Annotated in this window: 57 protein-coding genes and 1 riboswitch (2 of these 58 cut by a window edge); of the genes, 40 read left to right on the top strand and 17 right to left on the bottom strand. The window is 39.8% G+C overall.

Annotated elements, in window-relative coordinates; genetic code table 11:
* The 5 genes from gmhB to glpG form a co-directional block, all read left to right on the top strand.
* On the top strand, positions 1-68 hold the final stretch of the coding sequence (gene gmhB / locus ACTRWE_RS04440) for a D-glycero-beta-D-manno-heptose 1,7-bisphosphate 7-phosphatase (protein ID WP_008115591.1). The gene continues 502 nt to the left of window position 1, outside the view; 68 of the gene's 570 nt are visible here — the last part of the coding sequence; the start codon falls outside the window, past its left edge; the stop codon is at positions 66-68.
* Positions 69-231: 163 nt separating this feature from the next.
* Positions 232-1,428: a glycine C-acetyltransferase gene (locus ACTRWE_RS04435; RefSeq protein ID WP_008468203.1), complete on the top strand. Its 1,197-nt coding sequence runs from the start codon at positions 232-234 to the stop codon at positions 1,426-1,428.
* Between the two features lie 52 nt (positions 1,429-1,480).
* A complete protein-coding gene (gene tdh, locus ACTRWE_RS04430; RefSeq protein ID WP_008468202.1) occupies positions 1,481-2,506 on the top strand; it encodes an L-threonine 3-dehydrogenase in 1,026 nt (341 codons plus the stop codon).
* A gap of 65 nt (positions 2,507-2,571) precedes the next feature.
* Positions 2,572-2,889, top strand: coding sequence for a thiosulfate sulfurtransferase GlpE (gene glpE, locus ACTRWE_RS04425; protein WP_033104018.1), 318 nt, complete (start codon positions 2,572-2,574; stop codon positions 2,887-2,889).
* Complete coding sequence (gene glpG / locus ACTRWE_RS04420; RefSeq protein ID WP_262976673.1) at positions 2,886-3,707, top strand: rhomboid family intramembrane serine protease GlpG; 822 nt, start codon at positions 2,886-2,888, stop codon at positions 3,705-3,707. Before glpE ends, glpG begins: the two co-directional genes overlap by 4 nt.
* On the opposite strand, the gene ACTRWE_RS04415 is transcribed toward glpG, so the two are convergent.
* The gene (locus tag ACTRWE_RS04415) at positions 3,704-4,102 is read right to left on the bottom strand and encodes a flagellar basal body-associated protein FliL (RefSeq protein WP_076922989.1); all 399 of its coding nucleotides are present in this window, start codon (positions 4,100-4,102) and stop codon (positions 3,704-3,706) included. The genes glpG and ACTRWE_RS04415 overlap by 4 nt on opposite strands.
* 249 nt (positions 4,103-4,351) lie before the next feature.
* Here ACTRWE_RS04415 and ACTRWE_RS04410 point away from each other — a divergent pair, with 249 nt between their 5' ends.
* Positions 4,352-4,897 carry a chorismate--pyruvate lyase family protein gene (locus tag ACTRWE_RS04410; protein WP_462879556.1) on the top strand — a complete coding sequence of 182 codons (546 nt, stop codon included), beginning with the start codon at positions 4,352-4,354 and terminating at the stop codon, positions 4,895-4,897.
* Positions 4,894-5,772 carry a 4-hydroxybenzoate octaprenyltransferase gene (gene ubiA, locus ACTRWE_RS04405; RefSeq protein WP_008468194.1) on the top strand — a complete coding sequence of 293 codons (879 nt, stop codon included), beginning with the start codon at positions 4,894-4,896 and terminating at the stop codon, positions 5,770-5,772. The genes ACTRWE_RS04410 and ubiA overlap by 4 nt, the downstream gene beginning before the upstream one ends.
* On the opposite strand, the gene ACTRWE_RS04400 is transcribed toward ubiA, so the two are convergent.
* The 3 genes from ACTRWE_RS04400 to ACTRWE_RS04390 form a co-directional block, all read right to left on the bottom strand.
* Positions 5,769-6,389 (bottom strand): 2OG-Fe(II) oxygenase, encoded by a 621-nt coding sequence (locus ACTRWE_RS04400; RefSeq protein ID WP_138562527.1) that lies wholly within the window; start codon positions 6,387-6,389, stop codon positions 5,769-5,771. The genes ubiA and ACTRWE_RS04400 overlap by 4 nt on opposite strands.
* Before the next feature lie 95 nt (positions 6,390-6,484).
* A complete protein-coding gene (locus ACTRWE_RS04395) occupies positions 6,485-7,363 on the bottom strand; it encodes a LysR family transcriptional regulator (protein WP_008468191.1) in 879 nt (292 codons plus the stop codon).
* A gap of 243 nt (positions 7,364-7,606) precedes the next feature.
* Positions 7,607-8,056 (bottom strand): DUF2721 domain-containing protein, encoded by a 450-nt coding sequence (locus ACTRWE_RS04390; protein ID WP_008466063.1) that lies wholly within the window; start codon positions 8,054-8,056, stop codon positions 7,607-7,609.
* 75 nt (positions 8,057-8,131) lie between these two features.
* Here ACTRWE_RS04390 and ACTRWE_RS04385 point away from each other — a divergent pair, with 75 nt between their 5' ends.
* From ACTRWE_RS04385 to tsaD, 3 genes are read left to right on the top strand one after another with little or no spacing between them, the layout of a single operon-like run.
* On the top strand, positions 8,132-8,494 hold the full coding sequence (locus ACTRWE_RS04385) for a putative signal transducing protein (protein WP_008466062.1): 363 nt from the start codon (positions 8,132-8,134) through the stop codon (positions 8,492-8,494).
* A complete protein-coding gene (locus ACTRWE_RS04380) occupies positions 8,478-9,068 on the top strand; it encodes a YjaG family protein (RefSeq protein WP_008115608.1) in 591 nt (196 codons plus the stop codon). Before ACTRWE_RS04385 ends, ACTRWE_RS04380 begins: the two co-directional genes overlap by 17 nt.
* 44 nt (positions 9,069-9,112) lie before the next feature.
* Positions 9,113-10,126 (top strand): tRNA (adenosine(37)-N6)-threonylcarbamoyltransferase complex transferase subunit TsaD, encoded by a 1,014-nt coding sequence (gene tsaD / locus ACTRWE_RS04375; RefSeq protein ID WP_008466060.1) that lies wholly within the window; start codon positions 9,113-9,115, stop codon positions 10,124-10,126.
* Between the two features lie 23 nt (positions 10,127-10,149).
* Here the strand turns inward: tsaD and plsY are convergent, their stop codons facing one another.
* Positions 10,150-10,755 (bottom strand): glycerol-3-phosphate 1-O-acyltransferase PlsY, encoded by a 606-nt coding sequence (gene plsY / locus ACTRWE_RS04370; RefSeq protein WP_008466051.1) that lies wholly within the window; start codon positions 10,753-10,755, stop codon positions 10,150-10,152.
* 207 nt (positions 10,756-10,962) lie between these two features.
* Here plsY and folB point away from each other — a divergent pair, with 207 nt between their 5' ends.
* The 8 genes from folB to trmB all read left to right on the top strand — a co-directional run bounded on the left by folB (position 10,963) and on the right by trmB (position 17,097).
* The gene (gene folB / locus ACTRWE_RS04365) at positions 10,963-11,322 is read left to right on the top strand and encodes a dihydroneopterin aldolase (RefSeq protein WP_013464292.1); all 360 of its coding nucleotides are present in this window, start codon (positions 10,963-10,965) and stop codon (positions 11,320-11,322) included.
* A complete protein-coding gene (folK, locus tag ACTRWE_RS04360) occupies positions 11,323-11,811 on the top strand; it encodes a 2-amino-4-hydroxy-6-hydroxymethyldihydropteridine diphosphokinase (RefSeq protein ID WP_008466048.1) in 489 nt (162 codons plus the stop codon). It begins immediately after the preceding gene.
* Positions 11,808-12,608 carry an undecaprenyl-diphosphate phosphatase gene (locus ACTRWE_RS04355; protein ID WP_076922996.1) on the top strand — a complete coding sequence of 267 codons (801 nt, stop codon included), beginning with the start codon at positions 11,808-11,810 and terminating at the stop codon, positions 12,606-12,608. The genes folK and ACTRWE_RS04355 overlap by 4 nt, the downstream gene beginning before the upstream one ends.
* 146 nt (positions 12,609-12,754) lie before the next feature.
* Positions 12,755-14,110 carry a UDP-N-acetylmuramate:L-alanyl-gamma-D-glutamyl-meso-diaminopimelate ligase gene (gene mpl, locus ACTRWE_RS04350; protein WP_076922997.1) on the top strand — a complete coding sequence of 452 codons (1,356 nt, stop codon included), beginning with the start codon at positions 12,755-12,757 and terminating at the stop codon, positions 14,108-14,110.
* A 1-nt stretch (position 14,111) separates the two neighbouring features.
* Complete coding sequence (locus tag ACTRWE_RS04345; protein WP_008115616.1) at positions 14,112-14,735, top strand: flavin prenyltransferase UbiX; 624 nt, start codon at positions 14,112-14,114, stop codon at positions 14,733-14,735.
* The gene (locus ACTRWE_RS04340) at positions 14,732-15,661 is read left to right on the top strand and encodes an ABC transporter ATP-binding protein (protein ID WP_013464297.1); all 930 of its coding nucleotides are present in this window, start codon (positions 14,732-14,734) and stop codon (positions 15,659-15,661) included. The genes ACTRWE_RS04345 and ACTRWE_RS04340 overlap by 4 nt, the downstream gene beginning before the upstream one ends.
* Entirely contained in the window at positions 15,662-16,429 is a 768-nt protein-coding gene (locus ACTRWE_RS04335) for an ABC transporter permease (protein ID WP_008115618.1), read from the top strand. It abuts the gene before it with no gap.
* Complete coding sequence (gene trmB / locus ACTRWE_RS04330; RefSeq protein ID WP_462879555.1) at positions 16,429-17,097, top strand: tRNA (guanine(46)-N(7))-methyltransferase TrmB; 669 nt, start codon at positions 16,429-16,431, stop codon at positions 17,095-17,097. The genes ACTRWE_RS04335 and trmB overlap by 1 nt, the downstream gene beginning before the upstream one ends.
* Here the strand turns inward: trmB and ACTRWE_RS04325 are convergent.
* Positions 17,090-18,961 carry an EAL domain-containing protein gene (locus tag ACTRWE_RS04325; protein WP_462879554.1) on the bottom strand — a complete coding sequence of 624 codons (1,872 nt, stop codon included), beginning with the start codon at positions 18,959-18,961 and terminating at the stop codon, positions 17,090-17,092. The two genes, trmB and ACTRWE_RS04325, sit on opposite strands and share 8 nt — an antisense overlap.
* Before the next feature lie 259 nt (positions 18,962-19,220).
* On the opposite strand from ACTRWE_RS04325, the gene panP reads away from it, so the two are divergent.
* Positions 19,221-20,846, top strand: a complete 1,626-nt coding sequence (panP, locus tag ACTRWE_RS04320; protein ID WP_008115622.1) for a pyridoxal-dependent aspartate 1-decarboxylase PanP — start codon at positions 19,221-19,223, stop codon at positions 20,844-20,846.
* Positions 20,847-20,964: 118 nt separating this feature from the next.
* Here the strand turns inward: panP and argE are convergent, their stop codons facing one another.
* Positions 20,965-22,110 (bottom strand): acetylornithine deacetylase, encoded by a 1,146-nt coding sequence (argE, locus tag ACTRWE_RS04315; RefSeq protein ID WP_462879553.1) that lies wholly within the window; start codon positions 22,108-22,110, stop codon positions 20,965-20,967.
* Between the two features lie 221 nt (positions 22,111-22,331).
* On the opposite strand from argE, the gene argC reads away from it, so the two are divergent.
* The 8 genes from argC (at position 22,332) to ACTRWE_RS04275 (ending at position 30,197) form a co-directional block, all read left to right on the top strand.
* Positions 22,332-23,345: an N-acetyl-gamma-glutamyl-phosphate reductase gene (gene argC, locus ACTRWE_RS04310; protein ID WP_462879552.1), complete on the top strand. Its 1,014-nt coding sequence runs from the start codon at positions 22,332-22,334 to the stop codon at positions 23,343-23,345.
* On the top strand, positions 23,342-24,109 hold the full coding sequence (argB, locus tag ACTRWE_RS04305; protein WP_138764161.1) for an acetylglutamate kinase: 768 nt from the start codon (positions 23,342-23,344) through the stop codon (positions 24,107-24,109). Before argC ends, argB begins: the two co-directional genes overlap by 4 nt.
* A 7-nt stretch (positions 24,110-24,116) precedes the next feature.
* Positions 24,117-25,049: an ornithine carbamoyltransferase gene (locus ACTRWE_RS04300; RefSeq protein WP_016900252.1), complete on the top strand. Its 933-nt coding sequence runs from the start codon at positions 24,117-24,119 to the stop codon at positions 25,047-25,049.
* Positions 25,046-26,248, top strand: coding sequence for an argininosuccinate synthase (locus ACTRWE_RS04295; protein ID WP_024601866.1), 1,203 nt, complete (start codon positions 25,046-25,048; stop codon positions 26,246-26,248). The genes ACTRWE_RS04300 and ACTRWE_RS04295 overlap by 4 nt, the downstream gene beginning before the upstream one ends.
* A gap of 52 nt (positions 26,249-26,300) precedes the next feature.
* On the top strand, positions 26,301-28,166 hold the full coding sequence (gene argH / locus ACTRWE_RS04290) for an argininosuccinate lyase (RefSeq protein WP_058154280.1): 1,866 nt from the start codon (positions 26,301-26,303) through the stop codon (positions 28,164-28,166).
* A 253-nt stretch (positions 28,167-28,419) separates the two neighbouring features.
* Positions 28,420-28,620, top strand: coding sequence for a hypothetical protein (locus tag ACTRWE_RS04285; RefSeq protein ID WP_058154281.1), 201 nt, complete (start codon positions 28,420-28,422; stop codon positions 28,618-28,620).
* 813 nt (positions 28,621-29,433) lie between these two features.
* Entirely contained in the window at positions 29,434-29,676 is a 243-nt protein-coding gene (locus ACTRWE_RS04280) for a hypothetical protein (protein ID WP_232311335.1), read from the top strand.
* Entirely contained in the window at positions 29,676-30,197 is a 522-nt protein-coding gene (locus tag ACTRWE_RS04275) for a hypothetical protein (RefSeq protein WP_058154284.1), read from the top strand. Before ACTRWE_RS04280 ends, ACTRWE_RS04275 begins: the two co-directional genes overlap by 1 nt.
* 20 nt (positions 30,198-30,217) lie before the next feature.
* On the opposite strand, the gene coaD is transcribed toward ACTRWE_RS04275, so the two are convergent.
* Positions 30,218-30,709, bottom strand: a complete 492-nt coding sequence (gene coaD, locus ACTRWE_RS04270; protein ID WP_024601870.1) for a pantetheine-phosphate adenylyltransferase — start codon at positions 30,707-30,709, stop codon at positions 30,218-30,220.
* Positions 30,710-30,887: 178 nt separating this feature from the next.
* On the opposite strand from coaD, the gene ACTRWE_RS04265 reads away from it, so the two are divergent.
* Both ACTRWE_RS04265 and thiI read left to right on the top strand, forming a co-directional pair.
* Positions 30,888-31,541: a TetR/AcrR family transcriptional regulator gene (locus ACTRWE_RS04265; RefSeq protein WP_013464311.1), complete on the top strand. Its 654-nt coding sequence runs from the start codon at positions 30,888-30,890 to the stop codon at positions 31,539-31,541.
* Positions 31,542-31,641: 100 nt separating this feature from the next.
* On the top strand, positions 31,642-33,099 hold the full coding sequence (gene thiI, locus ACTRWE_RS04260) for a tRNA uracil 4-sulfurtransferase ThiI (protein WP_076922884.1): 1,458 nt from the start codon (positions 31,642-31,644) through the stop codon (positions 33,097-33,099).
* 26 nt (positions 33,100-33,125) lie between these two features.
* Here thiI and ACTRWE_RS04255 read toward each other — a convergent pair whose 3' ends face one another.
* Together ACTRWE_RS04255 and ACTRWE_RS04250 are read right to left on the bottom strand one after the other, a co-directional pair.
* Positions 33,126-34,028, bottom strand: coding sequence for a ketopantoate reductase family protein (locus tag ACTRWE_RS04255; protein ID WP_076922885.1), 903 nt, complete (start codon positions 34,026-34,028; stop codon positions 33,126-33,128).
* The gene (locus ACTRWE_RS04250) at positions 34,021-34,371 is read right to left on the bottom strand and encodes a VanZ family protein (protein ID WP_076922886.1); all 351 of its coding nucleotides are present in this window, start codon (positions 34,369-34,371) and stop codon (positions 34,021-34,023) included. The genes ACTRWE_RS04255 and ACTRWE_RS04250 overlap by 8 nt, the downstream gene beginning before the upstream one ends.
* Before the next feature lie 151 nt (positions 34,372-34,522).
* On the opposite strand from ACTRWE_RS04250, the gene ACTRWE_RS04245 reads away from it, so the two are divergent.
* Entirely contained in the window at positions 34,523-35,005 is a 483-nt protein-coding gene (locus tag ACTRWE_RS04245; protein ID WP_013464315.1) for a YajQ family cyclic di-GMP-binding protein, read from the top strand.
* Positions 35,006-35,285: 280 nt separating this feature from the next.
* Positions 35,286-35,451, top strand: a riboswitch (cobalamin riboswitch).
* 37 nt (positions 35,452-35,488) lie between these two features.
* The gene (locus ACTRWE_RS04240; RefSeq protein ID WP_076922887.1) at positions 35,489-37,339 is read left to right on the top strand and encodes a TonB-dependent receptor domain-containing protein; all 1,851 of its coding nucleotides are present in this window, start codon (positions 35,489-35,491) and stop codon (positions 37,337-37,339) included.
* A 66-nt stretch (positions 37,340-37,405) separates the two neighbouring features.
* Here the strand turns inward: ACTRWE_RS04240 and msrA are convergent, their stop codons facing one another.
* The 3 genes from msrA to ACTRWE_RS04225 form a co-directional block, all read right to left on the bottom strand.
* Positions 37,406-37,942, bottom strand: coding sequence for a peptide-methionine (S)-S-oxide reductase MsrA (gene msrA, locus ACTRWE_RS04235; RefSeq protein WP_262977269.1), 537 nt, complete (start codon positions 37,940-37,942; stop codon positions 37,406-37,408).
* A 74-nt stretch (positions 37,943-38,016) separates the two neighbouring features.
* Entirely contained in the window at positions 38,017-41,115 is a 3,099-nt protein-coding gene (locus tag ACTRWE_RS04230; RefSeq protein WP_462879549.1) for an efflux RND transporter permease subunit, read from the bottom strand.
* Between the two features lie 3 nt (positions 41,116-41,118).
* Positions 41,119-42,171 (bottom strand): efflux RND transporter periplasmic adaptor subunit, encoded by a 1,053-nt coding sequence (locus tag ACTRWE_RS04225; RefSeq protein ID WP_138627647.1) that lies wholly within the window; start codon positions 42,169-42,171, stop codon positions 41,119-41,121.
* A 247-nt stretch (positions 42,172-42,418) separates the two neighbouring features.
* On the opposite strand from ACTRWE_RS04225, the gene ACTRWE_RS04220 reads away from it, so the two are divergent.
* From ACTRWE_RS04220 to ACTRWE_RS04195, 6 genes are all read left to right on the top strand, one after another.
* Entirely contained in the window at positions 42,419-43,123 is a 705-nt protein-coding gene (locus ACTRWE_RS04220) for a DUF2982 domain-containing protein (RefSeq protein WP_462879548.1), read from the top strand.
* Between the two features lie 35 nt (positions 43,124-43,158).
* Positions 43,159-43,491 carry a hypothetical protein gene (locus tag ACTRWE_RS04215; protein ID WP_008465987.1) on the top strand — a complete coding sequence of 111 codons (333 nt, stop codon included), beginning with the start codon at positions 43,159-43,161 and terminating at the stop codon, positions 43,489-43,491.
* Between the two features lie 66 nt (positions 43,492-43,557).
* Positions 43,558-45,204: an Lcl C-terminal domain-containing protein gene (locus ACTRWE_RS04210; RefSeq protein ID WP_350653571.1), complete on the top strand. Its 1,647-nt coding sequence runs from the start codon at positions 43,558-43,560 to the stop codon at positions 45,202-45,204.
* A 10-nt stretch (positions 45,205-45,214) separates the two neighbouring features.
* On the top strand, positions 45,215-45,730 hold the full coding sequence (locus ACTRWE_RS04205) for an Lcl C-terminal domain-containing protein (protein ID WP_013464322.1): 516 nt from the start codon (positions 45,215-45,217) through the stop codon (positions 45,728-45,730).
* A gap of 153 nt (positions 45,731-45,883) precedes the next feature.
* Positions 45,884-46,801, top strand: coding sequence for an ExeA family protein (locus ACTRWE_RS04200; RefSeq protein ID WP_016899355.1), 918 nt, complete (start codon positions 45,884-45,886; stop codon positions 46,799-46,801).
* An 11-nt stretch (positions 46,802-46,812) separates the two neighbouring features.
* The gene (locus ACTRWE_RS04195) at positions 46,813-47,820 is read left to right on the top strand and encodes a general secretion pathway protein GspB (RefSeq protein ID WP_350653574.1); all 1,008 of its coding nucleotides are present in this window, start codon (positions 46,813-46,815) and stop codon (positions 47,818-47,820) included.
* A 7-nt stretch (positions 47,821-47,827) separates the two neighbouring features.
* On the opposite strand, the gene ACTRWE_RS04190 is transcribed toward ACTRWE_RS04195, so the two are convergent.
* Together ACTRWE_RS04190 and putA are read right to left on the bottom strand one after the other, a co-directional pair.
* On the bottom strand, positions 47,828-49,024 hold the full coding sequence (locus ACTRWE_RS04190) for an HD-GYP domain-containing protein (protein ID WP_016899357.1): 1,197 nt from the start codon (positions 49,022-49,024) through the stop codon (positions 47,828-47,830).
* 109 nt (positions 49,025-49,133) lie between these two features.
* Positions 49,134-52,937 carry a bifunctional proline dehydrogenase/L-glutamate gamma-semialdehyde dehydrogenase PutA gene (gene putA, locus ACTRWE_RS04185; RefSeq protein WP_013464326.1) on the bottom strand — a complete coding sequence of 1,268 codons (3,804 nt, stop codon included), beginning with the start codon at positions 52,935-52,937 and terminating at the stop codon, positions 49,134-49,136.
* Between the two features lie 169 nt (positions 52,938-53,106).
* Between putA and ACTRWE_RS04180 the strand changes: the two genes are divergently transcribed.
* The gene (locus ACTRWE_RS04180; protein WP_016899359.1) at positions 53,107-53,589 is read left to right on the top strand and encodes a winged helix-turn-helix transcriptional regulator; all 483 of its coding nucleotides are present in this window, start codon (positions 53,107-53,109) and stop codon (positions 53,587-53,589) included.
* Between the two features lie 92 nt (positions 53,590-53,681).
* On the opposite strand, the gene ACTRWE_RS04175 is transcribed toward ACTRWE_RS04180, so the two are convergent.
* On the bottom strand, positions 53,682-54,287 hold the full coding sequence (locus tag ACTRWE_RS04175; protein ID WP_013464329.1) for a TIGR04211 family SH3 domain-containing protein: 606 nt from the start codon (positions 54,285-54,287) through the stop codon (positions 53,682-53,684).
* Between the two features lie 212 nt (positions 54,288-54,499).
* On the opposite strand from ACTRWE_RS04175, the gene ACTRWE_RS04170 reads away from it, so the two are divergent.
* Together ACTRWE_RS04170 and ACTRWE_RS04165 are read left to right on the top strand one after the other, a co-directional pair.
* Positions 54,500-56,020: a CYTH and CHAD domain-containing protein gene (locus tag ACTRWE_RS04170; RefSeq protein WP_033104048.1), complete on the top strand. Its 1,521-nt coding sequence runs from the start codon at positions 54,500-54,502 to the stop codon at positions 56,018-56,020.
* Entirely contained in the window at positions 56,020-56,712 is a 693-nt protein-coding gene (locus tag ACTRWE_RS04165; RefSeq protein WP_033104049.1) for an START domain-containing protein, read from the top strand. Before ACTRWE_RS04170 ends, ACTRWE_RS04165 begins: the two co-directional genes overlap by 1 nt.
* Positions 56,713-56,760: 48 nt before the next feature.
* On the opposite strand, the gene ACTRWE_RS04160 is transcribed toward ACTRWE_RS04165, so the two are convergent.
* On the bottom strand, positions 56,761-57,671 hold the 3' portion of the coding sequence (locus tag ACTRWE_RS04160) for a S10 family peptidase (protein WP_033104050.1). It continues 607 nt past the right edge of the window; the window shows 911 of its 1,518 coding nt (coding positions 608-1,518); its start codon lies beyond the right edge, outside the window — the gene reads right to left on this strand; the stop codon is at positions 56,761-56,763.

Here is a 57,671-nt window from a genome sequence, read left to right as displayed (position 1 = left end):
TAAATTTTGCTGACTATGTTTGTGACTCAATCAACGACCTTCCGGCTTTGTTTGCTGATCTAACGTAGTACACACCTCAAGCCTGTAAACTGGCAGCTTTTCCTGCCAGTTAGGTAATTTGCGACGAATGACAAACAGTGCAATTTGGCGCTTAAACTTTTACAATACCCGCATTATAAATAGCAGCAACACGTCTGCTGTTTAACCCGTTCAACCAAATGGAGATCACAGATGAGAGCATCTGCTTTTTTTAGCCAATTACAACAGCAAATCGAAGACGTTAAAGCGGAAGGTTTGTACAAGAATGAACGTGTTATCACTTCGCAGCAGCAAGCTCAAATTGAAGTGGCATCAGGCGAAAAAGTTATTAATTTTTGTGCTAACAACTACTTAGGTTTAGCTAACAGCCCAGAGCTTATTAAAGCGGCGCAACAAGGCTTAGATGACCATGGCTTTGGTGTAGCGTCTGTGCGTTTCATTTGTGGTACACAAGATATTCATAAAACGCTCGAGAAAAAAATCAGTCAATTTTTAGAAACTGAAGACACCATTTTGTACTCATCATGTTTTGATGCCAATACGGGGTTGTTTGAAACCATATTAGGTGCAGACGATGCGATTATTTCTGATTCATTAAACCATGCTTCTATTATTGATGGGGTACGTTTATGTAAAGCAAAACGTTTCCGTTATGCAAATAACGATATGGCTGATTTAGAAAAGCAATTAATCGCAGCCGATGAAGCCGGTGCTAAAACTAAATTAATTGCAACCGATGGCGTGTTCTCAATGGATGGCGTTATTTGTAACTTAGAAGCTGTATGCGACTTAGCTGATAAATACGATGCACTTGTTATGGTTGATGACTCACATGCCGTTGGTTTTGTTGGCGAAAACGGTAAAGGTACACCTGAATACTGCAACGTGCTTGATCGTGTTGATATTATTACTGGTACCTTAGGTAAAGCACTAGGTGGAGCCTCGGGTGGTTATACCTCAGGTAAAAAAGAAATTGTTGAATGGTTACGTCAGCGTTCTCGTCCTTACTTATTCTCAAATTCATTAGCGCCTTCAATTGTAACGGCGTCAATTAAAGTGTTAGAAATGCTTGAAAATGGCGGTGAGCTTCGCGCTAAGCTATGGTCAAATGCTAAATACTTCCGTGAGCAAATGGAAGCGGCTGGTTTTACCTGTGCAGGTAAAGATCATGCGATTATTCCTGTGATGCTAGGAGACGCCAAAGTAGCGTCACTTATGGCTGATAAGCTATTGGCTGAAGGGATTTATGTAACCGGCTTTTCATTCCCTGTTGTACCAAAAGGGCAGGCGCGTATTCGTACCCAAATCTCTGCAGCGCACAGCAAAGAACAGCTTGATACAGCCATTGCAGCATTTACCCGTATTGGTAAAGAGATTGGTGTTATTTAATTTTCTTGTTAAATCGCGGCTGAAGTCGCGATTTTTTAATTGAGTGTGAATTATGAAAGCATTATCAAAGTTAAAAGCAGAGCCAGGCATTTGGATGACAGATGCACCAAAGCCTGAAGTGGGTCATAACGATCTGTTAATTAAGATTCGTAAAACGGCTATTTGTGGCACCGATGTGCATATTTATAAGTGGGATGAGTGGGCACAAAACACCATACCGACGCCTATGGTGGTTGGCCACGAATACGTGGGTGAAGTAATCGACATGGGCCAAGAGGTGCGTGGTTTTGAGATTGGCGACCGTGTATCAGGTGAAGGTCATATAACCTGTGGCCATTGTCGTAACTGTCGTGCTGGGCGCGTTCACTTATGTCGTAATACAACAGGGGTCGGTGTAAACCGCGAAGGCGCATTTGCAGAGTATTTAGTGATTCCTGCATTTAATGCGTTTAAAATCCCAGATAATATTAGCGATGAACTTGCCTCTATTTTTGACCCATTTGGCAATGCAGTACATACCGCATTATCGTTCGATTTAGTCGGTGAAGATGTCTTGATCACCGGTGCTGGCCCAATTGGTATTATGGCAGCAGCAGTGGCTAAGCATGTGGGTGCACGCCATGTGGTTATTACTGATGTAAATGAATACCGCCTAGACTTAGCACGTAAAATGGGCGCAACGCGTGCTGTAAACGTCGCGAATGAAAAGCTTGAAGATGTAGCTAAAGAGCTGGGCATGACTGAAGGCTTTGATATTGGCCTAGAGATGTCAGGTGTACCAAGTGCATTTAATGCCATGCTAAATAACATGAATCATGGCGGCAAAATTGCCATGTTGGGAATTCCACCTTCAGATATGGCGGTCGATTGGAATCAAGTTATTTTTAAAGGCTTAGTGATCAAAGGTATTTACGGTCGTGAGATGTTTGAAACTTGGTACAAAATGGCTAGTTTGATTCAATCAGGGCTTGATTTAAAACCAATTATTACTCATCAGTATTCAATAGATGACTTCCAAGCTGGCTTTGATATGATGATTTCAGGCCAATCGGGTAAAGTAATTCTTAACTGGGATTAATTACCCCTTGTTAAGAGAATTAAAGGCGGCATTTGTCGCCTTTTTTGTAATTATAAGAGAGTACTATGGCATTTAAACATATATCAATCGCACAAACCCTCGAACTACTCGATAAAGAAGATGTAGTGATTGCTGATATTCGCGATCCTAATTCGTATCAAGCGGGTCATATTCCGGGTTCAGAGGCATTATCTAATGCGAATATTGCCCAATTTATGATGGAAAAAGAGTTTGACCAGCCGATTATTATTGTCTGTTATCACGGTATGAGCTCACAAGGCGCTGCCAGCTACTTAGTAGAGCAAGGCTTTGAAGATGTTTACAGTATGGATGGCGGTTTTACTGCATGGGAAGCCGCTTACAAGGATAAAGTAGCACGATGATAGAGCTAGGCAGCCTAACTAACCCTCGCGCTGCACAGGGCTTTATAGATTACTTAAAAAGCCAAGGGTTTAGCGGGCAAATTCGTACTGAGGATGGCCATACGCTTGTCATTAGTGTGGCGCCTGAGGACTTTCATGCGGTTCAACCTTTGTGGAATGAGTTTGCTAAAAACCCTAACCATGAACGTTATCAACAAGCATCATGGCAAGTAGGCAGCACGCAATCACCATTAAAATATCAAGGCCAGTCGCTTAATTTAGTCGCGCGGTTTAAAGCCTTAAGTTGGCTTAATCAAAGTGTTAGCATACTGAGTATTGTTGTTTATATTGCCTTTTTATTGGGTGCGTTTGAACCTATTTATATGGCGTTGCAGTTTAACCCTGCGTCACCACTTACCTGGTTAACACCTGCTGTTGTGCATTTTAGCGCTATGCATATTGTGTTTAACTTAATTTGGTGGGTATCACTGGGTGACAACATTGAAAAGCAATGTGGTAAGTCGAGTTTAATTGGGCTGTTTTTAGTTACCGCTTTAATAAGTAATTGGGCACAGTACTTAATGGTCGGTCCTAACTTTGGTGGGCTTAGCGGTGTTGTATATGGGTTGTTAGGCTTTTGTTGGATTTACAGCGCACTTAACCCTAAACAGCCTGCACTGGTTACAACCGCAATTGTTGGTTTTATGCTGGTATGGTTAGTACTTGGTTTTGCAGATGTATTATTTGTTGGAATGGCTAATTGGGCACACTTAGGTGGGCTCGTTAGCGGTATGGCTTTTGCCTATACCGCTCAGCTTTTTAAAACAAAAAGTGCCTAATGATATAAATATTTAGTAAATAAGAGATCACGGATGATCTCATGTCCTGTTTCTTCTTTAAGAAGGCTCTTTAGTTTTTCTGCACTTTTAAGGCGTATTTGCTCGCGTCCTGTTAAAGACTTTATTTTGTTTTCAGGCTCTTTAGATAATATCTCTACTAACGCATCACGAAGTAACGGCGTGTGGTGTTCTACAATGGCAATATCTGATTTTTTATTAAGCATTAAATCAACAGTGACACGTACATAGCCCATTTGTTTACTCGATGGGCCAATGTAATTAGTAATAATGTCTGGCTCAAACCCAAAATAACCGACAGTAGACTCAGCACGTGCCGATAAGCTAGTTAAGCTGACTAGAAGAATAAAAAGGCCTGTAAATACTGTTTTTTTCATTTCAAAAGCGTTTCCGTAAACTGGTTACAAATAGTTTATACTTATTAGTAAATAAGATACAGCAAGATGCTGTTATTTGTTGTGTTTGTAAAAGTACTCTGGATTCAAGTTTGGGATAGGCAATAGCGAGAGTCAAATGCTGATTAGCTTTTTATAATAACAGGGTGTGCTTGGTATTGAGTAAATCGCGCTTTTTCAAATTCGTTGGCAATGTTATGATCTCTTTGATTTTTTTCAAGTAGAGTTATTGTGATTACTTTTCCTCTTTCTTTATCTGCTGATTGGCAGAGTACCGCTCAAGTAACTGGCTTATCTAGCGCTGAGCAAGAGTGGTTATTTGAACCGCATTCTTTAACGGCTAAATTAAAAAGTCAGTCTCAGCGTTTTGCTGTAAAAGTGTTGAGTGAGCAAAAAGTAGACCTTTCGCAATCACAGCAAACGCTATTAAGTGAGCAGGTAAGTACAGTACTTAACCGTGAAGTGTTACTGTTGTGTGATGAACAACCGATTGTTTATGCTCAAAGTTGGTTGCCAGTAACAAGCAATAATACAAACAATCAGCTGCACAATATGGGAGAACGCCCGTTAGGTGATGTTATCTTTCAAGATCCTGCGTTAAGGCGCACTGATATTGAAATTGCTCGCTTTGATGATAATCACCCATTGCAATCACTGGTGAGCGAACTTAATTTACCGAATCGCTCTTTACTGGGCAGACGCAGCGTATTTTCTTTACATAACTATCAATTTTTGGTCTGTGAGGTTTTTTTACCAGGAGCTTACTTATACTCATGAAACTAGCCGCTTTGTCTGTTAATCATATTCCCTATTACATTCAGTTAATGCGAATTGATAAGCCCATAGGCACTTTATTGCTACTTTGGCCAACTTATTGGGCACTATGGATAGCAAATGAAGGGATACCAAGCCTAACAAACTTCATTGTGTTTACCCTTGGAGTAATAGTTATGCGAAGCGCAGGATGCGTTATCAATGACTTTGCCGATAGAAAAATTGATGGCTCAGTAAAGCGTACTTGTCAGCGGCCGCTAGCGACCGGAGCGGTAAGTAGTGGCGAAGCAATTAGTTTGTTTTTATTACTCGTTGTCATCGCTTTTATATTAGTATTATTGCTTAATACCAATACTATTTTGTTATCGTTTGGTGCACTTGGATTAGCGTTTTGTTATCCCTTTATGAAACGTTACACGCAACTTCCTCAAGTTGTATTGGGCGCGGCTTTTGGTTGGGCAATCCCAATGGCTTTTATGGCATCAATAAACTCTTTACCCGTGCAGGCATGGTTGCTATTTATTGCCAATATTTGCTGGACGGTGGCTTACGACACTATGTACGCCATGGTTGATAGAGACGATGATTTAAAAATAGGAGTAAAATCAACCGCTATTTTATTCGCCAGTTATGACCGCCATATTATAGCGCTACTTAACTTTAGCTTTTTTGCGTTGATGGTTTTAATTGGGTTGATGAATCAAATAGGATTTAGTTTTTGGTTGGGATTAGCTGTTGCAGCAATGTTACTTGTGTATCAACAGCGTTTGATTCATTTACGTCAACGAGATGCCTGTTTTAAAGCGTTTTTGAATAATCATTATGTGGGACTTACTGTATTTATAGGCTTATTATTTTCTTACCCCGTTTTTTCTTAACGGGGTGGGTCGATAATACCACTAATTGACGCATTTTTTCTGAACCAACCAGCAATCGAATAGCGGTTATCAAAAGCCGGAAGTACTTCATGCACAAAGCGTTCGCTTTCAAATAATACCAAAGTGCCTGCAGTGGGTTTTATAACCACTTCTATGTCTTTACTTTTTGGCTTGTAAATAACCAGCTCTCCGCCTTTCTTAGGAGAGTTTAAATACAATATGGTGGTAAAAACACGGTTTGAACGACCTTTGAACGCATCTACATGTTTTTTGTAAAAATCACCCTGCGTGTATTTTGCATAGTGACATTCATAATCAAACAAGCCCATGAAAAAGTTACGATTAAGGGTAGTGCGAACTGCTTCCATTACTTGCTGGTAGCCAAGTTGTGCATTTGAGCTGCCATCAAACCAGTAGGTTTTATCTTTACGAACGGAATCATCAATTTGTAAATTGTTTAATCGTCCAATACCGGCAAGGCTAAAGTGAGGATTTATTCTATAGCAATCAGCCATCAACTCAGATATTAAGTCACTATCAATGGCGTTTTCAATAATGGCATAGCCATGCGTTTCAATGTGCTCTAGGTAAATTTCAGCAGCTGTAAAGTTATTCATTAACGCTAGTCATAATATAAGGGAGCGTTAGTGTAGTGAAAAAAAACTTTAATGCCACTAATTTATAGTTGTTATAAAACGCATGGAGTCATTTTTTATGCTCTTGAAACCTTCTTAATTAGCGAGAGTAGGTGGTCAACATGCTCACCTGCCTCTATTTGCTGGCTTGTTTGCACCACAAGTTGTTCATGGCTAATATCGTTATTCGTTTTAAGCTGGATTAAGTTATGGTTTTCTGCCACAGAGCTGGTGTGTTCAATACCTGCAATAGCAAAATGATCTGACTTTTCAAGTCCAGCCATTACCTGCTCGATACTACCTACTTTAATAGTTGAAACTTTATTTAACGAGTCTATTACTTCATTAAGCATTGATTGCACTTGTTTTGACTGCGAAAAACAACTGAACATTGGATAGCTTTCGAGCTCTTTTTTACTAATATCGCTTTTATTTGCTAAAGGGTGTTGTTTTGAACAAAATAAAATAAGTTGATCAGGTAATTGTATATCGCTACCAATGCTATTGACTATTTGCGAGCATACACTAATGTCAATTTCCCCTTGAAGTAACTTTCTATGAAGCTCAGTTTTGTTTTGCAGCTGCATCTCAATTTTAATATGCGGGTACTGACTCAAAAATTCGCCGCAGGTAATTGGCACTATGCTGCTGGTTGTTGTGGTGTAACCAATGACCAGTTTTTTCTCTTCAGTGCCATTAATTGATTGAAAAGCGCGGTGTTTTATTTGCTCTAACTCATTGAGCGTATTTTTAGCAAAGTCGAGGAAAAGCTCCCCTGCTTGAGTTAATTTAACCGAGCGAGTAGAGCGGGTAACAAGTTCGTAGCCAAGCTCCGTTTCAAGAGTTTGAATGCTACGGGTTAATGCAGATGTGCTAATTTGGGTTTGTTCAGCAGCTTGCCTAAAATGACGAAGTAGGCCAAGTGCTACAAACTGTTCTAATTGTTCAAATCTCACTATATAGTCCTTTTTTATAGGTAAGCTAGGGGAATTACAGATTTAATACTGACTTTATATCCCTACAGATCAGTTGAAATAATGTTTTTAACCACTTATTAAGATTAACTTTCTTTTAATCGTATTTAAAGAGAATAGTTGCAAAATGTTGTTATACCTTTGGGTAATGTTAAGTAACTGTTGGGTTTTATCATTAGCCTAATTTGTGCAATTTTATAACAGCTTTATTAAACTCTCAGTTTGTTAATTGCTGTTTTTACTTTTGGGATTAGGCTCAATAAAGTTTTTACTAACTCGGTTACTTAAAGGCTTATTTTCAATGTTTTGTAATTCAATTTCTATGGCATCACAAGAAATATGAATTTCAAATAATGAAGTAAGCAAAGATAAGCTCAAGCAGCTTAAACTAACACCAAATAAAATAATGCCCGTGGTATTAAATTCTATAAATAATGCAAACATAGATAACGTACATAATAAAAAAGAGGCCACTCCGTATACTTGCATGGTCCTTATTAGTTTTATTCGCTTTCTAAGATTAGTTATTTGCGCCACTACAACAGGACGAATAGACTCACCTTCACGGGCATTCAATTCTCGTATTAGTTGCGCAAGCACTAAAAATCGGTTTGTATAGGCAAGTAATAACAATGAGATGGCTGGAAAAAGTAAACCTGGGGTAGTTAGCGTCATAATGTGTCCTTAAATCATATTATTTGCTTTAGGTTACGCGGGCTTATCGTACACATAAAGTAAATGAGGTGGATATTGCAAAATACTAATAATAGCCAATCAAATGTAACATCATTTGATTGGGTGACGCTTTATAATGCAGAAAATAGTTTAGAGGCCAATATAATAAAAGGACTGATTCTTAATGCGGGAATTGAGTGCCAAATAAAAGGTGAAATACTGCAAGGCGCAATGGGCGAGATCCCATTTGAACAAACACAAGTAAGTGTGCAGGTTTATGCGATAAAAGAGCGCCATGCACGTGAAATATTGGTAAACTATCAGCAAGTAAAACAATCCGCTCCAGATTGGGTGTGCCCTAATTGTAATGAGCATAATGGATCAACATTTGATTTTTGTTGGTCATGTGGGACCTTAAAGAATGACAAAAGCGAATAATTTTCAGCGTATTAGAGAGTTAAATTATTTACAAAAAGCGGTATTGGCCAGTGCGTTAATAGAGCGTATGTTGCCTAATTATGGACTATTTAGTGAGGCTACCGGCTTTGGCGATGAGGTTATTTTACGCAATGCTTTAAATGTATGTTGGGAAAAAATACTCCTTCCTAAAAGTAAAATTGATTTAGAAAAGCAAGTTGAAAAAATAGAACCTAATGTTCCTGAACTTGCCGATTTTGATATGTTTGGTACCTATCCTGCAATCGATGCTGCCACCTCATTACTGAGTTTAATGCATGGCCTTTTAGCACAAGATGAGCAAGAGTTTGTTAATGTGAGTAAAATATCACAGGCCACCGTAGCTCGCTTTATTGAGTACCAAATGACGGTTGAAGGTGATGTTGCCGATAACAAAGCGGTGCGTGAACACCCACTGATGCAATACGAAATAGAGGTATTAGGTGAACTAATTGATTTTGTAGAAGCAATGGGGCGTATCACTGCTGAAAATGTGAAAGCATTGAAAAAGCATGTCCTTGCTGATGGCCAAACTAACATTGGTTTAGCACTGTAAGTTATTTGTTTTAAACACCTTGTTAGGTGGCAGGAGAATTAACAATGCGAATTTTAGGCATTGAATCATCATGCGATGAAACTGGTATTGCTATTTATGATGACGAAAAAGGGCTGCTAGCCCATCAATTATATAGCCAAGTAAAAGTACATGCAGACTATGGTGGTGTAGTACCTGAACTTGCCTCGCGCGATCACGTACGTAAAACATTGCCGCTTATTGATGCGGCATTTGCGCAAGCGGGTTGTGGGCCTGAAGATTTAGATGGTATTGCTTATACGGCAGGGCCAGGTTTAGTAGGGGCTTTGTTAGTAGGTACCTCAATTGGTCGCTCTTTAGCATATGGCTGGGATATCCCAGCGGTTGCAGTGCACCATATGGAAGGGCATTTATTAGCGCCAATGCTTGAGGAAAACGTCCCCGAGTTCCCATTTATTGCCTTATTGGTTTCTGGCGGTCATACCATGATGGTAAAAGTTGCTGGTATTGGTCAATACGAAGTATTGGGTGAGTCGGTAGATGATGCTGCTGGTGAAGCATTTGATAAAACAGCCAAGTTACTTGGGCTTGATTATCCAGGCGGCCCTCGTTTGGCTAAAATGGCTGAACAAGGTGTTGCTAAGCGATTTGTTTTTCCGCGTCCAATGACAGACAAACCTGGCTTAGATTTTAGCTTTAGTGGCCTAAAAACCGCCGCTTCAATTGCTATTCGTGAAAACGACAGTGATGAGCAAACAAAAGCAGATATTGCTCATGCATTTCAAACGGCCGTTATTGATACTTTAGTAATTAAGTGTAAGCGCGCATTAAAACAAACCGGTATTAAGCGCTTAGTAATAGCCGGTGGCGTAAGTGCTAATACGCAATTACGTTTGCAATTAGAGCGTGTGATGCAAGGTATGAAGGGCGAAGTGTTTTACCCTCGTACTGAGTTTTGTACTGACAATGGTGCAATGATAGCGTATGCCGGTATGCAGCGTTTAAAAGCGGGGCAGTTTGCTACGCTTGATATGAAAACTAAACCGCGCTGGCCAATCGATAGCTTAGAAGCAATATAGTTAACCAGAATTCAGGTTAGTTATTACTTCTTATCATCTGTAGGGGCTTGTTTAGTCCCTACTTTTGGTTCTTCCCCTTTAAATAAACGCACAATATTAGTGCGATGCCTAATAATGATCAGTAGCGTAATAAAGGTCACCGGTAAGGTGTATAACGGTTTTATCCACCATGTGTATAAAGGGGCTAGCGTAACGGCCACTAACGCGGCAAGGGATGAGTAACGAGTAATCGCGACAATCAGCAACCAAGTACCAATCAATAACCCTCCTAAAGAAAGCCCTATCGGTAGTAACGAGCCAAATGCAGTTGCAACCGCCTTACCGCCCTTAAAACTAAAAAATAACGGGTACATATGCCCTAGGCATGCAGCAACGGCGATTAAACCAAGCTCTAATGGCTCGAGTTTTAAAAAATAAGCGCCCCAAACAGGGATTGTGCCCTTTAAAATATCGAAGACTAAAACTAAGCATGCAGGAAGTGACCCGCCTAAGCGGTAAACATTGGTTGCACCTGGATTATTGGAGCCATGCGTGCGTGGATCGGGGAGTTTGAATAGCCGCGACACTAAAATGGCCGATGAAATCGAGCCGAGCAAATAGGCTAAAACAAACATTAAAATGACTAACACGCGCTTCCTTATTTTTTAATCATTACTTTTAAGCTATTATTGGCGTCAAAATTTACGGGCTTCTTAAATTACTCGCAATTTTGTAACGATTCTATTGTAGAAGTAATTTTAGTATATTTAAACACTGATTAAAGTATATACAGTATTAATTTGATTGATACAATATGTAATTAACTCAGTGACTTGTTACAGTCATTTGGAGTATCAATGGACAAGGTATTTATATCACAATTGCATGTCGAAACGATTATCGGGGTGTATGATTTTGAAAAGAAAAGTAAACAAAGCCTGTACTTTGATATTGAAATGTTAAGCGACATCAAGCCCGCAGCGCAAAACGACGATATTAACTTGGCACTGGATTACGCTAAGGTAAGTGAGCGTGTTATCGAACACAGTACGGCTAAACCGGTAGAGCTTTTAGAAACACTGGTGGAGCAATTAGCGCAAATCATTTTAACCGAATTTAATACCCCACAAGTGACAATAAAAGTAAGTAAGCCCGCTGCAGTTGCACAAGCGCAAACCGTCGGTGTAGAAATAACGCGTAACAAGGCTCTTGCTTAAATGGCGCAAATATTTATTAGCTTAGGGTCGAATATTAATAAAGCAGAGCATATCAGGCGTGCTTTAGTGGCGTTAAATAAACATTTTAAAAATACACAACATTCTTCGGTGTTTGAAAGTGAAGCGGTGGGTTTTGCCGGTAATAACTTTTACAACTCCGTACTTGCTGCCACTACCGATATGGCGCTTGAAGATGTGTGTGCGTTATTAAAACAAATAGAGCGCGATAATGGTCGCAAAGCAAATGATAAAAAATTTAGCCCGCGCACCTTGGATCTCGATTTACTCTTTTACGATGATGTCATTTGCGAGAGCCCAGCTCAACTACCACGTGACGAAATTACCAAAAATGCCTTTGTATTACAGCCTTTAGCAGAGGTGGCTCCTGATTTTTATCACCCTGTAGCAAAAAAAACGATTGCCCAAATATGGAATGCATATAACAACCCTCAACAAAAACTATGGAAGGTGGAGTTTTCTAACCCATGAGTATTATAGAAATAATTGTTTTAGCCCTAATTCAGGGATTTACTGAATTTTTACCTATATCGAGTTCTGCACACTTAATTTTACCGTCGCAAATTTTAGGCTGGGAAGATCAAGGCTTGGCATTTGATGTTGCCGTTCATGTAGGAACGTTAATTGCTGTTGTTATTTATTTTCGTATAGAAGTGGCCGATATACTCGGTGCTTGGTTTAAATCGTTTGGTGCACAAGGTACAACAGATGACAGCAAACTAGGCTGGTGGATAATTTTAGGTACTGTGCCTGCCGCTATTTTAGGGCTATTGCTAAAAGATTTTGTTGAACTGTATTTGCGCAGTGCATGGGTGATTGCGACCACAACAATCGTATTTGGTCTATTGCTTTGGTACGCCGATGCCAAAGGTAAGCAAATAAAAACAATCTATCAGCTAAACTGGAAAACGGCCCTCATTATTGGCTTTGCACAGGCCGTTGCAATGATCCCTGGCACTTCACGTTCAGGTATTACCATGACAGCGGGTTTAATGTTAGGTATGAATAAGCAAAGTGCAGCGCGCTTTTCGTTTTTATTAGCTATTCCAATCATTTCAATGATGGGCCTTTATTACACAGCAGAGCTAGCGCTTGGCGATCATATTGTTGATTGGACTGCTTTATTGTTAGGTGTAGTGCTGTCGTTTTTATCAGCTTATGCTTGTATTTTTATGTTTTTAAAAGTGATTGAGCGAATGGGAATGCTACCATTTGTTATTTATCGTTTATTATTAGGTGTCGGTTTAATATTCTTTTTAATGCTATAAGCTATTAATCTTCAGGAAAGCCTCCCACTTTGGGAGGCTTTTTTATTTGCGCCAAGGGTTAATGGTAACTTAAGCTAAATTTTGGCATTATAACGCCATTAAATTTTGCCCTAGAGCAAACTCCGCGCAGGATGAAAGGATAGTAAATGCATATACATATTTTGGGTATTTGTGGCACATTTATGGGTGGTATTGCCGCTATAGCTAAATCATTGGGTCACCACGTTACTGGGTCAGATCAAAACGTTTACCCACCAATGAGTACTCAGTTACAAGAACTGGGTATTGAACTAACACAGGGCTATGACGTATCTCAACTAGAGCCAGCTCCAGATATCGTTGTTATTGGTAATGCTATGAGCCGTGGTAACCCGTGTGTTGAATATGTACTCGATAAGAGCCTGCCTTATACCTCAGGACCTGAGTGGCTAAAACATAACTTACTACAAGATTCGTGGGTGCTGGCTGTGGCAGGAACTCATGGTAAAACAACCACCGCCAGTATGCTGGCGTGGATACTTGAATATGCGGGTTTAAAACCGGGCTTTTTAATTGGCGGAATTGTACAAAACTTTGGTCTTTCTGCGCGAGTTGGGCAAACGCCATTTTTTGTTATAGAAGCCGATGAGTACGACACGGCCTTTTTTGATAAACGCAGTAAGTTTGTTCATTATTTACCTCGAACACTTATTTTAAATAATCTTGAATTTGATCATGCTGATATTTTTGAAGATTTAAACGCAATTAAAAAACAATTTCACCACTTGATACGTACACTACCGCAAAGCGGCAAAGTGCTTTGGCCAAAAAATGATGAAGCACTGAGCGATGTGATTGCAAAAGGGTTGTGGAGCGAGAGCGAAACATTAGGTGATGATTGGAGTTATGAATTACTCAAAGCCGATGGTTCTCAATTTAATGTTTTACTAAATAGGCAGTTACAAGGCGTTGTTAGTTGGCAAGCGATTGGTGAGCATAACGTTAAAAATGCCATTATGGCTATTGCAGCAGCACGCCATGTGGGAATTGCAATAGAGCACAGTATTGAAGCTTTGGGCGAGTTTATCAGCCCAAAAAGGCGGATGGAGCTTAAAGCAGATATTAATCATATTAAAGTGTATGACGATTTCGCCCATCACCCTACCGCGATTCAAACAACACTTGCGGGGCTGCGTGCTAAAGTGGGGGATGAAAAAATTATTGCAATTTTAGAGCCGCGCTCTAACACCATGAAAATGGGAGTGCATCAATTTACACTTCTCGATTCACTTCGCGATGCAGATGATGTGCTGTTATTTGAACCAGAAAATTTAAACTGGTCACTTAAAGAGCAAGCTGACAAAGCGGGTATGCAGTGCTTTGATTCTACAACCGCTATTATTGATACAGTGCTTGAGAATGTTGAGCCAAATCAACATGTTTTAATTATGAGTAATGGTGGTTTTAATGGTCTTCATCAGCAACTTGTTGATGGTTTGACCGATAAATACAGCGGAGAATAATGTGCAATTTAAAGATACAATTACCTTAGCATTTAGTGGCGCATCAGGCGCACCATATGGGTTAAGGCTGTTGGAAGTGTTACTTGAACAACAATTTCAAGTGTATGTGCTTATCTCAAGTGCCGCGCGTGTAGTTTTTGATACCGAGTCTAATATAAAGTTATCAGGGAATGAAGATAAAGCTACCGAGCAGTTAAGTGTATTATTTAACGCCAAGCCTGAACAATTAAAGGTATTTGGCAAAGATAACTGGTTCAGTCCGGTGGCTTCGGGCTCAGCAGCACCGAAAAAAATGATAGTATGTCCATGTAGTGCCGGGTCAGTGTCTGCGATTGCAGTCGGCGCATCAGATAATTTATTAGAGCGCGCTGCCGATGTGGTGATAAAAGAGCGAGGCCAGCTTATTCTAGTGCCACGCGAGACGCCATTTAGCGAAATTCACTTGGAAAATATGCTCAAATTGTCGCGTTTAGGGGTCACTATCATGCCCGCTGCTCCTGGGTTTTATCATCAACCACAAAGTATAGAAGACTTGGTTGATTTTATGGTGGCGCGAATTTTAGATCATTTAAATATTGAACATAACCTCACAAAGCGCTGGGGTTATGGTGAGGGTAAGAAATGAATAAGCAAAACATTGCTTTAAATATTGAAGGCCTTACCAAGGTTTACAAAAATGGGGTAGAGGCAGTAAAAGGGGTTGATTTACAAGTGCATGAAGGTGACTTTTTTGCACTGTTAGGTCCAAATGGGGCGGGTAAATCAACCACTATTGGGGTAATTTCTTCACTGGTTAATAAGACCAAAGGCAAAGTTGAAGTATTTGGTCACGATATTGATACCGACCTTGAAGCGGCTAAAGCGAATTTAGGCCTAGTACCACAAGAGTTTAACTTTAGCCAGTTTGAAACCCTAAGCCAAATACTCGTTAATCAAGCAGGTTACTACGGTGTACCGCGCGGCGAAGCACATAAACGTGCAGATAAATACTTAGCGCAACTTGGATTAATCGAGAAAAAAGATAAGCAAGCACGTACTCTTTCTGGTGGTATGAAGCGTCGTTTGATGATTGCACGTGCCTTAATGCATGAGCCCAAATTACTTATTTTAGATGAGCCGACAGCGGGGGTTGATATAGAGCTTCGCCGCTCAATGTGGGACTTTTTAAGGCAAATTAACGAACAAGGTGTGACCATTATTTTAACAACCCACTACCTTGAAGAAGCCGAATTACTGTGTAAAAACATCGCTATTATTGATACTGGGCGAATTGTTGAAAACACCACGATTAAAGCCCTGCTTGCTAAATTAGACAAAGAAACCTTTGTATTGGATTTAAAACAACCGTCTAAACCCGTAACGCTAGATGGATACAAATTTACTATGGGGGATGATCACACCATTGAAGTTGAAGTGGCTAAATCTCAAGGATTAAACGCGGTGTTTACAGCATTGACTGAACAAGGTAATACCGTGCTGAGCATGCGAAACAAAGCGAATCGATTAGAAGAATTATTTGTAGGTTTATTAGAGCAAGGGCGGGGCGAATAAATGTTTAAATATGGCGTAGCCTTAAAAAGTATTTGGATTAAAGAGTGTATTCGCTTTTTGCGTATTTGGGTGCAAACCTTAGTGCCGCCAGCGATTACTATGAGCTTATATTTTGTTATTTTTGGGAACTTAATAGGCTCGCGTATTGGCGATATGGGCGGCTTTAGTTACATGGAGTTTATTGTTCCTGGCCTTATTATGATGTCAGTTATAACAAACTCTTACTCGAATGTAGCTTCAAGCTTTTACTCAACTAAGTTTCAAAAAAGTATTGAAGAGTTATTGGTTGCACCTGTGCCTAATTACATCATTGTGTTGGGTTATATGGGCGGAGGCATGACCCGTGGCATTATGGTTGGCTTTATTGTAACGTGTGTTTCTTTATTTTTTGTAGATATACAAATACATAATATTTTTGTGATTATGGCCACTGTTATTCTTACCTCGGCGGTGTTTGCCTTGGGCGGGTTAATCAACGCTATTTATGCAAACAGCTTTGATGACATAAGTATTATTCCGACCTTTATTTTAACACCCCTAACCTATTTAGGCGGGGTGTTTTATTCAATCACTTTACTGCCTGATTTTTGGCAAATGGTGTCGCAAATTAATCCTATTATTTATATGGTTAACGCATTTAGATATGGGTTTTTAGGTGTGTCGGATGTAGATTTATCGGTCGCAATGGGTGTGTTGTTGGTGTTTATCAGCGTCCTATTTACTTTAGCACTGACGCTAATTAAAAAAGGTGTGGGGCTAAGACACTAATGAGCGATGCAAATTCACGTAGTATTGTATCTAATCAAGCGGGGCTTCATGAAAAGCTTGATGAAATAGTTAATAAACACTTACAAGCCGAGTTTAAAAAGCCAATTGCAACACATACGCAAACCGCATTTGATGAAGTTAATGCTAAAGTGCAAGCCTTTAATGGGCCGCTTATTTTAGATTCCTGTTGTGGGGTCGGGGAGAGCACCGCTAATTTAGCAAAACGTCATCCTGAAGCGTTAGTTGTGGGCATTGATAAGTCATCTCACCGACTTGATAAGCATGATGTTGAGTATAAACAAAGTGAGAGTGGTCAATACATTTTAGTGCAAGCTGACTTAAATGACTTTTGGCGTTTAGCGGTGGCTGCTAATTGGCAGCCTACGCATCACTATTTGCTTTACCCTAACCCTTGGCCTAAGTCTAAACACATACAAAGGCGCTGGCATGGGGCGGCTATCTTCCCCTTTATTGTTAAATTAGGTGGTTTGCTTGAAGTGCGCAGTAACTGGGATATCTATGTTAAAGAGTTCGCCAGAGCGCTCGAGTTAGCTGGGTATCCTTGTCAAACCGCGTTGTTTGAATCAGATGAAGCAATTACTCCTTTTGAGCGTAAGTACTGGGCCAGTGGTCAGCAAAGCCACCGGCTTGTTATAAATCTTAAATAGCTAATTGTTGCTTAAAGTGAGTCACGTGTGGCGTTGGTTTACCAAGGTAACTACCTTGCATCAGCGTCACATTTAGTTTATTGAGTAGCTCGGCAACCGTGTTATTTTCTACCGCCTCAACAACCAATTCAAGTTCAAGCTGCTGGGCTATATCAGTGATGTAGGATATAAATAGCGACGTATTTGCATCATTTAATAGCTGCTTTGTGATTGCACCATCAAGTTTTATACCATCAACCTCCACTTTTAAAGTATTAAGAGTATTAATAAACTCATTACCCCAGCAGTGCATCACCACCTTTGCCCCCTTACTTTTTACCATTGCGATAAATGACTTTATTTCATAGTAATGTGAAATAACCTGCGACTCTAAAATCGAAATAGTAATGTTTTCAGGATTAGGGTAGCGATGAAGCTCATACGCAATATGATCATAAATAGTGGGATCTGCAATGTTTTCAGCGCACAGCGTTAACTCCCAACAAATTGCTGATTTACGAAAACGTGAAACACATTGAGTAAACAGTGCATGGGTTAACATGCCATTCATACGCAGTCTATTTAGTGCATTTGCAAAGGTATCAGGGGTTAAAATCTCCCCTTGTGAAGTGACTATTCTCGGTGAGCAATCATACCTAATAACTTCATCGGTATGAGTATTTATAACCGGCTGAAAGTAAGGAACAACACGATGAGCATCAAATGCTTCACGAATTTCTTTTGCTATTTCAACATTATATAAATATAGAGATTTAGCGTCATTAATTGCCTCACAGTAGTTAACTATGCTCTGATCGCCCTGCTTAGATTGCAGTAACGCAATATGAGCATTCTTAAGCAGTAATGACTTATTCCCTCTTGCCACTCCAGCGTTGAGCGTAATATAAATAAATGGGTCTGTAATAAAAGGTGTATTTTTATTATGGGATTGAATAATGCTATATAGCTCATCAAAGGGAGTTTCTTTATCAGTCAAAATAGCGAGTTTATTAGTTGCAATACGATAAATACGTGCGTGCAAACGGGCTTGCTGCTTAAAGTGAGTGAGCAGCTTTTTCATCACTTCATCGGCTGTTTTTGTGCCAAAAAAACGGCTGATATTATCAATTTCGTTCACTAAAATAATCGCAATTTGTAAATGATGTTCATTGCTTTTTTTTAGCCGTTTTTCTAAGGCAATATGATTTTCGAATCCGCTTGCATGGTCGCTCATTAATGAACGACGTACTCCATAGTAATAAAGAGTATAAACTATTAATAAAATAATAATTACGCAGCAAAAATGAAACATAGATTGATATAAGTCTGTTTTTAACGCATTGCTAATTTTATCAACGCTAATATCTGCAGCTGTAATATAGGTTCTGCCATTTTTTGCCAGATGAGGAATATATACTGTTTTAGAATGGCCGCGATGCGCTGTTGAGGTTTCAAAAATAGGGGCCGTTGATAAAAATGCAGCCATAGTTATTGGCGTGGCTTCGGGATAAAGATCTAAAAACTGAGTAACTTTACCGTTATTTTGATCATCTTGAGTGTAGCTAGAGGCAGTAAAATAAACATTTTCATCAATCAGTACCATTGAATATAAATAATCTATATTTAAATCATTGGCCAATGCCGAAAGCTGGTCGGCTTTATTTTGATAGCTTGAAAAGCTAATTTCTTGCGCTACTTTATCGTGATAATCATTACCTAAAATGTACTTTACGCTGGTGGCTGCATTTAATAAACGATTATCAATGCTGCGTATAACATCATTATTGATGGCAGTGTAGGTGTAGTAACTGTAAATTATTAAGCTGACTAAAAAAAAGACGGTACCGAGCGCCAACCGAGTTAATTTTAGATTTCCTTTTAGCATGCAACATCCTTATTTTTTGTTAGATTTATTATACTTAAAAATTATAAATGCCCAATATTTTAATTACCCTTTGTACTAAATATAAAAAATAGTGAAATGTTATCTATTTAGTATTGTCTTTTATGGCTTAAAACGAGACATTTTTGTCATATTGCAGTAAAGTTAGCGCAATTTTTTAGAAATGCCGTTGCTTAAAAACACCTTAAATTAGCGTGTTTTACAAACTAACAGGTGTTTTAGTCACACACTAGGTATGAAGATGGATCAAAAGCGTTGTGCCGTCGCCTCTAAAGAAAGCCTCAAACGGATATTTACCGTTCCAGAGGCCCCTGACTCAACTTTGAGCAAAATAGAGCTTGAAATTTCGAGTAATTTAGCAGGTTTCTTAAACGAAAATATCGCGGCAATTGAAAAACCATTACATGAAATAGAAAAAGATTTTCAATCGGCGGCTATCCCTGAAGAGCCAACGTTTGTGTCTTGCTATGCCCAAGATATTATGGAACAGCTGGTTGCTCATTCTGTACATACCGCAGCGCCAAGCTTTATTGGTCACATGACATCTGCTCTGCCACATTTTTTACTGCCGTTATCGAAATTAATGGTTGGGCTAAATCAAAACCTTGTAAAAATAGAAACCTCAAAAGCGTTTACCCCATTAGAGCGTCAAGTTTTAGGAATGATGCATCATTTAGCTTATAGCCAAAGTGATGGTTTTTATTCTAAATGGATGCACAGTGCAAAAACCTCTTTAGGAGCATTTTGCTCTGGTGGCACAGTAGCTAACATTACAGCACTTTGGATTGCCCGCAACCGCTTATTGAAAGCAGATGGCAACTTTAAAGGCATTGCTGCACAAGGTTTAGTGGCGGGAATGCTCCACTATGGTTACAAAGGACTGGCGGTTTTAATCTCTGAGCGAGGTCATTACTCATTAGGCAAATCGGTTGATTTATTAGGTATTGGCCGTGAGAATTTAATTGGTATTAAAACATCGGCTGATAATAAAGTTGATGTAGCTGCTATGCGAGAAAAAGCGCTAGAGCTTGAAGCGCAAGGCATTAAAGTGATGGCAATTATTGGTGTAGCCGGAACGACTGAAACTGGTAATATCGATCCACTTGAAGACATGGCTAATTTAGCACAAGAGATTAATTGTCATTTTCATGTTGATGCGGCGTGGGGCGGAGCTACTTTACTTTCTAATACCCATAGGCACCTTTTAAAAGGTATTGAGCATGCAGATTCAATCACCATTGATGCGCATAAACAAATGTATGTACCGATGGGAGCAGGTTTGGTGCTGTTTAAAGACCCTGCTGCAACTGATGCCATAGAGCATCATGCTGAATATATTTTACGTAAAGGCTCTAAAGATTTAGGCAGCCATACCCTTGAGGGGAGCCGCCCTGGTATGGCGATGTTAGTGCATGCTTGCTTACGTGTTATTGGTCGTAAAGGCTATGAAATGCTTATCGATCGCAGTATTAAAAAAGCACGTTACTTTGCTGGTTTGATAAAAGCAGATGAAGACTTTGAATTAATATCAGAACCTGAGCTATGTTTGCTAACTTATCGTTATGTCCCTAAGCAAATTAAAAATGCGATAGCACAGGCCGACGCACAAACCCGTTTAGATATCTTTGCCGCGCTTAATCGTTTTACTGCAAGCATGCAAAAACGTCAACGTGAATCAGGTCGCTCGTTTGTATCGCGTACACGTTTAACGCCAGTTCAATATGATAACCAACCAACCGTGGTATTTAGAGTGGTGCTTGCGAATCCGCTTACATCAGGTGCAATATTAAAAGAGATATTAGAAGAGCAGAAAGAACTAGCACAAACTGATCCGGTATTTAAAAAGTATTTACGAAAATATATGTAATTACAATTACAATTACAATTACAATTACAATTACAATTACAATTACAATTACAATTACAAATGCAATGACAAATGCAATGACAAAAAAGACGCGACTAAGCGTCTTTTTTGTTACTAATTAAAAGCAACTTGCTTTTATAAGGTTGCTGATAATTTGTTGCGAAGGTTTTATTTTTTCCATTGCTAAAAATTCATCGGGCTGATGCGCTTGGTTAATAGAGCCTGGTCCCATTACGATGGTTTCACAACCGAGTTGTTGTAAAAATGGCGCTTCGGTACAGTAGTTAACAGCGACTGCTTTTTGCCCTGCTATATTTTCGGCTAATTTAACTAAAGCGCTATCTGTGCTTCCCGTAAAGGCAGGAATGGGTTCATGTAAATCAATAACGCTTACAGCATTAGGGTATTGCTGGTTTATATCGTAGGTTGCATCAAGCACGAGTGCTTGAAGCTCTTGCACGCTTAAACCTGGAAGAGGGCGCATATCAATGTGCATTTCACAGCAGCCACAAATTCGGTTGGCATTGTCACCCCCATGAATATTGCCTAAGTTGAGTGTTGGATAAGGAATTTCAAAGTGGTTTATTGAATATTTATTCTTGAGTTGTTCTTTTAAGATCAGTAATTTTGTAATCACTTTATGCATTACTTCGATGGCATTAAGACCCCGTTCGGGATCAGAGCTATGTCCTGAGCGACCAACGACTCTGATTGCTGTACTCATATGACCTTTATGGGTAAATACGGGGGTCATATCTGTTGGCTCACCAATAATACAGCGACTTGGCTTTAAATTTGGGTGCTTACAAATTTGCTGTGCGCCAGCCATAGTGGTTTCTTCATCGGCGGTCGCTAATATTAAAATAGGTTGAGTTTGTTGCTTTTCATCAAGCTCACTAATAGCTTGCAGTACAAAAGCAAAAAAGCCTTTCATATCAATACTGCCTAAACCATATAATTTGTTATCAAGTTCAGTTAATTTAAATGGGTTTTGATTCCAGCGGCTATCATCAAATGGCACTGTATCGGTGTGCCCCGCAAGCATTAACCCGCCATCGCCTTGTCCGCGTTTTGCTAATAAGTTGTAGCGGCCTTTACCACCTTCTAACTCTATTATTTCACAGGTAAAACCTAAGCTTTCACACCACTGAGCGAGTAGTTCAATAACGCTTTTATTACTCATGCATAAATGATCTTCAATGGCACTGATAGAGGGGGCAGCAATCAATTGCTGGTACATCGAAATAAATGACGGCAGAGACATAAAAAATTCCAAAATAAGTATTCATTTTAATTGCATAACAATATAAAAGTATTTATGATGAATATCAATTCACTTTTTAAGCATAAATATATTAAAGTTACGCCATGAAAATAATACGACGATAGTTATCACTCATAAATTTAATCTGTTTGGCTGGGTTAGACCCTAGTGTAAACAAACAACATGGAATGTGGTCACTAATTTTAGATAAAGAGTAAATAATGAACGTAGTAATTATAGGTGCCAGCGGTTACAGCGGCGCAGAACTGGCTAGCTTAGTAGCAAAACATCCAACGCTTTCACTAACTGGCTGTTATGTATCAGCGCAAAGTTTAGATAAACATAAATTGCTTAGTGAATTGTATCCTGAGCATTTAGGGTTACTTGATTTACCTTTGCAGCCACTAAATGAACATGCACTTGCTGATATCACTCATTCAGCAGATTACGTTTGTCTGTGCACCGATCATAAAGTAAGTGTGGATTTAGCGCCTCAGTTTTTAGCGATGGGCAAAAAGGTATTTGACCTTTCTGGTGGCTATCGTCTTGCAAGTAATGATGATTACGTTACTTATTATGGCTTTGAACACCAACATCCAGAACTACTTAATCAAGCGGCTTATGGTCTTGCTGAATGGAATAGTAAAGCCATTACTGATGCTCAGTTAATTGCTGTTGCTGGCTGCTATCCAACGGCTGCATTAAATGCATTAAAGCCTCTGCAACAAGCGTGCTTGTTGAGTGATGAAAAAATTATTATTAATGCGGTTTCTGGCGTAACTGGCGCAGGGCGAAAAGCCAGCATCGGTACGCATTTTTGTGAGGTATCACTTGCTGCTTATGGTTTGTTTAACCATCGTCATGGGCCTGAAATACAGCAGCATCTTGGCCATAACGTACTATTTACCCCTCATTTAGGTAATTTTCCTCGCGGTATTTTAGAAACCATTTATGTACAGCTAAAACCGGGTGTGACTAGTGAGCAAGTAACTAAAGCGTATCAAGTATTAGCGGATGAGCCGTTAATTCGATTGCTTGGTGGCAAAATTCCCTCAATTAAAGGGGTAGCAAAACAACCCTATGTTGATATTGCATGGCAGCAGCAAGACTCACAATTAATAGTGATGGCAGCGATTGACAATTTACTAAAAGGGGCGGCTGGTCAGGCTCTGCAATGTATTAATTTGTCAATGGGTTTGCCTCACACTACAGGTTTAGTAGGAGCGTTTAAATGAGCAGTAAAACGTGGGTGATTAAACTCGGTGGCGCAGTACTCAATACTGAAAATGCCGCTAAAGCGCTTTTTGAGGTTCTTAATGAGCAACATGATGCACAATTTGTCATTGTTCATGGCGGTGGCTCATTAGTTGATCATTGGTTAGCAGAAGCCGGTTTTGCCAGTGCTAAACATCAAGGTTTGCGTATCAGCCCTAAAGAACAGATGCCTTATATTGTAGGAGCATTAGCGGGAACAGCAAACAAACAATTAATGGCGCAAGCAATGACTGCTGGGCACAAACCCGTTGGCTTGAGTTTATATGAAGCTGGAATAACAGCATCACAAAAATTAAAAGCGCTAGGGCAAGTAGGTCAATGCCATAGTAATGATGATTCTATTATTAATGAATTACTCAGTGGCGGGCGTTTACCTATAGTCAGCTCCATCGGTTTTGATGAGCAAGGGCTTTGGTACAACGTTAATGCTGACGAAGCAGCAGCAGCGATTGCGAGTAATTTAAACGCCGAACTTATTTTTATGACGGATGTGGAAGCGGTGCTTGATGCGAATAAGCATCCACTACATCAACTTGACACAAAACACATTGATACTTTAATTGCAGAGGGAGTAATTGTGGGCGGGATGGAGGTCAAAGTTAAGACCAGTCTTCACGCTGCCCAACATTTACGACGCGGTGTGTACATTTCCAGCTGGCAAAAGCCAGAAAATTTAACGGCTTTGCTGCAAGGCGAGCACGTCGGAACTAAAGTGACACCATAGGTTGAATATGTTTAAAGATTTTATAACGGGTCTAGAATTAGACCAACAAGGCGCCCTTAATTTATTAAAATTAGCGCAAGATATTAAAGAAAGCCCTGCAAAGTATAGCCAAGTGTTAGCTGGTAAGTCAGTGGTTACTCTGTTCGAAAAGCAAAGTTTACGTACGCGTTTATCATTTGATATTGGTATAAACCGTTTAGGCGGTCATGCGGTTTATCTAGATCAACAAAACGGCGCGATGGGGGCACGTGAATCAATAAAAGATTTCGCCTTGAATATTTCAACTTGGGCTGATGGTATTGTTGCCCGGGTTAATCAGCACAGTACGTTAACTACCTTAGGTGAGTATTCGTCTGTTCCGGTGGTTAATAGTTTGTGTGATTTATATCACCCATGCCAAGCCTTAGCTGATTTTTTAACGCTTCAAGAAGTGCACGGTGATGTTAGTCAGCTAAAGTTGGCTTATTTAGGTGAAGGCAATAACGTAACGCATTCACTGATGCTACTTGCAGCAACTTTAGGTACTGATTTTGTTGCTGTAACGCCAAAAGGCAGTTCGCCCGATTCGCAAATTCTTAAAAAAGCGGAGCAAATTGCCGCTATGAATGGGGCTTCTGTGATGGTAAGTGACAGAGTTGAGGCTGCGGTAGGTGCTAACGCTGTTTACGCTGATACCTGGGTTTCTATGGGAGACACCACACCGCTTGAGCAAGTGAAAGAAAAATACATGCCTTATCAATTAAATCAGGCATTACTTAAAAAAACCGGGGCTACCACGGTATTACATTGCCAACCGGCACACCGTGAGTTTGAAATTACCTCTGAGGTAATGGATGGCCCCGCATCAAAAATTATTCAACAAGCAGAAAATCGTATGCATGCGCAAAATGCTCTGCTTGTTACATTATTAAATCCAAATTTTGTTAAGGAACACCTATGAGTTCAATTAAAAAAGTCGTTTTAGCCTATTCAGGTGGTCTTGATACATCGGCTATCGTGCCATGGTTAAAAGAAAACTACGGCTGTGAAGTTATTGCCTTTGTGGCCGATGTTGGCCAAGGTGCAGAAGAACTTGAAGGCGTAGAAGCGAAAGCCATTGCATCGGGTGCATCTGAATGTTACGTGGTTGATTTGAAAGATGAAATGGTAAGTGATTACATTTACCCAACACTTAAAACAGGCTCTATATACGAAGGAACCTACTTGCTAGGTACTTCTATGGCACGTCCAATCATCGCCAAAGCCCAAGTTGAAATTGCCCGTAAAGTGGGTGCAGATGCACTTTCTCATGGCTGTACGGGTAAAGGTAACGACCAAGTACGTTTTGAGTCATGTTTTGCAGCACTGGCTCCTGATTTAAAAGTGATTGCGCCATGGCGTGAGTGGGATTTATCAAGTCGTGAATCATTGCTTGATTACCTAGCCGAGCGTGATATTCCGTGTTCTGCATCAGCAACTAAAATTTACAGTCGTGATGCTAACGCATGGCATATCTCCCACGAAGGCGGCGAGCTTGAAGACCCTTGGTGTGAGCCAAGTGAGCAAGTATGGACATGGACTAATTCACCAGAGCAAGCGCCCGATAAAGCTGAGCATGTCACTTTATCAGTTGTAGAAGGTGAAGTGGTTGCTGTAAACGGCGAACAATTAAAGCCTTACGACTGTTTAGTTAAACTAAACGACATAGCTGCCCCGCATGGTGTTGGTCGTGTTGATATTGTAGAAAACCGTTTAGTGGGCATGAAATCACGCGGTTGTTACGAAACACCAGGCGGTACAGTGATCATAGCTGCGCTTCAAGCAATTGATGAGCTCGTTCTTGATAAGTCAAGCCGTAAATGGAAAGAGGTACTCGGTGGTGAATTTTCGCATTTAGTTTACGACGGTCGTTGGTTTACGCCGCTTAAAGATTCTATTTTAGCCGGTGCAGAAGCGCTTTCTACGTTAGCAACAGGTGAAGTGGTACTTAAACTTTATAAAGGGCAAGTAACAGCGGTTCAGAAAAAATCACCTAACAGTTTATACAGCGAAGATTTTGCTACTTTCGGTGAAGACGATGTTTATGACCAATCGCACGCAGAAGGCTTTATTCGTTTATTCTCACTATCAAGCAGAATTTCAGCATTAGCTAAAAAGTAATTTTTTATGCCCCTTGAAATTAAGGGGCTATTATCGGGTTTGGAGAGATTTCATGGCATTATGGGGCGGGCGTTTTTCTACGGGTCCAGATGAAGCGTTTAAACAATTTAACGATTCACTTCCCTTCGATTATCAATTAGCAGAGCAAGATATTATTGGCTCTGTTGCATGGGCTGGCGCACTTGAACAAGTGAACGTGTTATCTAATGACGAACACCAAAAGCTGGTATCGGCATTATATGAATTACTTGAAGAGGTAAAAGCAGATCCACACGCTGTTGCCACCTCAGGTGCTGAGGATATTCACTCGCATGTTGAAGCCGCGCTAATTGAAAAAGTGGGTGATTTAGCTAAAAAATTACACACAGGCCGAAGCCGTAACGACCAAGTTGCTACCGACTTTAGATTATGGTGTCGCGATACTGCCGATCATATCTTAAAAGCAATTGCACAACTAAAAGCTGAATTTATTAGCTTGGCTGAACGTGAGCTTGGCACAATACTGCCAGGTTATACGCACTTACAGCGTGCACAGCCGGTGTTATTTAGTCACTGGTGTATGGCTTATGTAGAAATGTTAGAGCGTGATGAAAGCCGGTTGCAAGATGCCCAAGCACGAATGAACTATTGTCCACTCGGCAGTGGCGCTCTTGCGGGAACTGCCTATCCGATTGACCGTCATGCACTTGCACAAGGGTTAGGGTTTACAGGCGCGACTAAAAATAGCCTTGATGGTGTATCTGATCGTGATTTTGTGGTTGAGCTATTAAGCTGTGCGTCTATCTCTATGATCCACTTATCGCGCATGTCTGAAGACTTGATTTTTTATAACTCAGGAGAAGCTGGGTTTATTGAACTGGCTGATAATGTTACATCGGGCTCATCTTTGATGCCGCAGAAAAAGAATCCAGATGCATTAGAGCTAATTCGTGGTAAAACAGGGCGGGTATTTGGTGCGTTTAGTGCAATGATGATGACTCTAAAAGCACTGCCGCTTGCCTACAATAAAGACATGCAAGAAGATAAAGAAGGCATTTTTGACGCTATGCCAACGTGGCTTGCTTGTATTCATATGGCGCAAGCGTGTATTAAGGGTGTAACAGTTAAAGCAGACAAAACCTTAGCAGCGGCAAAAGGTGGCCACGCAAATGCAACCGAGCTTGCTGATTATTTGGTAGCCAAAGGTGTACCGTTTAGAGAAGGGCATCATATTGTTGGGGTGTTGGTGCAATTAGCTATTAGTGAAGGTAAAACGTTAGAGAAGCTTTCACTTGAGCAGTATAAATCAGTAAACCCAGTGTTTGAAGATGATGTGTACCCCGTACTTGAAATTGATGCCTGTATTAAAGCACGTCAAGCACTTGGCGGAACCTCATTAGAACAAGTAAGTAAAGCGGTGAAAGACGCGAAAAAAAAACAGCAAATAACAGTTCGTGATGCAAACCTAGATGACGTGGAAGCAATCGCTAAACTCGTACAACACTGGGCAACAGTCGGCGAAAACTTACCGCGCGCTAAAAGTGACATGGTGCACTCAATTAATGAGTTTGCTGTAACCGAGATAAACGGTCAGGTATCAGGTTGTGCTTCATTATACATTTACGACACTGGATTAGCTGAAATACGCTCATTAGGTATTGACCCTAAAAGCGCAGTAACAGGCCAAGGGCGAGAGCTAGTAGAACATTTATTAGTAAAAGCCAAAAAATTGGCACTCAATCGTGTCATCGTTCTGACTCGTGTACCTGACTTTTTCGAAAATCAGCGGTTTAGTTTCTGTAATAAAGAGAGCCTACCTGAAAAAGTCATGAAAGATTGTGAGTTATGTTTACGTAAAGAAAACTGTGATGAAGTCGCAATGGAATATATGTTAAAGCCAAGTAATAGCATGGAGATCCCCTGTAAAAACGTGGCTTGAGCAATCCCTAGGATAAAAAACGCACGGTGACCCCGATGCGTTTTTTTTTTGAGTAAAATAAAATAATTTTTAAATTAACATGCTATGAATTTAAAGTTGGCATATCGGTTGCATTTATAGTTCTGTAGTGTGTTGTTAAGTCAATTAATCAACGAAGGCAATACGTTACAGAAGTTATTTAGTAACTGCTCCAGGTGGTGTGATTTAAATTTACGCCAATAATAAAAATTTAATACTCAAAAGGATTAATCACATGCAAATTTCAGCTAATAGCCAAGTACAAATGCAAGCATACAATAAAACGCAACAATTAAAGCCTGCAATGGAACAAACTGCTAGCCCTAAAACCCTACAATCTGATACAGTAAGTATCTCTCAAGAGGCGATGGCTGCCGCAAGCGGCGCAGATCTTCAACGTGGTGGTGGCATGATCCCTCCAGTAAGACCTAAATAAATAAGGTAGTAGATGTTATTAACTGAGTTTTTTGGTTTTTTTTCGTTATCAGCATTCATTATGTGGGGATTTCTGATGGCGTTCTTTTTCAACATTTTTGTTTATACTTTAGATGTCAAAAGAAAAACAACTTTATTACTCAGCTCATTTATAATGATGGTGTCTTATACGATATCTGATTATTTTTTTACTTGGTTATCAATAAAGGTAAAAATTTATTTAGACTGGGCTATATATGACATCATGACAATTACAGCTTTGCTGAGTGTTTTTTTTATCATAAAGAAAACAACCCCATCTTTCTTATATTTAATTATAGGTTTAACGATTAATTCAATATTCTTTTTATTGATGTATATAGACATGTATATTAATAACAATCAGGATCATTGGATTCTTTGGGACTTATACATTTATACTGTCAATTCTATAGATCTTATAATGATCATAGCTTTAATAGTAGACCGTGATTTTCTTGGCTTACACACCCTTAAAAATAAACTCATTTCATTATTCAAAACGTCTGAGCTTAACCAAATCCAATAAATGTATTATGTAGACTTATTTTTAGCAGATTATATTGATGCATTTATACAATGGGGCTTTTTAATGGCTTTGTTGTACACATTTGTATCGAGTATAAATACAGCTAATAAATTACTGGTCTATTTAGCTTCAATAATGTTCTTTTCTTACCTTATTGGTGACTTCCTTTTAGTTTTCAAAAACGTTTACCTTAACTGGATTTTTTTTGATTTCGCTACAGTTTGTATTATTTTTATAATAACAAAAGCGTCAAGCTTTGAAAGCGATGTGGCTAAAAACTATATTGTTAGTGGCTTATTGATTAATGCTTGTTTAACGTATGCTATTTACATAGATCTTTATATAAACTGGAACTCAGATCCCTGGTGGTTGTGGAGCCTGTACTCTATGGGGGTTAATGTTGTTGATTTACTAATGATTATTGCTATTTTTATCAATAAAGACTTTTTAGGGCTAATGAAACTTAAAGGTCGTTTATTTAGATTACGCGCTGAGTTTAAAAGCCCATAATGACAGATTTATTATGGCTACTTGTTAAAGTTGGCGAGAATTTAGGTAATTTTATATTGTGGTTATTTTTAATCGCTTTTCTATTTAACCTTTCTTCGAGCATTAATAAACAAGATAAAAGCTTACTGCATATTTCATTAATAATGATGATTTCTTATTTTCTAAGTGCATTTTTAAGCCTCGAAACTTCTACTTATAAAGATTATTTCATATTTGATCTCACAACTATTTTGATACTTTTTTTATGGCGAAAAATCACGTTGCAAAACACGCCTATTGCTTTTTATTACTTAATGCTGGGGTTGGGTGTTAATACCTGTTTATTTTTAGGAATGCATTATGATGTTCAAGTTAAAGCAAACAGTGACTATTGGTGGTTTTGGGCTGCATATGGGTTTGGCGTTATTCTCTTTGATTTTATAATGGCATTGGCACTATTTATCAATAAAGATTTTTTGGGTTTAGTGAGGCTTAAGAACGTTCTGTTTCCAGCAAGAGCGAAGCTACCTAGCGCAATGTAATGATACGCTAGGTGTTGTGTTTAGTGCTTGGTTTTACCCAGCCTTGACTGCAGGGCTTTCATTACTATGGTGTCAACAAACTCACTCACATCCCCGTTATGGCGTGCTACTTCTTTTACTAGTGTTGATGATATAAAGGTATTGCGCTCGGCGGGCGTTAAAAATACGCTTTCTAAATCAGGGTTTAAACGGCGGTTCATATTCGCGAGCTGAAACTCGTAATCAAAATCAGAAACCGCTCTTATGCCTCTGATCAATACATTAGCATTATGGTCACGGGCTAAATCGGCGAGTAGCCCTGAAAAGCCAATGACTTTTACATTATCTAAATGGCTTAAAATCTCATTTGCTAAATCAACGCGTTCTTCTAAAGTAAAACACGGTTTTTTACTTGGGTTATGAGCAATAGCCACAATAACGGTATCGAACATTTTAGCCGCACGCTGAATTAAATCAGTGTGGCCGTTGGTAAGAGGGTCAAATGTGCCTGGGTAGATTGCGGTCACTTTCATAATATTTACTGTGTTATTATTTTTAGCCGTAGTGTAGCAGTGTTTAGTGTGCAAAGCAGCCTTGTGAGTAAATTGTATATAACTGCAGCTGCGCAGTGTTACAAATGCAATGATTTGTTTATACTAGACGGATTATTTTAATGCAGCATCGTATTTTCGAAAATTGAGTAATGAGTATATGAATACCAAGGATAAAATAATTCAAACCAGTATTTCATTGTTTAATGAACATGGTGAAAGAGCAATATCTACTAATCATATCGCATCGAGTTTAGGTATGAGTCCGGGTAATCTGTACTACCACTTTAAAAATAAAGAAGACATTATTCGCCATATATTTGCACTTTATCGTGACCATTTAAGTACTCATTTTAAGCCGGTCGATCAAGGCGACGATGCTTTTGAACATCTAGGTCCTTATTTAGATTCGCTATTTGAATTGATGTGGCGCTATCATTTTTTTTACGACAACCTTGGCGATATTCTCGCTCGCGATAGTCATTTAAAACAGGGTTACATTGATTTTCAGCAGGAATTACTTGAGCAGGTACGTAACATCATTTTGGCCTTGCGGGATAGTGAAATTATTGCCATTGATGAACAAGATGCTATCGAACTTGCTCATACGCTAAAATTAACGGTTAGCTTTTGGACACCCTATATGAAAGCAAGAAGACTAAGTGGTGTACTGGTTGAGCAAGATATTTACCCTGGCATTGTAAAAGTACTGACTTTATTTAAGGCTTACAGTACAGAAAAAAGCGCAAATAAAATTAATCAGTTAAGAGACAAGTACGCACTTTTAGCAAATGCAGCCCCCCAGAATCCTTAAGCCTGTTGAGTTGGTTAGTTCCTAGGCGTTAAATTTTTTGCTATAATCCGCCGCGCCCAATGCCTGGGTGCGCGAATTCCCGCAGTCTAAGAGTTGAACTATGCTTAAATTTATCGTCAAACTTCACCCTGAAATAGCCATCAAAAGCCGTTCAGTCCGTAAACGCTTTACCAAAGTGTTAGAAAATAACATTAAAATTGTATTGCGTCGTGTTGACGAAAAAGTACAGGTACGTAATAACTGGGATAACATTTCAGTTGTAACAAAACTTGACGATGCTCAAACTCGCCTTGATTTTATCGACAGCTTACAACGTATACCTGGCATCGTGCAGTTTATTGAAGTGACCGAAACAGACTTTAAAACCCTTGATGACATCTATCAAAAAACCATTGAGCTAGTTGGTCACACTATTATTGGTAAAACCTTTTGTGTCCGTGCTAAGCGCATAGGTCAACATGATTTTACTTCAACTGAGCTAGAGCGTTACGTTGGTGGCGGGCTTAATCAACATGTTGAAGGGGCTCGAGTAAAGCTAAGCCGCCCAGAAGTAACGATTCGTTTAGAAATTAAAGACGAAAAAGCCTACATAGTGACGCAAACCCATTTAGGAATGGCGGGCTTTCCACTGCCAACACAAGACGATGTATTATCGCTTATGTCTGGTGGGTTTGATTCTGGCGTTGCCAGTTATCAAATGATCCGTAAAGGTGCTCGCACGCACTTTTTATTCTTTAATTTAGGTGGCGCTGCCCATGAAATTGGGGTTAAGCAAGCGAGCTACTATCTATGGAAACAATACAGCTCTACTCACAAAGTTAAGTTTATTACTGTTGATTTTGAACCGGTTGTTGCTGAAATCTTAGAAAACGTTGAGAACAGCCAAATGGGCGTTGTCCTTAAACGTATGATGATGCGAGCGGGTAGTGCCGTCGCTGAAAAACTAAATATTCAAGCATTGGTTACGGGTGAAAGTATAGGTCAGGTGTCTAGTCAAACCTTAGCTAACTTAAGTGTGATTGACCGCGTAACCGAGACGCTGATTTTACGCCCACTTATCCAACATGATAAGCAAGAAATCATCAATATAGCGCGCCAAATAGGCACTGCAGAAATGGCAGAGACGATGCCTGAATACTGCGGTGTGATCTCTAAAAAGCCGACAGTTAAAGCCAAAATTGAAGTAATTAAAGCAGAAGAAGAAAAGTTTGACTTTGATGTGTTAGATACCGTTATTGATAACGCCCGTGTTATGGATGTGCGCGATATCGATGTTGAAGCTAAGCAAGAGCTTAAAGAGGCAGAATCAGTTACAGAGTTACCTGAAGGAGCGGTTGTTGTTGATATTCGCTCACCTGAGGAAGAAGATGCCGCTCCGCTTGAAATTGATGGTATTGAAGTTATTCATTTACCGTTTTTCCGCTTAGCAACAAAGTTTGGTGATTTACCTAAAGATAAAGACTATTACTTATATTGCCAAAAAGGGGTAATGAGCCAGTTACAAGCGCTTATTCTTCACGAAGAAGGCTTTACCACTGTAAAAGTCTATCGTCGTTAATGGCTAAATATTTTAAAAGCGCGGATTTATTCCGCGCTTTTTTTTGCCAAAATTTTAGCAAGTAAGGCGTCATTATAAGGTGTTGCAATATGGTGCAGTTTTCCTTGCTCACTTATATAGCCACAAATCGCCATGATCTCTGTTTGTCTATTATGCAAAACGTCTTGATGCATAGATGAGTAATTCTCTGCGGTTAAACTCATTACCTTGTAGGCGCGCTCGAGAGCATCGATAAGCTTAATATTAAGTTTAAGCGCGGTCGCAATATGGCACGCCTCTGTTAATAAATTAATAATTGAGCTATTAAACTGTGGCGCACGCAACTGGCCATTTTTTATATTGTACAGAGCGGTTAATGGATTTATTGCAATATTAACCAGTAGCTTTTCAAACCGTAGTTGTTCAATATTGTTACTGACAATTAACTGTGGAATGGTGTGTAATTGCTCACTAAGCTGTTGAATATTTTGAATAGCTAGTTGATTACAGCCCCCTAATACACTTTGCCCGTTTCCGGTATGCTGCACAATATTAGGGTTTGACTTAAATCCAGCTATGCTGGTGGTTAAAAAGTACAACGACTGCTGCTTTGTTAGTTGTTCATTTAATTGTTCAACATTACCCATGCCATTATGACTCAGTATAATATGGGTATTATTGCCTAGATAAGGTTTTACTTGAGCATAGGCTTGTTGCACTGCAAACGCTTTTACCGTGAATAAAACAATATCAAATTCAGGAGTTTGAGATAACTGCTCTTGTGAGATAAAAGTGGCGTTAATTTTTTCAGACGCAGCGTTACTGTGGCTGTAAAAGCGAGTATTAACTGTGCCTTTTCGAGTAAGTATATATATAGCGTGATGCTTGGCTAAAAAATGGCTAAATAACAAGCCAATAGCGCCATCACCTACAACAAGTATGTTAGCCATAATGCTTCTTTTTACGCAGTGTTAACAGGGCTTTAGCTAAAAAGTAGCTCGCTGCACCAATAAAATCGGCAACAAAATCGGCCAGTGATGCTTGTCTGTAAGGAAGGCTATCTTGCATAATCTCTATTGCCGCACCGTAACCAGCGAGTAATAGTATTTGTGCATATAATGGGAGTTTAAACGCTTTATCCATAATAATGGCAAGTAAAAAGAAGATACCAAAATGCGCTGCTTTATCAACATGCGGAAATAAGTTTGCCGCGCCCTTTACCTCTTTAGCAAATAAGAAGGTAAACGCAACAATACTAATTAAAAAAATTGCTTGGTAAACACGCCTTGTCACGAAAATTCCTAAAATCGTATAAAAAAGAAGCCTCAGTATATCAAACTAATTTAGTATCGCACCTGAACAAAATGCAGAAAAATGTAAAGATTTATCATTTTAACGTTATAATTGCGGCATAAAATTAAGATTAGATAGTTAGGAGAACGCTATGCCTTCATTTGATATTGTATCTGAAGTAGAAATGAACGAAGCAAAAAATGCGGTTGATAACGCCAACCGTGAACTAGAAACGCGATTTGACTTTAGAGGCGTTGATGCATCAATAGAGCTAAACGATAAAACAATTAAATTAAAAGCTGAAGCAGATGCTCAGGTAATGCAGTTATTTGATATTTTAGCGAGTAAAATCTCTAAACGTGGGATGGATGTTGCAAGCTTAGAGCTACAAGATATTTCTCGTGCGGGCAAAAATGTTTTTCGTAACGTTGCACTTAAACAGGGTATCGAAAAAGACATGGCTAAAAAAGTAGTAAAAGCCATCAAAGACTCTAAAGTAAAAGTACAAGCGGCCATTCAAGGTGAAGAAGTTCGCGTAACAGGTAAAAAGCGTGATGACTTACAAGCGGCTATGCAAGTTGTACGCACTGCTGATTTAGGTCAACCATTTCAGTTTAAAAACTTCCGCGATTAATTTATTGTTTCGAGCTAGGCACTATAGGCGCTGAGCTCAAAGCAACATGTATTTAGCCAAACACGTTATATTGTTTGGCTATTTATTTTTGGATCTATGATAATTATCGAACTCCGAACTCCGAACTCCGAACTCCGAACTCCGAACTCCGAACTCCGAACTCCGAACTCCGAACCCCGAACCCCGTATCCTGAATCTTGAACCTTTGGATTTGTAGATGTTTAGACGTCCGTTGACTTTTTTTAGTAAACAGATAACAATAGCAGTCTATTTTCAAGGTGCTTACTAAACACTTCAATGGTGTGATTTTTTTAGTAGGATAATCGGGAAGTTGGTGCGTTTTCATTGATGAAGTCAATCCCAACACTGCCCCCGCAACGGTAAAGTTATGCTGTATTAAATTATGGTAACTGAGTCCGGAGACCGGCCTTGATTTAATCTTACTTACTAACATCTTTGCGGTGGGCAAAGATAGGGGACATGATGTTAAATAAAACCGCACTGGGTGTGGCCATTTCGGCTGTACTCTCTATTTCTGTATCTGCTGCAGAACAAACCATTGAAAAAATAACCGTTACTGCGAATAAATTTGAACAACCTATAAATGATGTATTAGCAAGTGTTGCAGTTATCGAGCGCGCTGATATTGAAAAAGCGAATTACCGAGATTTACCAGCAATATTAAATACCATAGCTGGGATAGATATTGTTCGTAATGGTGGGTTAGGTCAAAAGGCAGATATATTTGTTCGCGGGGCCAGCGCTAAATATACCTTAGTATTGGTTGATGGCGTAAGAGTGAGCGATGCAAGTTCAGGTAGTGTATCGCTGACGAATATTCCAGTTAACAGTATCGAGCGTGTTGAGCTTATTAAAGGGGCAAGAGCTGCTATTTATGGCTCTGATGCGGTAGCCGGAGTAATTAATATTATCACCCGTAAAGCCTCAAATAACTCGCTTTCGGCTACTTTAGGCAGCCATAGCTACAGTAATTATCAGCTTGCTGGTGGGCTTGTAAAAGAGGCGCTTAGCTTTAATTATAATTTAGGCTACGAAGAGACAGATGGTTTTGATGTTACTGGCAAAGATCCAGCGGCTGAGTACACAAAAGATCATGATGATGATGGCTACAAAAATAAAAACATTGGCTTTAATTTAGCTTATGAGCTTGCTGAACTAGGCCAATTGAGCCTGCAATCTCAGTATAGTGAAGGCGAAGCACAATATGATAATGCATGGGGTAACGATGCCTACGACTTTGAAAATTACACCGCTAAGCTAGGCTGGAACAAAGCCTCAGATATATATAGCCAAAGTACTTCGGTGAGCGTTTCGCAAGAAGAAAATACCCAAACAGGTACCGATGTGCAGCAAGTGTATAGCACAGAGCGTGTTGAGTTTGAATATCGAGGGCTTTATACCCTTACTGAAGAACTTGAACTATCGGGTGGCTTTAATTATTTATCTGAGGATTTATCAAACTCGTCAGCAACGTCATCAGAAGAAAAACGCGATAATAAGGCGTTGTTTATAGGCGCGTTTTATAGCCATAACAAATGGTTAGCAAATGCGGTTGTTAGAACCGATGATTATGACTTCCATGGCCGTGCAAACACTTACAGTACAGGACTTGGTTACAAAGCAAATAACTATGTAACACTACGTTTAAATCACGGTACTGCATTTAGAGCTCCTTCGTTAATTAATGCGTTTGTGACTAACAGCCCGTACTATTTACCAAACAATAATATTAAACCTGAAGAAGCCTTAAATAATGAGCTTGGTATAACTTTAGAAACCCAATGGGGCCGTTATGATATTGCTATTTTCGATAACCGTATCAATAATTTGATTAGTAATAATTATGATGCAGACTCAGGTAAATATATTGCAACTAACATAGATAAAGTATCTATGCAGGGGATAGAATTATCGGCTGAGTTTTCAGCGTTAGGCTTTGAACACTCTGTTAATGTTAGTTTTTTAGATGCTACAGATGAAAAGACGAATACAGATTTACCACGCAGGCCTTCAGAGTCGTTTAATTATCAACTCGCTAAGTCATGGGGCGATTTTGATGCTAGTTTAGATATGCAGTATCGCTCATCGCGTCCATCAATTGCGTATTATGATTCTGAACTCGCTGACTATACGGTATTTAATTTAGCAGCCAATTACCAGTTGCTCGATAATTTGTCGTTAGCTGCTCGAATAGAAAATATTACTGATAAGGAATATTTTACTGCAGCAACAGGGTTTGCTGCCAGTGGTGAGCTATTAGGTTATAACAGCGCAGGAAGAACTTTCTTTGTGGGGGCAAATTATCAGTTTTAGTCACTTATCCTAGTTGCCAAGGAACAAATAGCCCAGCTTATTGCTGGGCTATTTATTAAAAGCACTTTATTCCGATAAAAACTCGCTAAATTCGGTTTCAAACTTATGTAATTTGGGTGCAATTAAAATACTGCAATAGCCCTGCTCAGGATTTTCATTGAAATAGTCCTGATGGTAGTGCTCTGCGGGGTAAAAAGTGGTTGCTGGGCTCACCTCAGTCACTATAGGTTCGCTAACATGACTTTGCAGCTCTGCAATAACGGCCTGTGTTTGCAATTGTTGTTGCTGATCATGGTAATACACAACGCTGCGGTATTGAGTACCTATATCGTTACCTTGGCGATTTAACTGGGTGGCATCATGCAAGGTAAAAAACATTGCGAGTAAGGTTTCAAAGCTTATCACACTAGAATCAAATTCAACCTTAACCACTTCGGCATGTCCGCTGTTGCCAGTGCAAATGGCTTTGTAGGTTGGGTTATCAGTGTGCCCGCCCGTGTAACCAGAACAAACACTGAGTACACCTTTAACACGCCTAAATGCCGCATCAATACACCAAAAACAGCCGCCGCCGAGTGTTGCTACCTGTGTGGTTGAACTCATAAGTACTTCCTCAATTATATGGTTATATGCACCAAAATAGCGCCGTAACTGCTAATTACGACGCTCAGAGTGACTTAGATCTCTTTAAGTGGTTTTTCAGCTGCTTGTTTATCTAGCTTTTGCTGTAAAAACTCTGGTGATTGTGTATTTCGCGCTAGTGCATAATAGGCAGCTGGCACCACAAACAGAGTCAGTATGGTGGCAACCGTTACGCCGGTAAATACCACCACACCAATTACCATTCTACTTTCCGAGCCAGGCCCTGAGGCGAGTACCAAAGGTACTGCACTCATAACTGTAGTCAGGGAGGTCATTATAATAGGACGTAAACGCTGGGTAGCGGCTTGTAAAATAGCTTCACTAAATTCCAACCCTTTATCACGTAACTGATTGGTAAATTCAACAATCAGAATACCGTTTTTAGCGCTTAACCCGATGAGCATCACAATACCGATTTGGCTGTATATATTGAGTGTTAAGCCCATACTCCACAGGCCAAACATAGCACCCATTAGCCCAAGTGGAACGGTGAGCATAATAACAAGCGGATGCATAAAGCTTTCAAACTGAGCAGCGAGCACTAAAAAGGTCACGGTCAATGCCAGCACAAACACGTAGGTCATGGCTGAGGCACCTTCATAAAACAATTGTGACTCACCTTTGTAATCAATGGCGCCATCAATGTCGTTTTCTTCTGCGGCAATATTGTTTAAAAAGTTTAGTGCTTGTTCTAGCGTATAGCCATCAGCTAAGTTGGCACTTAGAGTAATTGCACGCATACGGTTATAGCGGTTTAAACGCGAGGCGGTGGCTTCTTCTTTCAAGCTTATAAGGCTGTCGAGTGGCACCAATTCATTGCTGCGAGATTTAAGGTAAATATTTGAAATATCAGTAGGGTTTGCAAAGTCTTCTTTAGTTCCCTTTAAAATTACATCGTACTCTTCACCGCGGTCAATAAAAGTGGTTACACGGCGTTGGCCAAGCATGGTTTCAAGTGTACGTCCCACATCCGAGACTGATACGCCTAAATCAGCGGCTTTATTTTTATCAATACTGACTAAAAATTGTGGGAAGGTTTCTTTATAATCATGATCAATGCGCACTAACCCAGGGTTTTTCTCTGCTCGTTTAATAATTCTATCGCGCCAATCAGCTAGCTGAGCATAATCATTACCTTGTAAAACAAATTCAATAGGGCGAGATGAACCACCTCCGCCAATACCACGGCGCATAATAGCAAAAGCACGTATATCGGTGACCTCTTGCATTTTACCGCTTATTTCATCCATGACTTCCCAGGTTGAACGTTTGCGTTTATCCCAATCCGCCATACCAACAATGGCTACACCACCACTGCCACCCCAGCCTGGAACTCGCACTAAAACTCGGCTTAGTTCGCCAGATTCAGAGTAAGGCATTAAGCGCTCTTCTATCTTTGCCATATTAGCGGCATTATTCTCATAGCTAGCGCCTTCAGGGCCATTCATAAGTACAAAAAAGGTACCACGGTCTTCTTTAGGGGTAAGTTCAGACGGTATTTGTAAAAATAGTGAATAACTAACAAACCCAGCCAAAACTAAGCTCAGCATTAAGCCCCATTTACGAGTCATGTTTGACGCTAAAGCGTTACGGTATCCATTTTCTAATTTAGTAAAAAAGCGATCCATTACTTGGCTAAACTTACTTTCTTTTTCAGAAGCTTTTAACACCTTTGAACACAATGCCGGAGAGAGTGTTAATGCAGTAATACTGGAGAAGAACACGGCGGCACTTACTGCCATTGCAAATTCTGTAAATAGTGCGCCTATTCGTCCTTCCATAAACACCAATGGTACAAACACAGAGATCAGCACTAGGGTGGTGGCTATAATTGCAAAGCCTACCTCACGGGCGCCGCGATAAGCTGCCAATAAAGGCGGCTCCCCAAGTTCTATGCGGCGGTGAATATTCTCTAGCATTACAATGGCATCATCTACCACTAAGCCTATTGCTAATACTAGTGCCAGTAGAGTTAATAAGTTAATTGAATAACCCATTGCTAATAAAAACATAAAACTACCGACTAAGGCGACCGGTACGGTGACCGCAGGAATAAGTGTGGCGCGAATATTACCTAAAAATATAAAGATAATAAGCACGACTAACCCCATAGAAATTGCTAAAGTTTTATAAACCTCATTAATTGATTCTTTGATAAATACTGAAGAGTCGTAACTGTCTTCTATAGTAGTGCCTTCAGGTAAATTACGTTTTATTTTTTCCAGTTCACTGCGGGCGTTATCAACTACTGTAAGGGTATTTGCTTTGGCTTGTTTAACAATACCCATACCAATCATATTACGGCCATTTCCGCGAAATAAGCTTTCATCATCGGCGGCTTCTAATTTTACGTCAGCCACTTCCCCTAGACGTACTAAATAACCATCTTCACCTCGTTTAATAACAAGGTTTTGAAAATCACGTTGGTTTTTATAGCTGCGTGCAGTGCGCACAGTAAAATCACGGTCTACCGATTCAATTTCACCCGCCGGAAGCTCTACATTTTCACTGCGCAGTGTTTGCTCTATATCACTAGAGGTAATGCCACGGGCTGCCATTGCTTGGCGATTAAGCCATACTTTCATGGCATACTTTCGCTCACCCCCAATACGCACATTTGATACACCATCAACAACGGCCAAACGGTCGACAATAAAACGCTGTGCATAATCAGAAAGCTGCAATGAATCCATGGTTTCACTGTTAAGTACAAACCACGCGATAGGGCTTTCGTCACTATTTGATTTTGATACTTCAGGAGGGCGTACTTGCTCTGGTAGGCTGTCTAATGCCCGTGCAACACGCTCACGTACATCGTTAGAGGCATCGTCTATGTCGCGGTTAATATTAAACTCAATGGTAATGTTTGAGCGGCCATTACGACTCGATGAGTTAATACTTTTAATACCCTCAATCCCCGAAATACGGTTTTCGATAACTTGGGTTATTTTTGTTTCAATAATTTCAGCAGATGCACCGGTATATTCAGTACTAATATTTACAATCGGTGTTTCAATATCAGGGTACTCGCGCAAAGGCAGCATACTAAAAGCAACTAAGCCAAAAGTGAGTAACAGTAAGTTAATAACAATCGCAAAAACGGGGCGTTTGACGCTAGTATCGGTAATTTTCACGTGTTACCCCTTAACGCTTACTTTGCTACCAGAGCGGATTTTGATTATTCCCTCGGTAACAATCTGCTCGCCGTTCTTTAACCCCTTGTCTATTGCAACCCAGCCATTGTTTCTACTTGCAACATGTACCTCTATGCGATTAGCTATGCCATCTTCAATTTGAAAAACATAGTGTTTATCTTGCAGAGGAATAATTGCTTTTTCAGGCACCATCAGCGCTTGATTGCTGCTTAGCTCTAGTGCAGTTTTAAGTAGCATACCAGGGCGAAGTAAACCCGATTTATTAGCAAAACTGGCTGTTACTTCTACACTGCGAGTGATTGAATCAATACGTGAGCTTATATGGGTTACTTTACCGCTGAATGTTTGATCAGGGTAAGCATCGTTTTGAGTGCGAACAATCATTCCGTTTTTCAATTGAGCTAAATACTTTTCAGGCACTTTAAAATCAACTTTTATAATACTAATGTCATCGAGGGTTGTGATCACAGTACTATTATTAATATACGCACCCACCGATATTTCGCGTTTCCCCAGTAACCCAGAAAAAGGCGCGGTGATGGCCATTTCATTGAGTTTGGTTTTAGCACTTTCAAGTTGTGCTTCGCTGGCATCAACGCGAGCGAGTTGTTCTTCAAGCAATGACTTGGCCGTCGCTTGCGAGCGAGAAAGCTCGGTCAGTCTGGCTAATTGACGTTTTTCTTCTTGTAAATTAATGCTAAGTTCTTTTACTGCAAATTGTTCTTGTTGGTTTTGCAGTTGTACTAATTTTTGTCCTTTGCTGACCAAGTCGCCATCTTCAAAGTAAATGCTAGTGACATAATCGTTTTGGGCGCTTTTAATGTAGATAGCCTGATTAGCACGAGCACTGCCAATGGCTTCAATCATAATTGCGTTTTCTTGCGATCTTACCGTGTGGGCAGAGACTTGCGTTGTCATTGCCGAGTAATTGGCTTGCTCGCCCTGTGATGCGGGAAAATACAAATAAACGCTAAAAATTATTAGTAACGAAATAATAAATGGAAATAAGGCTTTACCTGATTGTTTAGAGTGCATTGTTTTCATACCTGAAAATAGATTATAAGTATTGTACGAAATCAGGACAAAAAAAGGCGGTTATGTATCTCATTAATTTGTGCGTTAAGCGTAAAAATAACTGATACTTAGTCATTGCGCATATTTAACAGTAATAATGGGAGTTAATTGATGAGCTTTAAAACATCATGCAAACGCTGTTTAACGCTGAGAAAGTTAGCATTGTGGGCTATTATTATGTTTATATTTTATATGGCGTTTTTTCAGTATGGCTAATATAAATAAACAAATACTAAATTACCGAGCGCAAGGCGCTAAAAATGGAATTGAAATATTAGTGGTCGGCAGCATTGGCTTGATTATTATCATGCTGTTTAATTTATTACGCCCAGGCGAAATAAGTATTATCGAAATTTTTTTAGTAAGTTTATGTATTGCTGCAATTTTAATTGGCTTTTTTAAAACACAAGAACCTTTTTATAGTATTATTTTAACTGAGCAGCAATTAATATATCAGCATAAGTATGGACAATGGCATTTACACCCAGAGAATTTGCACCATTGTGGTATACCTAAGGTTGATAATGGCATTGATTACCTTGAGCTTAATGCGATTGGTATTAAGTTAAATGATATAGATTCATTCTTGTCTACTTTAGCTCCAAGAATTGCGGGTAAATTGTTGATAGAGCAGCGACATTTCTTTATGCAAGTTGTTCAAAAAAATTGCAAAAATGGGCATTGCCCATCAGAATGGTTAGTTGAAGATAATAAATATAGGTCAAAAAAAGGAATTGACTATAATGGGCTTATAGCAATGTTTGCTAATAGGGCTAAGCATCTTCAGCTTTTAACAGGGTATGACTTACTGTTACCAGCGAGTGTAATAGAAAGTGATATTTGGGAATTTAGCGCAAATTTAAATAAATGGAAGCGCGATCCCTCTCAGTTTATAAAGTCGCAGTGTGAATAATAATATAAGCACTCACTGCGGGATTAGGAATAACGATGAGCCAAGACAGATCTTTCATTAAAAGTGGTCGAAACACCATAATACATAAAAACAGAAAACTAGATTTAGTGATTGTTAATGGTGAGACTCACCCTAAAATTAAAGTAACAGGTAATGGTCTTGAGCCATTTAAAGAAGAACTGCCAAAAAACCGCCGAGATGCAAAAGAGCGTTACCTCGACGTTGTTTATATTACTAGTGCTGATGTATTTAGCGAAGAAAAACAATTGTTGTTTATTCAATCCTTAGATGGCCGCGAATATAAAGTAGATTACAGTAAAGTTGGCACTAAATTATTTGTTCGTATTCATCAAGATAGCTATTTATAATTTATAATGGCATTTTTTTTGCTTAATAGTTTTATTAGATAATTTTAAGACAAAAAGGTGCTGAGTATGAGAGCAATTTCGTTAATACCACTTATGTCATGCTTGCTTTTGGCTGCATGCGGAGGGGGAGGTGGTGCTGATAACAGTGATATAAAAACATCAGTATTTGCAGGTAACGATCTTCAAGTTGTAGAAAAATCAGAGTTTACTATTTCTGCAAAAGGCTCTCCTGCAGATGGTACATTTACTTGGCAGCGTGTAAGTGGCCCTATTATAGATGTGTTTCCGCTTGAAGGGGCTGAACAAACCATTACTGCACCAGATGTAAAGTCTGACAGTGAACTGGTATTAAGAGTTAGCTATCAAACGTCAGATGGCAGTTTAGTGAATGACGACTTGAGTGTTTTCATTGCCTCTAATAATCAGCTTCCTCTTGCTGTTGTTACTCAAGTTGCTCCTGCAAACTTGCCCTCAGTTTATAAGGATACTGTAACCCTTAGTGGTTTAACTTCCACAGACCCCGATGAAAATGGCGAAATTAGCAGTTATTTGTGGCAATTATTGTCAGGGCCGGATTTAACAATTGATAGCTATACCAATCCAACGCTTAGTTTTCCTCATCCATTATTAGAAAATAACACCAACTTAAAATGGCAGCTCACCGTAACAGATGATGAGGGCGGAGTATCTGCATCACAATTTGATATGACCCTTAATAAAACAGCTCAAGTGATTATTGCCGATGCAGGCGCTAATCAAACAGTAGAAGAGTTTGATAAAGTTATTTTAGATGCCACTGCAAGCGAAGCGGCAACTCAATCTTATCAATGTATGTGGCAACAACTTACCGGTAATGCAGAAACCCTGATTGAACCGAAGTCATGTACTGCCAGCTTTTTTGCCTCTGATATTGATTTAAATGCAACGCTTAGCTTTGAAGTACAAGTTATGGACTTAAAAGGGCGCACCGACACAGATACCGTATTTATTGATGTAACACCCAAAGCGCTTGGGTTAATAAATGATACAGGAGTAGGAGAGTGTTATAACAATACTCAGCGAATTAATTGTAATAATGATGAATTTCCAGCTCAAGATGCTGATCTTGGGCGCGATAGTTTTGCCAATCGTTTAGGTAAAGTGGGTAAAGGGAATCTGGCTTTTGATTACACCAAACTTAATGAGTTTGCCGATGAGCTTCTCGATGATGCGCAAAACTTTAGCTGTATTCGTGATAATACTACCGGCCTTGTTTGGGAAGTGAAAAGCCCTTATTCCGGTGTGTTACCAAATACCACTTTACGTGATGGGCAAAACCGTTACATTTGGCAAGGGACTGTCAATAGTGGCGATGTAGCGGGTAGTGATAATACCACATGCCCGAGCGATACTGATTGTGGATTACAAACCTATATTGATGAAGTTAATGCGCTTGATTTTTGTGGCGGCAGTAACTGGCGTTTACCCACTTATACTGAACTTTTAGGTTTAATTGATTACGGTAAACAAGGGCAAAACGTATTGATAGATACTGCATTTTTTCCTAATACACCATCGACTAACACCGAAGGGCATTTACGCTATTGGACTTCGCAAACGGCTGTTGATGGTGCTAGTTTATCACAGGCTTACATTATTGATATGATGGATGGCAACGACTTAGCCTATCCAAAAGATAATGCCGCTTATGTGCGCTTAGTTAGAAATCGTTAAGGTGATTATTATGAAATTAATTAAAGTCTCTATGTTATTAGCCTTAGGATTAAGTCAGTCACTTGCAGCGCAGCAGTGTTATCAGGAAGTCGCGACTAGCGATGATACCGACCGATTTGTGATTAATATTGATGGCACTGTATCAGATACTAAAACAGGGCTAATGTGGCAGCGCTGTAATTATGGTCAAGTTTATAATAGCGAAACAACTAGCTGCGATGGTGATACTCAACCATTAAACTGGCAGGCCTCACTTAAAGGCGCACTGAATGACACCACGGCAAATTATAACGACTGGCAAGTGCCGAGTATTAAAGAGTTAGCTAGTATAGTAGATCACCGTTGTACCGATCCAAGTATTAATGCGGGTATTTTTTTAGCAACGCAGTCGCAAAATTATTGGTCTAATACCTCGGGTATTAGCAATATAAATTCGGCATGGGTTTATCAATTTTCCAGTGGTTTAAATAGCTTACATGCTAAAACAAGTAACGTATATTTACGCCTAGTACGCTATGAGAAGTAGTTAATTAATATATTAGCGAATCTAAAAATGCTCTTTTATTTACGGTTAGCCTTTTTATTTACACTATTTTAATAATAAAGCCTGGTTGTAGTTGTCACCCAGGCTATTTTTTTGCCATTATAGACCGTGAATTAACGACCAAGGACTATAAAGGTGTATTTAAGCTATTTTGGTTTACAAGAAAAGCCATTCTCAATTTCGCCTAATCCCCACTACTTATTTTTAAGTGAACGCCATAAAGAAGCATTAGCGCACCTTACCTATGGACTAGGTGAAGACGGTGGCTTTGTGCTGTTAACAGGTGAAGTGGGTACAGGTAAAACCACCATAACACGTAGTATGTTAGAGCGACTGCCTGAAAATACCCAAGTAGCCATGATCCATAACCCTGCGTTATCAGAACTTGAACTGTTAGCCAGTATTTGCGATGAATTACAAATAACTTACGACGCCAAAAATGCCACGCTGAAGAGTCTAACGGATGTGATTAAAAAGCACCTTGAGTTTAATAATAAAGCGGGGGGGCATACTATTTTAATTATTGATGAAGCACAGTTGCTTGCCCCCGATGTGCTTGAACAACTTCGCTTATTAACCAATATCGAAACGGACCATAAAAAGTTATTACAAATAGTATTAGTTGGGCAGCCTGAGTTACAGCTACTTTTAAAGCGTAATGAGTTAAGGCAACTAGCACAGCGTATTACAGCCAGGTATCACTTGTTAGCGCTAACACCAGGGCAAACCATTGCTTATATTCAACACCGGTTGCATATAGCAGGTTGTGACAAGAAAATATTTTCAATGGAAGCGATGCAAATGGTGCATCAGCTCACAGGCGGTGTGCCACGATTAATGAATCTGGTGTGTGAACGCGCATTAGTAGGGGCATTTTCCAAACAGCAAGAAATTGTTGGCAGTGATATTGTTAAGCAAGCGGCGAGTGAATCTTTACCTATCGATTTTATTGCCACAAATAATAAGGTGAGTAAAACAGGTTCGATTTGGCCTTATAGTGCTGCTGCGTTAATGCTTTTTTGTGCAGGAATTGGCCTGTCATTTATTCTTTAGTTAGGTGATTCATGTCTTATTTATTAGATGCGTTAAAGCAGTCAAAGCACGATACCATGAGCGCAGAGGAATATGACTTGCAAGCGCAACAATTAAAACAACAACACCAGTTGATGACCTATCGTCGAATTAGTTTTTTACTCGCAGGAAGTTTATTGGCAACGGGTATATTGACCAGTGGCTTTTTTGTCGGGAAGTGGCTGCAACAAGAAAATGTAGCCGTAAAAAATAAGGTTTTCCAAAATGACCTTAGTCAAAAAGACTCAGCAGTGGTAGAAAAACCAACAAGCCCAGAGGAAGTACAAAAAACGGTTGTTCAAGCAGTAACAACCCCTCAAGCGCCCCTTGTTACAACTGCGCCTAACAATTCTGTGCCACTGGCAGGGCAGTTGGTTTATGTACAAACCCCAACGGGTGTGCAGCAAATGTTGCTTACGCCACAAGGGCAATATTTACCTATGAGCGTTAATCAAGCGTCTCAAGGGCAAACGCAAAATTTCTCGGCGCAGAATAACGTTTCATCTAGTTTTCAATCACAGAGCAGCCAACCGAAAAGCGTACCAACTCAGCCAACGAAAAGAACACTCAGTGCCGATGAGTTGAGTAAATACAAAGTGTTAGGTAAACCACTTAATCAAAATGTGCCTGCTCAGCCAGAATCAACCGCTGAACTAGATACGGTTCCCGACACGCTTAAAAATGCGTTTGCGCAAGCCGTTAATGACACAGAAACAACAGCCGACTACGAAGTAACTCAAGGCTCTCGTCATTCATCACGGGTACAACCCGTTGAACTACTGCCGGATGGCCTACAAAGTATGTTGCCAAGCATTAAATATCAGGCACATATTTATTCGTCGACAGCAGATAAGCGCTGGATAAAGCTCAATGGCAGAGAGCTATATGAGGGGGAGTCTATTGGTGCGTTGAAGGTGTTAGAAATAGCACCGGATCAGAGCGTACTTGATTTTGATGGCTATGAGTTTAGCTTAAAAGCCCTGCAAGATTGGCCACAGTAGTGGCCAATTAACTAAAGATAGAGTGCTTATAAAAGCCCTCTAAATCTATATTATATTCTTTGGGTTTCACTGCTGATTCAAGCGTGTCTTGCGTTCTTTTGCTTGATAAGTCAATATCTTGAACTTCAGTGTAACGCCCATGTTTGGCATTAAAAAACGTTTTTACGACTGGTTTTAATGGTGTTGCAGGATTACTTTGGGTCACCAACCCCACTTTTTGGCTGGAAAGTTTTACCAGCGTGCCCACTGGGTGAATACCAATGCATTGAATAAACTTATTAAGTAGCACGCCATCAAAGCTATCAGGGCAACCTTGTTTTAATATTTTAAACGCCTTAATTGGCTCCATACCCGCTTTATAAACGCGTTCAGCGGTTAATGCATCATATACATCAACAATAGAGGCCATACGAACATATTGGCTTATTTCATCGCCTTTCTTACCAAAGGGGTAGCCTTTACCATCTAAGCGCTCATGGTGCATACCTGCGATATCAACAGCAATCCCCGTTAATCCTGCGTCTTCTAGTATTTCTTTGCTAAAGCGCGCATGGTTTTGCATCACTTTGAATTCTTCGTCTGTGTAGCGACCTGGTTTGTTGAGAATCGCGTCAGGTATTTTTATTTTTCCCATATCATGCAATAGGGCACCTGTTGCAAGTTCTTCAATGATTGGTTTTTCAATATTGAGATGTTTTGCAAAAATACTCATTAAAATAGACACATTTATCGAGTGCTCTAATAAATAGGCATCTTTTTGGCGCATTTGCGTAATGCACGCCAGCGCATCTTGATTTCTAAATACGGAGTCAATAAACCCGCTAGCCAGCTCCCTAAAAGGAGCAACATCAACAGTGCGGCCAGATTCTATATCGCCAAATGCTTTGGTTTGCAGGTTTTTTGCTTCATCGTAAAGCTTTTTAGCTTTACTCATTTCTTGCTCAGCACTGTGGGTTATTAACCATGGATCGCGCTTTTTGATTTCGTGCTTAGTCGCAGGCGTTGGTTGTGTTTCAGATTCTTCAGAGGTGAGCATTTTATCAGGATCGATTTCTACCTCTAAAATGCCAGATTTTATTAATTTATCAATTCCACTTTGAGTTTTAACCCAGCCTTGGTTTTTTATTCTAATATTGCCAGTTTGCTTAACAACCTTTTGTACAAACATACCAGGTTTTAGCTGTGTAGTCGGAATGGTTTTCAAAGTGAACTCTAATTAACAAATATGATTAGAGAAAGTAACAAATAAATTCACATTTAGAAATAAAAAAGGCATCAAATTGATGCCTTTTTAATTAAATGATGACTATTTTCTATTCATCATCTTCAACAAGCGTCATCAACGAGGTGTTACCGCCTGATGCCGTTGTATCGATACTGATTGTTTTTTCAGTAATAAGGCGCTTAATTAGCGTGTCGTAATACTCTGAGCTGATCACTGGCAGTATTGCGCCTTTACGTTGTGCAAGCTGTTGGCTGAAGTAGCCTAAGCGAGAAGAACGTGCAGCAACTACCGCACCCGCTAGGTGAGGGTGTGCCAATATAGCTTGTAACTGGTTTGGTTTAGCTACTTGGAAAACACCTTCAGCAACGCCGGTTGCAATAAACTTATCTCTAAAGGCAACCGCTTCGTCGTAAAATATTTCAGATGCAACAGTAATTACCGTATTACCAGCCGCTAGTGCGGTAATAATAGACAGTGCCCAAAAGTTAAATGAGGTGCTTTTATCTGCGTAACAAACCACACAACCACGAGCTTCAAGGTGAAGTGTATTCGACTCACCTGTTGGCCCTGGCAATGTTGTATATTTACGCATGTGCTTTTCTAAGCGGTTTAACTGAGCACGTGCATCGGCAAGTGTTAACGCTAAATCGTCCGCGAGGTCGTCAATAATTTCAACCGTCGCTACTTTCGCTAATAACTGACGTACCGCAGAAACACGATCATTCAGTGGCGTTGCACGCCAGATTTTTTCATCGCGCATAGAGTTAACCATCAGCTTTTCTACTTGCTCATTTGCGCCACTGTAGTGGTGTAAATCAAGCTCATCTGGCGTTAGGTTAGTCATTTGTACGTTATCTGGTGATGCTTTTTCTTTTATTAGGCGTTGTAGGTAGTTTGGTCCACCGGCTTTAGGGCCAGTACCAGAGAGTCCACGGCCACCAAACGGTTGCACGCCAACAATGGCACCAATCATATTACGGTTGATGTATACGTTACCTGCACGCGACATTTTCGCTAAATGTTCACAACGTTCTTCAATGCGAGAATGAATACCCATTGTTAAGCCGTAACCCGTGTTGTTGATTTGGTCGACAACACTATCAAGCTCACTCGATTTAAAGCGGATAACATGCACACACGGGCCAAATACTTCACGTTTCAATACCGATAAGTCTTTAATTTCGTATAAACGTGGTGCAAAGAAAAATGCGCCATTTTCGCTGTTATCAGGAATTTTACACTCATAGTGAAGTGTTGCATTACCCTTTAGGTATTCAACATGGTCGTTGAGTGTTTTAAGCGCTTTTTCATCTATTACTGGGCCTACGTCTGTAGAGAGTAATGATGGGTCGCCAATATGCAACTCAGCAAGTGCGCCTTTAAGCATATCGATAATGCCATCAGCTACGTCTTCTTGAATAAAGAGTACGCGTAATGCTGAACAACGTTGACCTGCACTTTGGAAACCAGAACTGATAACATCATCAACAACTTGCTCAGGAAGCGCTGTTGAGTCAACAATCATACAGTTTTGGCCGCCAGTCTCTGCAATTAAAGGCACCTGAATATCGTTACGTGCTGCTAATGTTTGCGAGATAAGCGTGCCCGTTTCAGTTGAACCTGTAAACATAACAGCTTGAATACGCTCATCAGGAACAATGGTTTTACCTACTTCGCTACCGCGAGCAATGACAGGTTGTACAACGTGCTCAGGTAAACCAACTGATAGCATTAATTCAATGGCACGAAGTGCGATTAAGCTGGTTTGCTCTGCTGGTTTTGCAATAACCGTGTTACCGGTAACAATGGCCGCTGCAACTTGACCCAAGAAAATAGCGAGCGGGAAGTTCCATGGGCTAATACATAAAATAACACCACGGGCTTCAAAGCGCTCATCTTGCGCAAGCTCTTCTGCACGGGCTGCGTAGTAACGACAAAAATCAACGGCTTCACGTACTTCATCAATACCATCTTGTGCTACTTTACCTGCTTCTTTAATACAGATAGCAACAAGCTCATCGTGATGGCGCTCTAAAATATCAGCAACGCGACGCAACAAATTGGCGCGCTCTTTTACCGGTGTTTGTGACCATGATTCAAATGCGGTTTCAGCGTTGGCTAGCAACACTTTCATTTCATCGCTATTTTGTAATTTTATATGGCCAATAATTTCTTTATGGTTTGCAGGGTTTTTAACTGCCAGCGCGCCCTCTGGTACTTGACTTTCATCAATTAAGTGCTCTTCAAACCAAGTGTCTAAATTTTCTTTAAACGGGGTGATCACGTTAATATCAGTTAAGTCCATACCTTTTGAATTGGCACGTTCTTCACCGTATAAATCAATTGGCATTTTTATCTGTGTGTTGTATTTATTACGTAAACCTTGCAGTGTTTCAACAGGATCTGGCAATAATGCTTCAACCGGTTGTGTGGTATCTACAATGGCATTTACAAATGACGAGTTAGCGCCGTTTTCTAGTAAACGACGCACAAGGTAAGCAAGTAGGTCTTCGTGTTGGCCGACCGGTGCGTATACGCGGCACTGAATTTTTTCTTCATCAACGATTTGGTCAAATAAAGATTCACCCATACCGTGAAGACGTTGGAATTCAAAACCTTGGTTATCACCTTTGGCCACTTCTAAAATAGTCGCTGCGGTGTAGGCGTTGTGTGTTGCAAATTGCGGGTAAAGTACATCACGTGCTTCGAGCATTTTAATCGCACACGCTTTATATGATACATCCGTGGTTGCTTTACGGGTAAACACCGGGAAGTAATCTAAACCATCTTGTTGTGTGGTTTTGATTTCTGTATCCCAGTATGCGCCTTTTACTAAACGCACCATCATTTTGCGACCCACACGGGTTGCTAGGTCGGTTAGCCATTCAATAACAAAAATAGCGCGTTTTTGATAAGCCTGAACCGCTAAACCAAAACCTTGCCAATCGCCTAAATCGTCATCGCTAAATACTGCCTCAATAACATCAAGAGAAATATCTAAACGGTCAGCTTCTTCAGCATCAACAGTAAAGCCGATATCGTATTTTTTAGCGGCAAGGGCTAGTTCTTTTAGTTTTGGAACGATTTCTTCCATTACACGCTCTCTATGAGTGAACTCATATCGAGGGTGAATAGCCGATAACTTTACAGAAATACCTGGGCTTTTTATTGGACCACGGCCATTTGCGGCTTTACCGATAGCATGAATCGCATTCATGTAGCTATCAAAGTAACGCTTGGCGTCTTTCATTGTGCGAGCACCTTCGCCTAGCATATCGTAAGAATATACATAGCCTTTTTGCTCTTTTTCAGCAGCACGCTCAATCGCTTCGTTAATGGTACGACCCATTACGAACTGTTTGCCCATTATCTTCATAGCAAAGTTAACAGACTTACGTATAACTGGCTCGCCTAAACGACCAATGGTTTTTTTGAGTATGCCAAACTGTTGCTCTTTAGTCTTATCGTTATAGTTAACCATTTTACCGGTTACTAATAATCCCCAAGACGAGGCATTAACGAATAAAGAGTCACTACTACCTAAGTGAGAGCTCCAATCACCGTTTGCTAATTTATCACGTATTAATGTTTCTTGAGTTGCTTTATCAGGAACACGAAGCAGCGCTTCGGCTAAACACATTAATACCACACCCTCTTCACTCGATAGTGAAAATTCATTTAATAGCGCATCAACACCGCTTTGACCGTCTTGGTCTTTACGAATGTTTAAAACTATTTGGCGAGCTCTTTCCCATGCACGGCTTCGTGCTTTAACACCGACTTCTGCAAGTGGTAAAATGTGATCAATAACCGCATTTTCATCTATACGGTAGAAGTCACGGATCTTTTGTCTGATCGGACAAGTCGTTGTTAAATCGCCATTGAATAACATAAGCAACCCTCAGGAGTGTTAAGACTTAGGGTAATTGTTAATTACCGCTAAATGTTGTTGGTGTAAAGCGTGCATTCTAATTAAAATCCAGCAGAATATGCTGGTTAATTTTGCCGTTTTACGATAATTTACAGGGCATATTATTAACTTATCCATATAAAATACTGATATGACTAATCCGAATAGATTACGCCTGCTTGATCGTATCGATATATCAATTTTAGACGTTTTGCAGCGCAATGGTAGAATTTCAAATGTTAACCTCGCAAAACAAGTGAATTTAAGTCCTAGTCCTTGTTTAGATAGAGTTAAACGTCTGGAGCAAGAAGGCTACATTGAGGGATATTTTGCAAAGTTAAGCGAGGAAAAGCTCAATCAAAGCTTAGTGGCGCATGTGCAGGTATCATTAGTCACCTCAAATACAGCGGTATTTAAAGTGTTTCGCGAACACATTCTTAAAATTAAGCAGGTTGTTGAATGTGACATGGTAGCGGGTGGTTACGACTATTTATTAAAAATTCGTGTCTCTAATATGGACGAATACAGAGAAGTATTAGGTGATTTGGTTGATATTCCGGGAGTGGGTACACACCACACTTACATGGTAATAGAAAAAATCAAACAGGATCCTGGACTGCGTTTAGATATGTAACCTTTGAGTACATTATTGCAGGTATAAAAAATTGCAGGCATAAAAAAAGCATCTTTTTGATGCTTTTTTTATGCCTGCAATATAGGTGGCGCTTACGCCCAACCTTCATAGCGTTTTCTGCGCGATAACACAATAGTTAAAATAATTCCTAAGAACAAACCTAAAAATGCAATAGCACCACCATAAGTGAGTAGCTGACGCTTTTCTTTAGCACTGGTTGCTTGCTTTAATTGTTGTTCTTGAGCAAGCGAGTCTTGTAATTGACTTATTTGTGCTAACAGCTGAGCATTTTGTTCGGTTAGCTGTGAGTTTTGTTCTTGTAGTTCAGGTAATTCTACTTGCGCTTGGCGTAATTTATTTTGCATAGCGCTAATTTCGCTGTTAAGCGCTTGATACTGCTGCTTTAAACCAGCTGATTCGCTGATGAATTTAGCCTCTACCCAGCCTTCACGGTCTTTATCATCTTTAACTTTTATAAAACCGTTTTGTTCATCAGATAATAAAGTCAGTTGCGTGCCTGCATCTATAGAACCGAGTAAGCGATAGTCTTTACTGGCGCCTGAACGCATAAAAGTATACAAGTTATCGATTATATAAGCTGTTTTAGCATTAGTAGGCGGCGTTGATTGAGCTTCCTCTGCTTGGCTCATAAACGGGGCGGCTGTTAAAAGCAGCCATAGTAAACAGTGTTTTAGCATTTATCTACCTTGTTAATCTAGCAGTGTCCGTTGTGAACGTGATTTTTATTTCGCATAAGTATATAGATAGTATGGATTTAATAGTTTAATAGCAAGATAGATATTGTAACCAAAGCATTTTGCTTGCGTGTTTATGACTAAAAAATTTGCAATATAGGTCTGCTTTGTTTATTTTGAGCACTTATTAATTTTAAGGGTAATCCGCAAGCCTAATGGATACTGAGATAGAACTGAAGTTTTTGGTATCAGATGACGTCATTCCACTGATCCCCTCGTTAATTACTCAATTTGCAAAAACAGTCACAAACAAGCCTTCTAAAAGTTTGCAAAATGCTTATTTTGATACGCCAAGCAGAGAGCTGAGAGCACTCGATATTGGTTTTAGAACGCGTTGTACAGACGAGCGCTGTGAGCAAACAATTAAGCTTGCAGGAGACGTGGTGGGGGGATTACATCAACGTCCAGAATATAACCTTCCCATAGAAACACATCGACCTAATTTAATGGCGTTTGATTCATCAATTTGGCCACACGGCATGCAAATTGATGTTATATCACAAAACCTCTACCCTATATTTAGTACTAATTTTATCCGCCGTACGTGGTTAATTGAAACGCAAAATGGTGCCAAAATTGAAGTGGTATTAGATAAAGGTGAAGTGGCCGCCTCGGGTAAAGTGGAGATTATTAGCGAGCTTGAAATAGAGCTCGTCGAAGGTAGCCGAGACGAGCTATTTGCTTTAGCAGATAAATTAATAAGCCAAAACAGTGTGCGCTTGGGGCTTTATTCAAAAGCAGCAAGAGGCTACCGCCTAGCGGATAACACACCGTTACAACCGAGTAAATCTATCGGTTTTGTTAAACTTACTAAGCAAGCCACTCAAGAGCAAGCACTTATTGAAGCCATGGGCTTTGGTATTCGCTTTGTGCAAAAACATGAGCAATGCTATTTTGATAAGCCAAGTTTAAAAACATTAAAACGTGTGACCGACGGTATTAGTTTAATTCGTCATAACTTTTGGTTATTTGATGATATTGTCAGTAAAGACAGCACCGAGCACCTCAGAACGGAGTTAAAGTGGTTATTGAGTGAATTAGCATGGGTTGAAAATGCCATTCAGTTAAAAACTTACACTTCTAAGCGCCATGCTTTTTATAAAAAAATAAACAGTGCGCCCGCCTTAGCTCAAGTTATTAACGATTTAAAAGAGTTACAACCGAGTATTGATGATATTTTTGCGCTTTTTCATAGTGCGCGCTACAACCGTTTATTGCTGAGCTTAACAACGTGGCTGATAAATAAGCAGTGGCGTAAAGACTGGAGCCAAGCAGAGCTACAAAATGCTGAGCAGCCCGTTATTGATATTGCTCATCGTTTATTTGATAAAGATTGGAAAAATTTACACCGCTTATTGCCTAAAGAGCAAAGTTTAGCGGGCAATGATTATTTAAATTTTCGTACTCAGTTAGAGAATAGCTTACTCAGTGGTAACTGTTTAGGTGCACTGTTTAATAAAGATGAACGATTAGAATTTAGGCTTCCTTGGCTCGATATTTCTCATGGCATGTATGAGCTAAGCACGCTTGATTATTTAAAACAGCTGTGTGGCGGGCAAGAAGATGCTCAACTAGCAAAAATACAACTATGGTTGGAACAAAAGTCTGACTTTTTAGTCAGTGCCATGGAGCAAAGTCGACACGCTTCATTTGATACAGAACCGTATTGGCTTTGATGGCTAAGCACTTTTGCACGCTTAACTTGTTGCAAAAGTGCATTATTCTATCGCTTTTGTGTTTTGTTACAAATGTGTATTCACAGCCCTCTTGGCAGCTTTACGAGAGTAAACAGGGAGTGAGTATTTATTTTCAGCGTTTGAGCGATGATACCTTGAAAATGAAAGCTGAAACGGTGGTTAAGAATACCACAGCAGAAGATTTAATCGCCTTACTCAGTGATACCGATGCTGCTCCCCGCTGGATAGAAAATATTGCTAAAGTAAAATTACTGAAATATTTAAGCCCCTCAGAAAACCTTGTTTACAGCTTTATTGACTCCCCTTGGCCCGTTGCAAATAGAGATTTAGTCACGTATTCGTGCTATACAAAACGCAGCGCGTTGCAAACTCAACTTAGTATTCATGCCCGTCCTGATTTTTTACCTCAAACTAAAGGGGTAGTAAGAATAAGCACATTAGATGCGACGTGGTTACTGACTCAGCAAGCGAATAACTTGCATATTGACTATCAGGTTTATGCGTTACCAGGCGGAAGTATACCCAATTGGCTAAATAACCGAGTCGCTCTAAAAAGCACCTTTAACACGCTAATAAATCTAGCTGAAATACTCACGACAAAGCAGTACACAGCAAAGCCAACCGTCATTCGCACCGGTAATTGCACACATGGCGAATTGCCGCGGTTATAAGCAAAAAAGTGACCTAAGTGGTCACTTTTTTAAGTGGATATAAGCTAATTAGTATTTAGCGGATTGACCGTTTTTAGGTATAGACTGTTTTATAAACTCGCGTAAATCGTTGTTAGAGCTTTTTAAATCTGCATGGCGTAAGTACATCATATGGCCACTGCGGTAGCCTTTAAAGCTTAATCTATTTTGCATTTTACCACTTGGATCTAGTTGCCACATTGTGTATTTAGCATCAAAGTAGTTTGTTGCACCATCAAAATAGCCAGCTTGAACCATCACATTTAAATACGGATTTTGAGCCATAGCTAAACGCAAGTTTTCACCGGTATTGTTTCCGCTTCTATCCCATGGGTGAACGTTACCAAATAAGTTATATTTGATGTCGGTTTTGTAATTAAGCTCTTCACGCAGGTAGTAGTTAATTGCAGGGGTAAAAGAGTGCAGCCACGATGTAAGCTCTGCCCAGTAATCTGGTGATTCACCGGCATCGCGCTTATCAATCCCTAAATAGCGCGAATCCAGTCGACCAACCATTTGTCCGCGTTCACGTAATAACTCTTTCCAAAAAAACTGTGTCGGAATGTCTAAGTTATTTTGGCTAACAAATGTTTCAGATAGACCTGCATATTCGGCCATTTTTTTAATAATACGACGTTTTTCATCTGGGGCAATAAATCCGCCTTTTGCAAGCGCGGGAATGAGCTCATTAACGGTAAACTGTTCCACTTCAGGTAATAGCTCGTCTAAGTCTTTAGCTTGTAAATCAGCGCTTAATGCCTTGTGGTACCAGGCTGTGGCTGCAAAATAAGGTAGGCGGTTAGCGGCTTTTACAGGACCGTCGCGCTTAATACCAATATCGGTAGGTGAAACGAGTACAACACCGTTAATGTACATCCATTGACTATTTTGTAGCTCATGCGCTAAGCCTGATACACGAGTGGTACCATAGCTTTCACCAA

Source organism: Pseudoalteromonas sp. G5_S1_54_S4 (assembly GCF_054968565.1).
The sequence above is the reverse complement of the archived record's forward strand: the minus strand, read 5'-3'. Positions and strand labels throughout refer to the sequence as shown.

Excerpts from the sequence above, each read along its gene's own strand:
- ACTRWE_RS04415 (WP_076922989.1), bottom strand. The coding sequence starts at position 4,102 with ATGAAAAAAACAGTATTTACAGGCCTTTTTATTCTTCTAGTCAGCTTA.
- ACTRWE_RS04205 (WP_013464322.1), top strand. The coding sequence starts at position 45,215 with ATGAAATTAATTAAAGTCTCTATGTTATTAGCCTTAGGATTAAGTCAG.
- glpE (WP_033104018.1), top strand. The coding sequence starts at position 2,572 with ATGGCATTTAAACATATATCAATCGCACAAACCCTCGAACTACTCGAT.
- ACTRWE_RS04220 (WP_462879548.1), top strand. The coding sequence starts at position 42,419 with ATGGCTAATATAAATAAACAAATACTAAATTACCGAGCGCAAGGCGCT.
- glpG (WP_262976673.1), top strand. The coding sequence starts at position 2,886 with ATGATAGAGCTAGGCAGCCTAACTAACCCTCGCGCTGCACAGGGCTTT.
- coaD (WP_024601870.1), bottom strand. The coding sequence starts at position 30,709 with ATGAAAGTGACCGCAATCTACCCAGGCACATTTGACCCTCTTACCAAC.
- ACTRWE_RS04245 (WP_013464315.1), top strand. The coding sequence starts at position 34,523 with ATGCCTTCATTTGATATTGTATCTGAAGTAGAAATGAACGAAGCAAAA.
- argB (WP_138764161.1), top strand. The coding sequence starts at position 23,342 with ATGAGCAGTAAAACGTGGGTGATTAAACTCGGTGGCGCAGTACTCAAT.
- ACTRWE_RS04165 (WP_033104049.1), top strand. The coding sequence starts at position 56,020 with ATGGCTAAGCACTTTTGCACGCTTAACTTGTTGCAAAAGTGCATTATT.
- putA (WP_013464326.1), bottom strand. The coding sequence starts at position 52,937 with ATGTTATTCAATGGCGATTTAACAACGACTTGTCCGATCAGACAAAAG.
- msrA (WP_262977269.1), bottom strand. The coding sequence starts at position 37,942 with ATGAGTTCAACCACACAGGTAGCAACACTCGGCGGCGGCTGTTTTTGG.
- ACTRWE_RS04435 (WP_008468203.1), top strand. The coding sequence starts at position 232 with ATGAGAGCATCTGCTTTTTTTAGCCAATTACAACAGCAAATCGAAGAC.
- ACTRWE_RS04390 (WP_008466063.1), bottom strand. The coding sequence starts at position 8,056 with ATGACGCTAACTACCCCAGGTTTACTTTTTCCAGCCATCTCATTGTTA.
- ACTRWE_RS04170 (WP_033104048.1), top strand. The coding sequence starts at position 54,500 with ATGGATACTGAGATAGAACTGAAGTTTTTGGTATCAGATGACGTCATT.
- thiI (WP_076922884.1), top strand. The coding sequence starts at position 31,642 with ATGCTTAAATTTATCGTCAAACTTCACCCTGAAATAGCCATCAAAAGC.
- ACTRWE_RS04225 (WP_138627647.1), bottom strand. The coding sequence starts at position 42,171 with ATGCACTCTAAACAATCAGGTAAAGCCTTATTTCCATTTATTATTTCG.
- trmB (WP_462879555.1), top strand. The coding sequence starts at position 16,429 with ATGAGCGATGCAAATTCACGTAGTATTGTATCTAATCAAGCGGGGCTT.
- mpl (WP_076922997.1), top strand. The coding sequence starts at position 12,755 with ATGCATATACATATTTTGGGTATTTGTGGCACATTTATGGGTGGTATT.
- ACTRWE_RS04255 (WP_076922885.1), bottom strand. The coding sequence starts at position 34,028 with ATGGCTAACATACTTGTTGTAGGTGATGGCGCTATTGGCTTGTTATTT.
- ACTRWE_RS04340 (WP_013464297.1), top strand. The coding sequence starts at position 14,732 with ATGAATAAGCAAAACATTGCTTTAAATATTGAAGGCCTTACCAAGGTT.
- ACTRWE_RS04180 (WP_016899359.1), top strand. The coding sequence starts at position 53,107 with ATGACTAATCCGAATAGATTACGCCTGCTTGATCGTATCGATATATCA.
- argH (WP_058154280.1), top strand. The coding sequence starts at position 26,301 with ATGGCATTATGGGGCGGGCGTTTTTCTACGGGTCCAGATGAAGCGTTT.
- ACTRWE_RS04300 (WP_016900252.1), top strand. The coding sequence starts at position 24,117 with ATGTTTAAAGATTTTATAACGGGTCTAGAATTAGACCAACAAGGCGCC.
- ACTRWE_RS04325 (WP_462879554.1), bottom strand. The coding sequence starts at position 18,961 with ATGCTAAAAGGAAATCTAAAATTAACTCGGTTGGCGCTCGGTACCGTC.
- ACTRWE_RS04275 (WP_058154284.1), top strand. The coding sequence starts at position 29,676 with ATGACAGATTTATTATGGCTACTTGTTAAAGTTGGCGAGAATTTAGGT.
- tdh (WP_008468202.1), top strand. The coding sequence starts at position 1,481 with ATGAAAGCATTATCAAAGTTAAAAGCAGAGCCAGGCATTTGGATGACA.
- argE (WP_462879553.1), bottom strand. The coding sequence starts at position 22,110 with ATGTCTCTGCCGTCATTTATTTCGATGTACCAGCAATTGATTGCTGCC.
- folB (WP_013464292.1), top strand. The coding sequence starts at position 10,963 with ATGGACAAGGTATTTATATCACAATTGCATGTCGAAACGATTATCGGG.
- ACTRWE_RS04215 (WP_008465987.1), top strand. The coding sequence starts at position 43,159 with ATGAGCCAAGACAGATCTTTCATTAAAAGTGGTCGAAACACCATAATA.
- ACTRWE_RS04210 (WP_350653571.1), top strand. The coding sequence starts at position 43,558 with ATGAGAGCAATTTCGTTAATACCACTTATGTCATGCTTGCTTTTGGCT.
- ACTRWE_RS04175 (WP_013464329.1), bottom strand. The coding sequence starts at position 54,287 with ATGCTAAAACACTGTTTACTATGGCTGCTTTTAACAGCCGCCCCGTTT.
- ACTRWE_RS04335 (WP_008115618.1), top strand. The coding sequence starts at position 15,662 with ATGTTTAAATATGGCGTAGCCTTAAAAAGTATTTGGATTAAAGAGTGT.
- ACTRWE_RS04295 (WP_024601866.1), top strand. The coding sequence starts at position 25,046 with ATGAGTTCAATTAAAAAAGTCGTTTTAGCCTATTCAGGTGGTCTTGAT.
- argC (WP_462879552.1), top strand. The coding sequence starts at position 22,332 with ATGAACGTAGTAATTATAGGTGCCAGCGGTTACAGCGGCGCAGAACTG.
- ACTRWE_RS04265 (WP_013464311.1), top strand. The coding sequence starts at position 30,888 with ATGAATACCAAGGATAAAATAATTCAAACCAGTATTTCATTGTTTAAT.
- ubiA (WP_008468194.1), top strand. The coding sequence starts at position 4,894 with ATGAAACTAGCCGCTTTGTCTGTTAATCATATTCCCTATTACATTCAG.
- ACTRWE_RS04400 (WP_138562527.1), bottom strand. The coding sequence starts at position 6,389 with ATGAATAACTTTACAGCTGCTGAAATTTACCTAGAGCACATTGAAACG.
- ACTRWE_RS04380 (WP_008115608.1), top strand. The coding sequence starts at position 8,478 with ATGACAAAAGCGAATAATTTTCAGCGTATTAGAGAGTTAAATTATTTA.
- ACTRWE_RS04285 (WP_058154281.1), top strand. The coding sequence starts at position 28,420 with ATGCAAATTTCAGCTAATAGCCAAGTACAAATGCAAGCATACAATAAA.
- ACTRWE_RS04240 (WP_076922887.1), top strand. The coding sequence starts at position 35,489 with ATGTTAAATAAAACCGCACTGGGTGTGGCCATTTCGGCTGTACTCTCT.
- panP (WP_008115622.1), top strand. The coding sequence starts at position 19,221 with ATGGATCAAAAGCGTTGTGCCGTCGCCTCTAAAGAAAGCCTCAAACGG.
- ACTRWE_RS04355 (WP_076922996.1), top strand. The coding sequence starts at position 11,808 with ATGAGTATTATAGAAATAATTGTTTTAGCCCTAATTCAGGGATTTACT.
- tsaD (WP_008466060.1), top strand. The coding sequence starts at position 9,113 with ATGCGAATTTTAGGCATTGAATCATCATGCGATGAAACTGGTATTGCT.
- folK (WP_008466048.1), top strand. The coding sequence starts at position 11,323 with ATGGCGCAAATATTTATTAGCTTAGGGTCGAATATTAATAAAGCAGAG.
- ACTRWE_RS04195 (WP_350653574.1), top strand. The coding sequence starts at position 46,813 with ATGTCTTATTTATTAGATGCGTTAAAGCAGTCAAAGCACGATACCATG.